Annotated in this window: 56 protein-coding genes, 1 tRNA gene and 1 pseudogene (1 of these 58 cut by a window edge); 21 read left to right on the top strand and 37 right to left on the bottom strand. The window is 71.1% G+C overall.

Annotated features, from left to right (window positions below; genetic code table 11):
* Nucleotides 1-49 precede the first annotated feature (49 nt).
* The gene (locus CRP27_RS02075; protein ID WP_097179602.1) at nt 50-490 is read right to left on the bottom strand and encodes a GNAT family N-acetyltransferase; all 441 of its coding nucleotides are present in this window, start codon (nt 488-490) and stop codon (nt 50-52) included.
* Nucleotides 491-569: 79 nt separating this feature from the next.
* On the opposite strand from CRP27_RS02075, the gene CRP27_RS02070 reads away from it, so the two are divergent.
* Nucleotides 570-1,601, top strand: a complete 1,032-nt coding sequence (locus CRP27_RS02070) for an alcohol dehydrogenase catalytic domain-containing protein (RefSeq protein ID WP_097179093.1) — start codon at nt 570-572, stop codon at nt 1,599-1,601.
* Nucleotides 1,602-1,608: 7 nt separating this feature from the next.
* On the opposite strand, the gene CRP27_RS02065 is transcribed toward CRP27_RS02070, so the two are convergent.
* The gene (locus tag CRP27_RS02065; protein WP_097179092.1) at nt 1,609-2,202 is read right to left on the bottom strand and encodes a dihydrofolate reductase family protein; all 594 of its coding nucleotides are present in this window, start codon (nt 2,200-2,202) and stop codon (nt 1,609-1,611) included.
* Nucleotides 2,203-2,469: 267 nt separating this feature from the next.
* On the opposite strand from CRP27_RS02065, the gene CRP27_RS02060 reads away from it, so the two are divergent.
* From CRP27_RS02060 to CRP27_RS02050, 3 genes are all read left to right on the top strand, one after another.
* Nucleotides 2,470-3,459 carry a GNAT family N-acetyltransferase gene (locus tag CRP27_RS02060; protein ID WP_097179091.1) on the top strand — a complete coding sequence of 330 codons (990 nt, stop codon included), beginning with the start codon at nt 2,470-2,472 and terminating at the stop codon, nt 3,457-3,459.
* A 232-nt stretch (nt 3,460-3,691) separates the two neighbouring features.
* Entirely contained in the window at nt 3,692-4,822 is a 1,131-nt protein-coding gene (gene alr / locus CRP27_RS02055) for an alanine racemase (RefSeq protein WP_097179090.1), read from the top strand.
* Nucleotides 4,815-5,807: an ATP-grasp domain-containing protein gene (locus tag CRP27_RS02050; protein ID WP_097179089.1), complete on the top strand. Its 993-nt coding sequence runs from the start codon at nt 4,815-4,817 to the stop codon at nt 5,805-5,807. Before alr ends, CRP27_RS02050 begins: the two co-directional genes overlap by 8 nt.
* A gap of 28 nt (nt 5,808-5,835) precedes the next feature.
* Here the strand turns inward: CRP27_RS02050 and CRP27_RS18085 are convergent, their stop codons facing one another.
* The 5 genes from CRP27_RS18085 to CRP27_RS02030 form a co-directional block, all read right to left on the bottom strand.
* Nucleotides 5,836-6,012 carry a hypothetical protein gene (locus CRP27_RS18085; RefSeq protein WP_176505427.1) on the bottom strand — a complete coding sequence of 59 codons (177 nt, stop codon included), beginning with the start codon at nt 6,010-6,012 and terminating at the stop codon, nt 5,836-5,838.
* A gap of 103 nt (nt 6,013-6,115) precedes the next feature.
* On the bottom strand, nt 6,116-6,385 hold the full coding sequence (locus tag CRP27_RS02045; RefSeq protein ID WP_097179088.1) for a hypothetical protein: 270 nt from the start codon (nt 6,383-6,385) through the stop codon (nt 6,116-6,118).
* A 130-nt stretch (nt 6,386-6,515) separates the two neighbouring features.
* On the bottom strand, nt 6,516-8,882 hold the full coding sequence (locus CRP27_RS02040) for an excinuclease ABC subunit UvrA (RefSeq protein WP_097179601.1): 2,367 nt from the start codon (nt 8,880-8,882) through the stop codon (nt 6,516-6,518).
* Between the two features lie 59 nt (nt 8,883-8,941).
* Entirely contained in the window at nt 8,942-9,397 is a 456-nt protein-coding gene (locus CRP27_RS02035; protein WP_079236064.1) for an NUDIX hydrolase, read from the bottom strand.
* A 23-nt stretch (nt 9,398-9,420) separates the two neighbouring features.
* Complete coding sequence (locus CRP27_RS02030; RefSeq protein ID WP_097179087.1) at nt 9,421-10,185, bottom strand: SDR family oxidoreductase; 765 nt, start codon at nt 10,183-10,185, stop codon at nt 9,421-9,423.
* 155 nt (nt 10,186-10,340) lie between these two features.
* Between CRP27_RS02030 and CRP27_RS02025 the strand changes: the two genes are divergently transcribed.
* Both CRP27_RS02025 and CRP27_RS02020 read left to right on the top strand, forming a co-directional pair.
* A complete protein-coding gene (locus CRP27_RS02025) occupies nt 10,341-10,814 on the top strand; it encodes an NfeD family protein (protein WP_255257399.1) in 474 nt (157 codons plus the stop codon).
* Nucleotides 10,815-10,819: 5 nt separating this feature from the next.
* Nucleotides 10,820-12,034 carry an SPFH domain-containing protein gene (locus CRP27_RS02020; protein WP_369680007.1) on the top strand — a complete coding sequence of 405 codons (1,215 nt, stop codon included), beginning with the start codon at nt 10,820-10,822 and terminating at the stop codon, nt 12,032-12,034.
* A gap of 73 nt (nt 12,035-12,107) precedes the next feature.
* Here the strand turns inward: CRP27_RS02020 and CRP27_RS02015 are convergent, their stop codons facing one another.
* The 9 genes from CRP27_RS02015 to CRP27_RS01975 form a co-directional block, all read right to left on the bottom strand.
* Entirely contained in the window at nt 12,108-12,458 is a 351-nt protein-coding gene (locus tag CRP27_RS02015; protein ID WP_079236067.1) for an RNA polymerase-binding protein RbpA, read from the bottom strand.
* A 104-nt stretch (nt 12,459-12,562) separates the two neighbouring features.
* Nucleotides 12,563-14,137, bottom strand: a complete 1,575-nt coding sequence (gene lnt, locus CRP27_RS02010; RefSeq protein ID WP_097179085.1) for an apolipoprotein N-acyltransferase — start codon at nt 14,135-14,137, stop codon at nt 12,563-12,565.
* A gap of 101 nt (nt 14,138-14,238) precedes the next feature.
* Nucleotides 14,239-16,701, bottom strand: coding sequence for an RNA helicase (locus tag CRP27_RS02005; RefSeq protein ID WP_097179084.1), 2,463 nt, complete (start codon nt 16,699-16,701; stop codon nt 14,239-14,241).
* Nucleotides 16,698-17,450 (bottom strand): twin-arginine translocase subunit TatC, encoded by a 753-nt coding sequence (tatC, locus tag CRP27_RS02000; protein WP_097179599.1) that lies wholly within the window; start codon nt 17,448-17,450, stop codon nt 16,698-16,700. Before tatC ends, CRP27_RS02005 begins: the two co-directional genes overlap by 4 nt.
* Nucleotides 17,451-18,619: 1,169 nt before the next feature.
* Nucleotides 18,620-19,591: a YafY family protein gene (locus CRP27_RS01995; RefSeq protein WP_079236070.1), complete on the bottom strand. Its 972-nt coding sequence runs from the start codon at nt 19,589-19,591 to the stop codon at nt 18,620-18,622.
* Complete coding sequence (locus CRP27_RS01990; protein ID WP_097179083.1) at nt 19,584-20,606, bottom strand: YafY family protein; 1,023 nt, start codon at nt 20,604-20,606, stop codon at nt 19,584-19,586. The genes CRP27_RS01995 and CRP27_RS01990 overlap by 8 nt, the downstream gene beginning before the upstream one ends.
* A 71-nt stretch (nt 20,607-20,677) precedes the next feature.
* Nucleotides 20,678-21,607, bottom strand: coding sequence for an FKBP-type peptidyl-prolyl cis-trans isomerase (locus CRP27_RS01985; protein WP_097179082.1), 930 nt, complete (start codon nt 21,605-21,607; stop codon nt 20,678-20,680).
* Between the two features lie 43 nt (nt 21,608-21,650).
* On the bottom strand, nt 21,651-22,721 hold the full coding sequence (locus tag CRP27_RS01980; protein WP_255257398.1) for a tRNA (adenine-N1)-methyltransferase: 1,071 nt from the start codon (nt 22,719-22,721) through the stop codon (nt 21,651-21,653).
* A complete protein-coding gene (locus CRP27_RS01975; protein WP_255257397.1) occupies nt 22,718-23,428 on the bottom strand; it encodes an HAD family phosphatase in 711 nt (236 codons plus the stop codon). Before CRP27_RS01975 ends, CRP27_RS01980 begins: the two co-directional genes overlap by 4 nt.
* Nucleotides 23,429-23,588: 160 nt before the next feature.
* Here CRP27_RS01975 and CRP27_RS01970 point away from each other — a divergent pair, with 160 nt between their 5' ends.
* Nucleotides 23,589-24,518, top strand: coding sequence for a proteasome assembly chaperone family protein (locus CRP27_RS01970; protein ID WP_079236073.1), 930 nt, complete (start codon nt 23,589-23,591; stop codon nt 24,516-24,518).
* Between the two features lie 117 nt (nt 24,519-24,635).
* On the opposite strand, the gene mshC is transcribed toward CRP27_RS01970, so the two are convergent.
* The 3 genes from mshC to CRP27_RS01955 form a co-directional block, all read right to left on the bottom strand.
* Nucleotides 24,636-25,880: a cysteine--1-D-myo-inosityl 2-amino-2-deoxy-alpha-D-glucopyranoside ligase gene (gene mshC / locus CRP27_RS01965; protein ID WP_097179080.1), complete on the bottom strand. Its 1,245-nt coding sequence runs from the start codon at nt 25,878-25,880 to the stop codon at nt 24,636-24,638.
* Nucleotides 25,877-26,707 carry an undecaprenyl-diphosphate phosphatase gene (locus CRP27_RS01960; RefSeq protein ID WP_097179079.1) on the bottom strand — a complete coding sequence of 277 codons (831 nt, stop codon included), beginning with the start codon at nt 26,705-26,707 and terminating at the stop codon, nt 25,877-25,879. The genes mshC and CRP27_RS01960 overlap by 4 nt, the downstream gene beginning before the upstream one ends.
* 61 nt (nt 26,708-26,768) lie before the next feature.
* Entirely contained in the window at nt 26,769-28,085 is a 1,317-nt protein-coding gene (locus CRP27_RS01955; RefSeq protein ID WP_097179078.1) for a M20/M25/M40 family metallo-hydrolase, read from the bottom strand.
* A 172-nt stretch (nt 28,086-28,257) separates the two neighbouring features.
* On the opposite strand from CRP27_RS01955, the gene CRP27_RS01950 reads away from it, so the two are divergent.
* Nucleotides 28,258-28,343 (top strand) — tRNA-Leu (locus CRP27_RS01950).
* Between the two features lie 528 nt (nt 28,344-28,871).
* Here CRP27_RS01950 and CRP27_RS01945 read toward each other — a convergent pair.
* From CRP27_RS01945 to CRP27_RS01920, 6 genes are all read right to left on the bottom strand, one after another.
* The gene (locus CRP27_RS01945) at nt 28,872-30,200 is read right to left on the bottom strand and encodes an NAD(P)/FAD-dependent oxidoreductase (RefSeq protein ID WP_097179077.1); all 1,329 of its coding nucleotides are present in this window, start codon (nt 30,198-30,200) and stop codon (nt 28,872-28,874) included.
* 32 nt (nt 30,201-30,232) lie between these two features.
* Entirely contained in the window at nt 30,233-30,442 is a 210-nt protein-coding gene (locus tag CRP27_RS01940; protein WP_079236078.1) for a hypothetical protein, read from the bottom strand.
* Nucleotides 30,443-30,449: 7 nt separating this feature from the next.
* Entirely contained in the window at nt 30,450-32,207 is a 1,758-nt protein-coding gene (locus CRP27_RS01935) for a DEAD/DEAH box helicase (RefSeq protein ID WP_097179597.1), read from the bottom strand.
* A 170-nt stretch (nt 32,208-32,377) separates the two neighbouring features.
* Nucleotides 32,378-33,628 (bottom strand): DNA polymerase IV, encoded by a 1,251-nt coding sequence (gene dinB / locus CRP27_RS01930; RefSeq protein WP_097179076.1) that lies wholly within the window; start codon nt 33,626-33,628, stop codon nt 32,378-32,380.
* Complete coding sequence (locus CRP27_RS01925) at nt 33,625-35,943, bottom strand: FUSC family protein (protein ID WP_097179075.1); 2,319 nt, start codon at nt 35,941-35,943, stop codon at nt 33,625-33,627. Before CRP27_RS01925 ends, dinB begins: the two co-directional genes overlap by 4 nt.
* Nucleotides 35,944-36,164: 221 nt before the next feature.
* On the bottom strand, nt 36,165-37,319 hold the full coding sequence (locus CRP27_RS01920) for an acyl-CoA dehydrogenase family protein (protein WP_097179074.1): 1,155 nt from the start codon (nt 37,317-37,319) through the stop codon (nt 36,165-36,167).
* Between the two features lie 23 nt (nt 37,320-37,342).
* Here CRP27_RS01920 and CRP27_RS01915 point away from each other — a divergent pair, with 23 nt between their 5' ends.
* Nucleotides 37,343-38,137, top strand: a complete 795-nt coding sequence (locus CRP27_RS01915; protein ID WP_079238902.1) for an SGNH/GDSL hydrolase family protein — start codon at nt 37,343-37,345, stop codon at nt 38,135-38,137.
* Between the two features lie 171 nt (nt 38,138-38,308).
* Here CRP27_RS01915 and CRP27_RS01910 read toward each other — a convergent pair whose 3' ends face one another.
* Entirely contained in the window at nt 38,309-39,520 is a 1,212-nt protein-coding gene (locus CRP27_RS01910; protein ID WP_097179073.1) for an MFS transporter, read from the bottom strand.
* 103 nt (nt 39,521-39,623) lie between these two features.
* Nucleotides 39,624-40,508: a helix-turn-helix transcriptional regulator gene (locus CRP27_RS01905; protein WP_097179072.1), complete on the bottom strand. Its 885-nt coding sequence runs from the start codon at nt 40,506-40,508 to the stop codon at nt 39,624-39,626.
* Nucleotides 40,509-40,782: 274 nt separating this feature from the next.
* Between CRP27_RS01905 and CRP27_RS01900 the strand changes: the two genes are divergently transcribed.
* The 6 genes from CRP27_RS01900 (at nt 40,783) to CRP27_RS01875 (ending at nt 43,846) form a co-directional block, all read left to right on the top strand.
* The gene (locus CRP27_RS01900) at nt 40,783-41,181 is read left to right on the top strand and encodes a cyclophilin-like fold protein (RefSeq protein WP_141399656.1); all 399 of its coding nucleotides are present in this window, start codon (nt 40,783-40,785) and stop codon (nt 41,179-41,181) included.
* Nucleotides 41,182-41,183: 2 nt separating this feature from the next.
* Nucleotides 41,184-41,522, top strand: coding sequence for a carboxymuconolactone decarboxylase family protein (locus tag CRP27_RS01895; protein WP_097179070.1), 339 nt, complete (start codon nt 41,184-41,186; stop codon nt 41,520-41,522).
* Between the two features lie 40 nt (nt 41,523-41,562).
* Entirely contained in the window at nt 41,563-41,997 is a 435-nt protein-coding gene (locus CRP27_RS01890) for a cupin domain-containing protein (RefSeq protein WP_097179069.1), read from the top strand.
* Nucleotides 41,994-42,851, top strand: a complete 858-nt coding sequence (locus CRP27_RS01885) for an aldo/keto reductase (protein WP_097179068.1) — start codon at nt 41,994-41,996, stop codon at nt 42,849-42,851. Before CRP27_RS01890 ends, CRP27_RS01885 begins: the two co-directional genes overlap by 4 nt.
* Before the next feature lie 81 nt (nt 42,852-42,932).
* Entirely contained in the window at nt 42,933-43,301 is a 369-nt protein-coding gene (locus CRP27_RS01880) for a TetR/AcrR family transcriptional regulator C-terminal domain-containing protein (protein ID WP_097179067.1), read from the top strand.
* Entirely contained in the window at nt 43,301-43,846 is a 546-nt protein-coding gene (locus CRP27_RS01875) for a hypothetical protein (RefSeq protein WP_097179066.1), read from the top strand. The genes CRP27_RS01880 and CRP27_RS01875 overlap by 1 nt, the downstream gene beginning before the upstream one ends.
* Here the strand turns inward: CRP27_RS01875 and CRP27_RS01870 are convergent.
* Together CRP27_RS01870 and CRP27_RS18610 are read right to left on the bottom strand one after the other, a co-directional pair.
* Nucleotides 43,829-44,407: an NADPH-dependent FMN reductase gene (locus CRP27_RS01870; RefSeq protein ID WP_097179065.1), complete on the bottom strand. Its 579-nt coding sequence runs from the start codon at nt 44,405-44,407 to the stop codon at nt 43,829-43,831. The two genes, CRP27_RS01875 and CRP27_RS01870, sit on opposite strands and share 18 nt — an antisense overlap.
* Before the next feature lie 293 nt (nt 44,408-44,700).
* Nucleotides 44,701-44,922, bottom strand: a pseudogene (locus tag CRP27_RS18610) (histidine phosphatase family protein); the annotation flags it as partial.
* 355 nt (nt 44,923-45,277) lie between these two features.
* On the opposite strand from CRP27_RS18610, the gene CRP27_RS01860 reads away from it, so the two are divergent.
* The gene (locus tag CRP27_RS01860; protein WP_141399655.1) at nt 45,278-45,577 is read left to right on the top strand and encodes a hypothetical protein; all 300 of its coding nucleotides are present in this window, start codon (nt 45,278-45,280) and stop codon (nt 45,575-45,577) included.
* Nucleotides 45,574-45,900 (top strand): hypothetical protein, encoded by a 327-nt coding sequence (locus tag CRP27_RS01855; RefSeq protein ID WP_097179062.1) that lies wholly within the window; start codon nt 45,574-45,576, stop codon nt 45,898-45,900. The genes CRP27_RS01860 and CRP27_RS01855 overlap by 4 nt, the downstream gene beginning before the upstream one ends.
* Before the next feature lie 49 nt (nt 45,901-45,949).
* Here the strand turns inward: CRP27_RS01855 and CRP27_RS01850 are convergent, their stop codons facing one another.
* Together CRP27_RS01850 and CRP27_RS01845 are read right to left on the bottom strand one after the other, a co-directional pair.
* On the bottom strand, nt 45,950-46,579 hold the full coding sequence (locus tag CRP27_RS01850; RefSeq protein WP_141399654.1) for a hypothetical protein: 630 nt from the start codon (nt 46,577-46,579) through the stop codon (nt 45,950-45,952).
* A gap of 149 nt (nt 46,580-46,728) precedes the next feature.
* Nucleotides 46,729-47,022, bottom strand: a complete 294-nt coding sequence (locus CRP27_RS01845) for a hypothetical protein (protein ID WP_141399653.1) — start codon at nt 47,020-47,022, stop codon at nt 46,729-46,731.
* A 369-nt stretch (nt 47,023-47,391) separates the two neighbouring features.
* Between CRP27_RS01845 and CRP27_RS17895 the strand changes: the two genes are divergently transcribed.
* Nucleotides 47,392-47,499, top strand: coding sequence for a helix-turn-helix domain-containing protein (locus CRP27_RS17895; protein WP_141399652.1), 108 nt, complete (start codon nt 47,392-47,394; stop codon nt 47,497-47,499).
* 62 nt (nt 47,500-47,561) lie between these two features.
* Here the strand turns inward: CRP27_RS17895 and CRP27_RS01840 are convergent, their stop codons facing one another.
* The 6 genes from CRP27_RS01840 to CRP27_RS01815 all read right to left on the bottom strand — a co-directional run bounded on the left by CRP27_RS01840 (nt 47,562) and on the right by CRP27_RS01815 (nt 53,385).
* Nucleotides 47,562-48,047, bottom strand: a complete 486-nt coding sequence (locus tag CRP27_RS01840) for a GNAT family N-acetyltransferase (protein ID WP_097179059.1) — start codon at nt 48,045-48,047, stop codon at nt 47,562-47,564.
* A 221-nt stretch (nt 48,048-48,268) separates the two neighbouring features.
* Nucleotides 48,269-49,639, bottom strand: a complete 1,371-nt coding sequence (locus CRP27_RS01835) for a serine hydrolase (RefSeq protein WP_097179058.1) — start codon at nt 49,637-49,639, stop codon at nt 48,269-48,271.
* Entirely contained in the window at nt 49,636-50,178 is a 543-nt protein-coding gene (locus CRP27_RS01830) for a GNAT family N-acetyltransferase (RefSeq protein ID WP_369680004.1), read from the bottom strand. Before CRP27_RS01830 ends, CRP27_RS01835 begins: the two co-directional genes overlap by 4 nt.
* Nucleotides 50,175-51,407: a D-alanyl-D-alanine carboxypeptidase family protein gene (locus CRP27_RS01825; protein ID WP_097179057.1), complete on the bottom strand. Its 1,233-nt coding sequence runs from the start codon at nt 51,405-51,407 to the stop codon at nt 50,175-50,177. Before CRP27_RS01825 ends, CRP27_RS01830 begins: the two co-directional genes overlap by 4 nt.
* A 48-nt stretch (nt 51,408-51,455) precedes the next feature.
* Nucleotides 51,456-52,106 carry a DUF1097 domain-containing protein gene (locus CRP27_RS01820; protein WP_097179056.1) on the bottom strand — a complete coding sequence of 217 codons (651 nt, stop codon included), beginning with the start codon at nt 52,104-52,106 and terminating at the stop codon, nt 51,456-51,458.
* Nucleotides 52,099-53,385 carry an amidohydrolase family protein gene (locus CRP27_RS01815; protein WP_097179055.1) on the bottom strand — a complete coding sequence of 429 codons (1,287 nt, stop codon included), beginning with the start codon at nt 53,383-53,385 and terminating at the stop codon, nt 52,099-52,101. The genes CRP27_RS01820 and CRP27_RS01815 overlap by 8 nt, the downstream gene beginning before the upstream one ends.
* A gap of 145 nt (nt 53,386-53,530) precedes the next feature.
* Between CRP27_RS01815 and CRP27_RS01810 the strand changes: the two genes are divergently transcribed.
* The 3 genes in view from CRP27_RS01810 to CRP27_RS01800 are tightly spaced (each overlapping or abutting the next) and all read left to right on the top strand, a layout consistent with a single transcriptional unit that may run on beyond the window.
* Nucleotides 53,531-54,220: a FadR/GntR family transcriptional regulator gene (locus CRP27_RS01810; protein ID WP_097179054.1), complete on the top strand. Its 690-nt coding sequence runs from the start codon at nt 53,531-53,533 to the stop codon at nt 54,218-54,220.
* On the top strand, nt 54,217-55,299 hold the full coding sequence (locus tag CRP27_RS01805) for an acetamidase/formamidase family protein (protein WP_097179053.1): 1,083 nt from the start codon (nt 54,217-54,219) through the stop codon (nt 55,297-55,299). Before CRP27_RS01810 ends, CRP27_RS01805 begins: the two co-directional genes overlap by 4 nt.
* Nucleotides 55,296-56,313, top strand: partial view of an AtzH-like domain-containing protein gene (locus tag CRP27_RS01800; protein WP_097179052.1) — the 5' portion only. It continues 542 nt past the right edge of the window; the window shows 1,018 of its 1,560 coding nt (coding positions 1-1,018); its start codon is at nt 55,296-55,298; its stop codon lies beyond the right edge, outside the window. Before CRP27_RS01805 ends, CRP27_RS01800 begins: the two co-directional genes overlap by 4 nt.

Here is a 56,313-nt window from a genome sequence, read left to right as displayed (position 1 = left end):
CCGACGTGCGGGCTCGGCTCGTCCCGTGGCCGGGTCGCAGGGCGTCGGTTCAGTCGTGGACGTCGGCACCGAATCCCGGTCCGGGCCGCATCATCCACCCGGCGGCGTCGGTGAGCGGGCGGAAGCCGAACCGCTCGTACAGCCCGTGTGCGTCGGCGGTGAAGAGCGCGAACCGCTTCAGACCGAGCGGCTCGACGGCGTCGGTCACCCCCTGCACGAGGGCGACACCGACGCCGCGGCCGCGCGCGTCCGGGTCGACGAAGACGTCGGCGAGCCAGCCGAACGTCACACCGTCCGTGATCACCCGCGCGTAGCCGAGCTGCTGGCCGGTGCGCTCGTCGTAGACGCCGAAGTTCCGGGAACCGGCGATGATCGCCTGCTGCGTGGCGAGGTCACGCCCGCGGGCCCAGTAGGACTCCTCGCTCAGCCAGCGGTGGACACGGGCGACGTCGAGGTCGTCGGGATCGGCGGAGAATCGCAGTCCGTTCATGCAGCCAGTGAACCGGCGGACGAGCGACGCGCGCAACGGCCGGTTCTCCTCCCGTGGCCCGGCCTGCGACGATGGTCGGATGCGCGCCGTCCAGTACGAGTCCTTCGGTTCCACCCCCGCCGTCGTCGAGGTGCCGGATCCCGTGGCGCCCGCTGACGGCGTGGTCGTCCGGGTCGCCGCGACGGGTGTGTGCCGGAGCGACTGGCACGCCTGGAAGGGGCACGACGACTCGGTCCGCCTGCCGCACGTGCCCGGGCACGAGTTCGCGGGCGTCGTGGCGTCCGTCGGCACCGACGTCACGCGGTTCGCCGTGGGGGACCGGGTCACCGCCCCGTTCGTCTTCGCGTGCGGCGCGTGCGAGCAGTGCCTGGACGGAGCGACGCAGGTCTGCACCCGACAGCAGCAGCCCGGGTTCACGCTGCCCGGCTCCTACGCCGAGGCCGTGGTGGTCCCGCACGCCGACGTCAACCTCGTCGCGCTGCCCGACACCGTGGGGTTCGCCGAGGCCGCCGGACTCGGTTGCCGCTTCGGGACCGCCTACCACGCGGTGCACGCCCGCGGGCGGGTCGTCGCAGGGGAGTGGGTCGCCGTGTTCGGCTGCGGGGGAGTCGGGCTGTCCACCGTCCTCGTGGCCGTCGCCGCCGGGGCGAACGTCGTCGCGGTGGACGTCGCACCGGCCGCCCTCACACGCGCCGAAGCCCTCGGTGCGGTCGCGGTGCCGATGGACGACGCCGTCGGGGACACCGTGCGACGGGTCACCGGCGGTGGAGCCCACGTCTCCGTGGACGCGTTCGGGAGCCGCGCGACCTCCGTCGCCGCGGTCGCATCGCTGCGGCCGCGCGGACGTCACGTCCAGGTCGGGCTGCTGCTCGACGACGAGGCGGTGCCGGCGATCCCGATGGGCCGGGTCATCGGGGACGAACTCGAGCTGCTCGGCAGCCACGGGATCTCGGTGGGGGAGTACGCCGCGATGCTCGACGACGTCGTGGCCGGGCGACTCCGTCCCGCCGATTCGATCGGTCGGACGATCGGGTTCGACGAGCTGCCAGAGGCGATCCTGGCGATGGACCGGCCCGCGACCTCCGCCGGCATGACGGTCGCGGTGTTCTGAGCCGTCCTCAGCGCTTCGGCCGGTACACGTCCGCCTTCGCGTTGCCCGCGAACACCGTCGAGCTGACCAGCGTCAGGTCCAGTTCGTCCTGGAGCCCAGAGAAGATCCCGGCGCCCGCGCCGAGGACGACGGGCAGGACCACCAGGCGGTACTCGTCGACGAGCCCGGCGCTCACCAGGCTCCGGCAGAAGTCCGTCCCGCCCTGGGCCAGCACGTCCGCACCGTCCTCGGCACGCAGGCGGTCGATCTCGCTCGTCAGGTCGCCGTTCGCCACTCGGGCGCCGGTCCACGTCGCGGCGGCGGGGGAGTCCGCTCCACCCATGTCGACCGTCGCCGGGTCGAACGCCGCCTGGCGGGTGAACACGACCTTCGGGATGCTGTTCATCGCCTGGGCGACGGGTGTCGTCGCGTTCGCCCAGAACGCCGCGATCGACTCGAACGCACGCCGACCGAACGCGTGCACGCCGGCACTCGACACCGTGTCGAGCACCCAGGCCGCCGAGTCCGGACTGGCGGCACGGAACATCCAGTCGGACTCCGCACGTGTGCCGGCGACGTGGCCGTCGAGGGACATCGACATCTTCAGGACGAGCTGCCGCATGGGACACCGCCGGTTCCGAGCACTCCACAGTGCTCACGACGGCGATGCTAGAGGGGAGCGGTACGGCCCGCCAGAGCACGGTCTCGATCCGGGTGAGTTGACATAATATGCATTATCGGCGCCCGGTCGGATCGTGGGAACGCGAACCCGCAACGGCAATCCGCAAGGTTCCAGCGCGACACCCGTGCGGACCCACGACGCTCACTAGGCTCACGGCGCAGCGCAACGGAGCACCGTGCGACGACGCGCACCGAACAGGAGACCACCGTGGGTGCACCGATCCGCTTCAGCACGACGGACGATCCGCGGGAGTGGAACAGCCTGGTCGCGACGAGTCCCGGTGCCACCGGGTTCCACGACTGGTCGTGGTTGCAGCTGCAGTCGGACGTCTTCGGGTGGCGGTTCGTCCCCCTGGTGGTCGCGCACGGCGGCACCCCGATCGGTGTCTTCCCCGTCCTGCTCCGTCCGGGGCGCATTCCACGACCGGCCGATCCCCCGTTCCCCTTCGTCGGCCCCCTGGTGCCCGCTGAGCACCTGCCGGACACCCTGCGCGCCTTCCGCTCGTGGCAGTTCCGCCACGGCGTGCCGATCGCCCGGTTCGACCTCAGTCCGGCGGTGACGCCGTCCGAGGCCGACCTGGACCGCGCGGGTGCCGAGTGGACGGTCGACCGGACCTACGTGATCGACCTGGAGGACTCCTCGCCCGAACGGCTCGTCGCCGGCATGAACCGGAACGCCCGGCGATCCCTGCGCGACGCGGAGCGCAACGCCGTGGCGGTCCGGCCCGCCGCCCCCGGCGAGACCACCGCCTTCCTCCCCCGCGTCCTCAGCGAGTCGTACGAGGTCCGCGGCGTGCCGTCGCCCTACCCGGAGGAGATCGGCGCCCGGATCGAGCGGTGGGCTGCGGACCGTGACGACGTCTACATCGGTGCCGCGGTCGTCGCCGGCGAGACCTCCGGCGTGATCGTGGCTCTCGGGAGCCAGCCCGTCGTCTCGGTCTGGGCCGGTGGCACCCTGCGGGAGCACCGCGCCGCCAACCCGAGCACGTCGCTGTACCACGACGTCCTGCGCTGGTCGCTCGACCATGGTCACACCGCGGCGGACCTCGTCGGTCGCGTCGACGACGGCATCGCACGGTTCAAGACGTCGCTCGGCGCGACCGAGCGGTCCTACGCGACGATCGCCTCGTCTCCCCTGCCGCGCGCCGCGCGGACCGCGGCCGTGTCGCTCTGGCAGGCCACGCAGCGACGTTCCTGAGGGGCGCGATCGAGGCCCTGGCCTGGAGGCGCGGATCACCCGAGCCGGTCCGCTCACGTGATCCGCGCCTCCAGGCCGACTGCCCCACCCGGTGGACGACGGACGTCATCCGCTCGACGCGGCCGACATCAGTCTCGCGACGAGCCGCGTCGTCCGCGCGGCCGATTCGGCCGCCGGTCGACGGCGGCAGGCTCGTGTTCTGCAGCCCAGTCGCAGCGCCCGAGGAGGCCCCATGTCGTCATCTGCCCCGCAGCTCGTCGTCCACGACGACGCGGTCCGCGCCAACACGGCCGTCTTCACCGCGCGCACGGGCGGACGGGTGATGGCGGTCCTGAAGGCCGACGGCTTCGGACACGGCGCGATCGCGGAGTCGGTCGTCGCGGCCGGCGCGACCTCGATCGGCGTGACCACCGTCGACGAGGCGCTCGCGATCCGCGAGCACGTCACCGACGTCCCGGTCCTGTGCTGGCTGAACCCCGTTGACGCCGACTTCGACGCCGCCCTGCTCGCCGACGTCGACGTCGCCGTGTCCGGGCCGGAGCTGCTCAGTGCGGTGAGCCGAGCCGCCGCGCGGACCGGGCGGCGTGCGCGCGTGCACCTGCACGCCGACGTCGGCATGGCGCGGGACGGCGCCGCTCCGGCGACCTGGCCGGCTCTCTGCGCCGCGGCGCGCGAGCTGGAGGCGACCGGCACGGTCCGGGTCGTCGGGGTGATGGGGCACATGTCCTGCGCCGACCGACCCGGTGATCCGCAGAACACCCGGGAGCAGCTCCTGTTCGCGAACGCCGTCCGCACCGCCCGACGACGGGGGCTGTCCGGGTTCGTCACGCACCTCGCGGCCACCGCGGCCACGGTCACCGGCGTCGGCGACGGGTACGACGTGCACCGGATCGGGGCGGGCTTGTTCGGCATCGACCCCTCCGGGACGTCGACCGACCTGAAGCCGACCCTCTCGCTCACCGCGCCCGTCGTCGGCACCCGGTCGATCGACGCCGGGACAGGCATCGGCTACGGCCTCGACCACGTCGCGGACCGCCGCACGAACCTGGCGCTCCTCCCCCTCGGCTACGGCGACGGGCTCCCCCGTGCCGCATCAGAACGCGCCGAGGTCCTGGTACGCGGACGGCGTCGGCCCCTGGTCGGTCGCTTCTCGATGGACATGGTCGTCGTCGACACCGGTGACGACCGCCTGGACCTCGGCGAGACCGTCACCCTGTTCGGCCGCGGCCACGACGGCGAACCGACGGTCCGGGACTGGGCCGGCTGGTCGGACACCATCGAACACGAGATCGTGACCCGGATCGGCAGCCGCGTCGCCCGGGTGCACCGCACCACCACGACCCAGGAGGCCGTCGTTGCCTGAACCCACAGCTCCCCCGCACCCGGAGACGTCGCGGCGTCGTGTCGCCGTCATCGGCGGTGGCGCGAACGACGAGCACGAGGTGTCGCTCGCGTCCGCTGCCGCCGTCACCCGCGCGCTCCGCGCCCTCGGCCTCGATGCCGTCCCGCTCACCATCGACCGGGCCGGAGGCTGGCGGCACACCGACGGTGCCGCGCTGACGCCGAGCGAGGCGGTCGCCCTGCTCACCACCTGCACCGCGGTCTTCCCGGCACTGCACGGCGTCCGCGGTGAGGACGGGGCCGCCGCCGGGTTCCTCGGCATGATCGGCGTCCCGGTCATCGGCTCCCCCGTCCGAGCCGGCGCCCTCGGGATGGACAAGTGGGTCACGAAGACCATCGCCGAGGCGGTCGGGATCCGCACGGCGCGGGCGGTGCTGCTCCGGGCGGACGAACCCCTCGGCGGGCTCCCGCTCGTGCCGCCGTTCGTGGTGAAGCCGACGACCGGCGGATCGAGCAACGGCATCTCCGTCGTCCGGCACGCGGACGAGTACAGGGCGTCGGTCCGAACGGCACGGGATGCCGGCGACGACGTCCTGGTCGAGTCGTTCGTCACGGGACGCGAGGTCGACATCGCCGTGTTCCGCGACCGCACCGGGACCCTCCACACGGGTGCGACCCTGGAGATCGGCGTGGCAGAGGGTGAACTCTTCGGTCGCACCGAGAAGTACGACGGGACGGCGCAGTTCACGGTGCCGGCCCGGATCACCGACGTGCAGCACGCCGCGATCGAGCACGCGGCGCGGACGTTGTACGACACGCTCGGGTGCGCGGGCGTCGCACGGTTCGACTTCTTCGTCACCGACGACGGCGTCGTCCTCAACGAGGTGAACACGTCACCGGGCTTCACCGAGCAGTCGCAGGTGCCGCAGATGTTCGCGGCGGTCGGACTCCCCTACGTCGACCTCGTCCGGGCGCTCTTGGACGCGACGCGCTCCGACGAGGGCTGACCCCGCCGAGGTCTCCGTGGGCGAGCGGTCAGGAGTCTGCGTCGGCTCCGGGGTCCTCGCCGTCCACGGGGACGTCGTCCGAGTCGATCTCGAGTGCGGCCTGTTCGTCGTCGCGTTCCTCGAGGAACTCGCGGTCCGTGTCCGGCTGCTCCGGGGCCTCGCTCTGGGTGGTCTCTTCGGCTGGGTCGGGCTGGCTGTAGCTCATGCGCGGGACGGTACGCGGGCCAGCCTGGGTGCGCGTGGACGGAGTCCGGACGCAGCGAGGCGGGTCGGCATCACTGCCGGCCCGCCTCGCTGCTCTCAGCGACTCACATGGTGTTGGCGACGATCATCGCACCGATGATCCAGTTGGCGATCGCGGCCACGATCGCGATGGCGCTGATGATGATGCCACCGAGCAGGACGCCCCGGCTGCCAGCGCCACGGTTGCGCGCCACGAGGGCGAGCACCAGGCCGATGATCCCCAGGATCAGACCGATGATCGGGATGAAGAACGCCAGCACGAGCCCGACGATGCCGAGGACGAGTCCGGCGATCGCGAGTCCGCTGTTGGAGCTGCGTGCAACGGGTGTGGTCATGATGGTGCCTCCTCGAAGAGGGCGCCCGCCCGGCGGGTACCGGATGACTCGACGCCGATCCACACGGTAGTCCGCTGGCGTGAGTTCGGCTCAGGTGATCCGTACCCCGCCGTGGTCCCGCCCGACCGGATCAGGCTCCGACGTAGGCCGCCAGGTGCTCCCCCGTCAACGTCGACCGTGCCGCGACCAACTCGGCCGGCGTCCCCTCGAACACGATGCGACCGCCGTCGTGGCCGGCACCCGGTCCGAGGTCGATCAGCCAGTCGGCGTGCGCCATCACGGCCTGGTGGTGCTCGATCACGACGACCGAGCGTCCGGCCTCGACCATCCGGTCGAGCAACCCCAGCAGCTGCGCGACATCGGCCAGGTGGAGGCCCGTCGTCGGTTCGTCGAGGACGATCACGCCGCCGGGTTCGCCGAGGCACGTCGCGAGCTTGAGCCGCTGCCGTTCGCCGCCGGACAGGGTCGTCAGGGGCTGCCCGATCGTCAGGTACCCGAGTCCGACGTCGACCAGGCGCGAGAGGATCGCGTGGGCAGCCGGGATCTTCGACTCCCCTGCGGCGAAGAACTGCTCGGCGTCGGCGACGGGCATCGCGAGGACCTCGCTGATGTCCTTCCCACCCAGGCGGTACTCGAGCACCGACTGGTCGAAGCGCTTGCCGTCGCACTCCGTGCACGGGGTGGCGATGCCGGCCATCATGCCGAGGTCGGTGTAGATCACGCCCGCGCCGTTGCACGCCGGGCAGGCGCCCTCGGAGTTCGCACTGAACAGCGCGGGCTTCACCCCGTTGGCCTTCGCGAACGCCTTCCGGATCGGTTCGAGGAGCCCGGTGTACGTGGCCGGGTTGCTGCGCCGGGAGCCGCGGATGGCACCCTGGTCGATCGCGACCACGCCCTCGAGCGGGGAGAGCGAACCGTGGATCAGTGTGCTCTTGCCCGATCCGGCGACACCCGTGACGACGGTGAGCACTCCGGTCGGGACGTCGACGTCGACGCCCTGCAGGTTGTGCGCCGATGCACCCCGGATCTCGATGACGCCGGTGCGCTCCCGCACGACGGGCTTCACCGTGACGCGGTCGTCGAGGTGCTTGCCGGTCACGGTGCCACTCCCCCGGAGACCCTCGACCGGCCCCTCGTAGCAGAGCGACCCGCCGTTCGTGCCGGCCCCGGGACCGAGGTCGACGACGTGGTCGGCGATCGCGATGACCTCGGGCTTGTGCTCCACCACGAGCACGGTGTTGCCCTTGTCGCGGAGGCGCAGCAGGAGCCCGTTCATCCGCTCGATGTCGTGCGGGTGCAGGCCGGTGCTCGGCTCGTCGAACACGTACGTGACGTCGCTCAGGGACGAACCGAGGTGCTTCACCATCTTCACGCGCTGCCCCTCTCCCCCGGACAGTGTGCCCGTGGGGCGGTCGAGCGACAGGTACCCGAGACCGATCTCGACGAAGGAGTCCACTGCGTCTCGGAGCCCGTCGAGCAGCGGCGCCACGCTCGGTTCGTCGAGCGCGTGCAGCCACGTCGCCAGGTCGGTGATCTGCATGGCGCAGACGTCGGCGATGCTCTTGCCGGCGATCGTCGACGAGCGAGCGGCGTCGTTCAGCCGGGTACCGCCGCAGGCCGGACAGATCGTGAAGGTGACGGCGCGGTCGACGAAGGCCCGGATGTGCGGCTGCATCGCTTCGCGGTCCTTCTGCAGGAACGACCGTCGGACCCGGAGCACCAGCCCCTCGTACGTCATGTTGATCCCGGCGATCTTCTGCTTCGTCGGCTCGCGGTACAGGAAGTCCTGGCGCTCCTGCTCGGTGAAGTCGCGGATCGGGGTGTCCTTGTCGAAGTACCCGGACTCGGCGAACATGCGCACGTTCCAGCCGTCCGTGCCGTAGCCCGGGATGGTGATCGCCCCGTCGGCGAGGGACTTGCTGTCGTCGAACAACTGCGTGAGGTCGATGTCCGTGACCGAGCCACGGCCCTCGCAGTCCGCGCACATGCCGCCCAGCCGGGAGAACGAGACCTTCTCGGCCTTGGCGTCCTTGCCCTTCTGCACGGTGATCGCGCCGCCGGCGGTGACGGTCGCGAGGTTGAACGAGAACGCGTTCGGGCCACCCACGTGCGGCGTACCGAGGCGACTGAAGAGCACACGGAGCATCGCGTTCGCGTCGGTCACGGTGCCGACCGTCGAGCGGGGATCGGCGCCGATGCGCTCCTGGTCGACGACGATCGCCGTGGTCAGGCCGTCGAGCACGTCGACGTCGGGCCGCGCCAGGGACGGCATGAACCCCTGCACGAACGCGCTGTACGTCTCGTTGATCATGCGCTGTGACTCGGCGGCGATCGTCGCGAACACGAGCGAGCTCTTCCCTGATCCGGACACCCCCGTGAAGACCGTCAGCCGACGCTTCGGGAGGTCGACGTCGACGTCCCGCAGGGTGTTCTCCCGCGCACCCCGGACCCGGATGCGGTCGTGGCTGTCGGCGGCGTGCTCGGCAGTGGTATGCATGTCGATCAGGGTACCGGTCGGCACCGACGCCGCACGAGGACCCGGTGCACCGGCCGGCGTCAGCGCGAGCCGTGGCGCCGGACCAGCTCCGGGAGCTCGGCGGGCTCGAACGGCTCGTCGGTGGCGTCGAGCTCGTCGGCGGTCCACCAGCGCGAGGCCAGGATGTCGACCTGCTCGTCGTCCGTCCACTCGGCGTCGGAGAGCACGAAGCCCGGTGTGCGGACGACGTAGAACTCGGAGTGCCCACGGTCGTGGTCCGCCTCGTCCCACTCGACGGCGAAGTCCCACGACCAGACCGGGGCACCGGGGTCCTCGATGACGATGCCCGTCTCCTCGCGGAGCTCCCGGATCGCCGCCTGACGGTGGTCCTCCCCCGGGTCGACCCCGCCGCCCGGCGTGATCCACCGGTGGAAGCCGTCCGACGACGGGGCCTTGGTGTCCATGAGGAACACCCGCCCCTCCGGGTCGAGCAGGAGGATGCGGGAGGTCCGTCGGAGTCCGGGCGCAGCAGTCACCCGGCCGAGGCTACCGGTGCCCGCTACGAGGCGGTGAAGCCGCTGACGTCCCCGACGAGCTTGGTGTGGTCCGCCGGGATCGGCTCCACGGCGGCCGCGGCGATCTCGGCGGCGAACTCGGACACGCTGTAGAGCTTGCCGACCTCCTGCCGACGACCCTCGATCGCGCCGGGGTTCAGGCGGTTCAGGAGCGTGGCGGTGATCGTGCCCTCGATCATGTCGCCGGAGACGACGACGAACTCGATGCCGGCGGCCTCGAGCTGCGGGATGAGCTCGCGGAGTGCCAGTTCACCGGCGCGCTTGCTCTTCGCGACCGGGACGTACTCGTCCATCGTCTCGGCCGTCTCGACGAAGTGCGCCTGGTGGCTCGTGACGAACACGACGCGCGAACCGGCGGGCATGTGCGGCACGGCGGTCTGCAGCATGTCGACCTGGGCGTCGCGGTTCAGGCGCAGCGCGTAGTCCTCGCCGAGACCGGACTCCATGCCACCGGAGGCGTTCAGGACGAGGAGGTCGATGCCGCCCCACTCCCGCACGACGGTGTCGACCATCGCCTGCACCGAATCGTGGTCGGTCAGGTCGGCGCCGACCGCGAGGGCCGATCCGCCGCCGGCGACGATCTTCTCGGCGATCTGCTCGGCGCGCTTCGCCTTGTTGCGGTAGTTCACGACGACCTTCGCGCCGGCCTCAGCCAGGTACGCGACGGTGTCGGCACCGATGCCGCGGGACGACCCCGTGACGAGGGCGCGCGTGTCGGCGAGGGATCCGGGGGCGAGGGGGTTGCTCACAGTCGTGTTCTCCAGGTTGCGTTCCGGCGGGTCGGCCGCCGTCGAGCCTACCAACCGCCTGGGCGTCCGCCGCGCCGTGCTGATATGTTGAACGGAGTTGGACCGGCCGTCGCGACGCTGCGAGCTGCCGCGCGCGACCGAGGGAGGGAGATCGCGTGAACGGAATCGATTGGATCCAGACGGTCGTCTGGATCGGCCTGGTGCTCGTGCTGGGCGTGGTCGAGGTGTTCACCCTCGACTTCATCTTCATCATGCTCGCGGCCGGTGCCGCCGGCGGGTTGATCGCCGCGCTCCTCGGTGCCCCGTGGTGGCTGTCGGCCATCATCGCGGCCGTCGTCGCGCTGCTGCTGCTGTCGCTCGTGCGCCCGCGCCTGCTGACGGCGCTCGGGCGGAACGCCGACCCGCACCGCACCAACATCGAGGGCCTCATCGGGCTGCCAGGCACCGTCGCCGTGGCCTTCACCTCGTCCGCCCCCGGCCAGGTCCGCCTGGCGAACGGCGAGACGTGGAGCGCCCGCATCGCCACCGGCTCCACCGACCGAACACCGCCGCTCGGGACCCCTGTGGTCGTCGAGTCGATCGAGGGGTCGACGGCCGTCGTCCGCCTCGGAGAAAGGGCCACCTCGTGACCACCATCTCAGCCGGGACGATCGCACTGCTCGTCCTCATCCTGGTCGTCGTCATCTTCGTGATCGTCGTGCTGTCCCGCGCGATCCGGATCGTGCCGCAGGCGACCGCCGGGATCGTCGAACGACTCGGGAAGTACCACAAGACCCTCAACCCTGGGTTGAACCTTCTGGTGCCCTTCATCGACCGTCTCCGCCCACTGCTCGACATGCGTGAGCAGGTCGTCTCGTTCCCGCCGCAGCCGGTGATCACCGAGGACAACCTGGTCGTCTCGATCGACACGGTCGTCTACTTCCAGGTGACCGACGCCCGGGCCGCGACCTACGAGATCGCGAACTACCTCGGCGCCGTCGAGCAGCTCACGACGACCACGCTCCGCAACGTCGTCGGTGGCCTCAACCTGGAAGAGGCCCTGACCAGCCGCGACAACATCAACGGCCAGCTCCGCGTCGTCCTCGACGAAGCGACCGGCAAGTGGGGCATCCGCGTCGGCCGCGTCGAGCTCAAGGCGATCGAGCCGCCCGTGTCCATCCAGGACGCCATGGAGCAGCAGCTGCGTGCCGAGCGGAGCCGTCGTGCCGCGATCCTGCAGGCCGAGGGCACGAAGCAGTCCCAGATCCTCGAGGCTGAGGGCCAGCGGCAGGCCGCCATCCTCGCCGCCGAGGGTGACGCGAAGGCCCAGGTCCTCCGGGCCGAAGGCGAAGCGCAGGCGATCGCTACCGTGTTCGACGCGATCCACACGGGTGATCCGGACGACAAGCTGCTCTCCTACCAGTACCTGCAGACCCTGCCGAAGATCGCCGAGGGCACCGCCAACAAGCTCTGGATGATCCCGAGCGAGTTCACCGAGGCCCTGTCCGGCATCGCGAAGGGCTTCTCCGGTGGTCGGACCGGCACCGGCCCCGTCGCCGGCGCCGGTGGCGGGGACTTCCTGTCGCGCATCTCGAAGCTCGCCAACGAGAGCCTGGCGAACACCGCCTCGGCCGACGCCGCTGCCGCCGCCGCACCGCGTGCCGATGCCACCGCCGCGGACATCGTGCCGGAGTCCGAGCTGGACCAGCGCCTCGCCGTGTCGAACCGCAGCGTCGACGCGCACCTCGCTGCGGCCGATGTCGAAGCCGCACAGCAGCTCGACGAGGCCGCACCGCAGCTCGACGAGGCCGCACCGCAGTCGGACGACGCGTCGGGTCACCGCACGGGTGACGGGTCCGGCCGCCGCTGACGCAGGCCCTCCCGGTACACGACGACGCCCGCCCCGGATGACCGGGGCGGGCGTCGTCGTGTGTCAGGTGGCGTCAGGCGCCACGTCGTGCGCGGAGGAACTGCAGGCGCTCCTGCAGGAGTTCCTCGAGCTCTTCACGTGAACGCCGCTCGAGCAGCATGTCCCAGTGGGTCCTGGGGGCCTTCACGTCCTCCTCGGCGACCTCGACGGGGATGCCGTCGTCGCCGAGCAGGCGACCTTCGCGGCCGGAGCGGGGCTCCGACCAGGTCTGGGGAACGTCTGCGTCCGCGGAGAAGACGATGTCGAACGTCTCACCCGAATCGGTCTGGTAGACCGCGCGCTTGCGGTCGGAGAGCTCGACGCCCTCCTCGCTCTGGAGGCTCTGACTCCCGAGCCGCATGCCGCGGAGACTCCGATCAGCCATGTGTGTGCTCCTCTCGCTCGTCTGCCCTCTCCAACACTGTCCCACGCGGGATCACTCCCGGACCGGCGCATTCACAGTCCGTTCCCAGTGGGACGGCGCGGCGCTCAGGCTCGACGGCGAGTGCGCGATCCCCACGGGGCGCAGGCGAGCAGGGTGAGCAAACCACCGAGCGAGAGCAGGAGCGCGATCGACCCCGAGGCGATCGTCGCCGGCGTCGTCGAGGTCCCGAGGGGCACGTCGGTGATCATCGACGTCGCGGTGTACTCCGGCACCCGGTCGATCGTGCGCCCGGTCGGGTCGATCACCTGCGACGCCCCGACCGTCGAGATGTTGACGAGCGAGCGTCCGGTCTCGATGGCACGCATCCGGGCGATCTCGAGCTGCTGCAGGTTCTCGTCGGTGCCGGAGAAGTCCGCGTTGTTCGTCTGCGCGAGGATCACCTGCGCTCCCCCGCGCGCCATGTCCCGGGTCAGCCCGTCGTCGACGATGTCGAAGCAGATCGCGATTCCGGCCTTGACCCCGGCGACGGACAGCACGTTCGGCTTCGTGCCCGGCGTGTAGTCGCGCTGCAGCAGCCCGATGAGCGACGGCGCGAGCTTCGAGAAGAACCAGCGGTCGGGCACGTACTCGCCGAACGGCACGGGACGCTTCTTGTCGTAGGACGACTGCCACCCGTCGGCCGTCCACACGAACGAGGTGTTGTGCAGCACGCCCGACGGCGTCTGGGTGATGGCGCCGGCGACGATCGGGGCCCCGACGGAGTCGACCACCGAGTCGAGTGCCGACGCGATCACGGGCTGCTGCCGGGGGTCGAACTCCGCCGACCCCTCCGGCCAGACCACGAGGTCCACACCCTTCGCGTCGACGTCGGTCGCGGCGACCTGCGAGTCGAGGACCTCTCCCGGGGTCGCCCGGTCGAAGTACCCCGCAGGACCGTTCCCCTGGACGGACTCCACGCGGATCGACCCGTTCGTGGCGGTCGGCCACGCGGGGACGGCGAGCACCGCGGCGACGAGGAGCCCGGCGGTCGCGATCCGCACCGGCACACGGAGGGCAGCACCGGGGCCGCGCGGCACGACGAGCGCGAGCGACAGCACGACGGCGACGCAGTAGACGACGACGAACGTCACACCGAGGACGCCGACGTACGCGGCCAGGTGCGCGAAGGGACTCTCGGACTGCGACAGCCCGACGCGCCCCCAGGCGAAGCCGCCGTAGGGCCAGCTCCCGGAGAAGCACTCGCGTCCGGTCCAGAGTGCGGCGACGACGGCCGGGAGGCCCCACACGCGCCCGGCGGTGGACGGCACCACGCGGGCGACCCAGCGGTACGCCAGGGCGATCGCCACGCTGCCGAGCGCGAAGAACACGGCCTCGAACAACGCGAGCGCGAACCACGGGACCGGTCCGAGGTAGCGGCCCGCCCACGAGATGGCGGGGACGTAGAAGGCGGCGCCGGCGACGTAGCCGAGCCAGGCGGCGCGCCGTGCGCGCTGCCCCATCGCCGCGAGCAGCATGCACGCGAGGGCCGGGTAGGCGAGGAACCACCAGCCAGGCGACGGGAACGACAGGGCGAACAGCACGCCGCCGATCACCGCGAGCGGGAACGCCTGCCCGAGCGGGAGTGCGTCGAAGTCAGGACGCCACCCAGCGACCGAGGCACCGCCCGGGTCTCGAGACACCGCCGGATCCAGCGGTGTCTCGAGACGGACCCGGCGTCTCGGGGTGAAGCCGGCGTCCCGCGGACGCACGGCGGAGTCAGGAGCGCGCACCGTGCCTCCCGTCAGACCGCTGCGTAGGCGACGATGCCACGGCGCACAGCGTCCGTCGCCCGCCGGGCGGTCTGGGCGAGGTCCTCGTCGCCCGCGTTCCGGATCTGGTCGAGGAGGTCGATGACCTGCTTCGACCAGCGCACGAAGTCGCCGGCCGGCAGGTCGAGCGTCCGCAGGACGTCGTCGAGCGCGGAGCCGGACGCCCACCGGAACATGCCGACCGCGGCGGCCGGGGTGGGCGGCTGCGAACCCGCGAGCCGAGCGTCGCGCTCGATGTCGTCGAGGCGGGACCAGATGGTGAGCGTCTCGTCGAGCGCCGGACGGAAGGCGCCCCGGGGCAGGGCGTGCTCGGTGCCGGGGGCGTCCTCGCGGCGGGGCTGGTACACGATCGTGGCGGCCATCGCGGCGAGCTGCGCGGGCGTGAGGTCCTTCCAGACCCCGGCCTCGAGGCACTCGGCCACCAGGAGGTCCCGTTCGCCGTAGATGCGCTGCAGTCGTCGACCACCGGCGGCGACCGTCGCCTCGCCGTCACCCGTGGGGACGAGGTAGCCGAGCTGCAGGAGCACGTCGGTGACGCGGTCGAACGTCGTGGCGACCGCACCCGTGCGGGAGCGGATCTGCTGCACGAGCTTGTCGTTGGCGCGCTTCAGCTTGTACCAGCGCTCGGACCAGCGGGCGTGGGCCTCGCGGTCGGGGCAGGCGTGGCACGGGTGGCGCTGCATCCGGCGTCGGACGTCGGTGATCGCCGCCTGGCGCTCGGCGCGGGCGCCGTGCGAGGCCTCGCGGCCGCCGGGCACGTTCGTGCGCTCGAGGTCGGAGAGCTCGCGGCGCAACGCCGCGTACTCGGTGAAGTCGCCGAGGTGGCACTGCATCGCCTGCTGGTAGCCGTCGAGCGACTCCTGCTGCGACCGGACCTTGCGGGCGAGGTCGACCACCGATCGGTCGGCCTGGAACTGCGCGAACGAGGTCTCCAGGACCTCGCGGGTGCGCTGGCGCCCGAACTGGTCGATGAGGTTCACGGCCATGTTGTACGTCGGCTTGAACGAGGAGTTGAGCGGGTACGTCCGCCGGCTCGCGAGCGACGCCACGGCCTGCGGGTCGAGGCCGTCGGACCACTGGATGACCGAGTGTCCCTCGACGTCGATCCCACGGCGGCCAGCACGCCCGGTGAGCTGCGTGTACTCCCCCGGCGTGATCGGTACCCGGGCCTCGCCGTTGAACTTCTCGAGCTTCTCGAGCACGACCGTGCGCGCGGGCATGTTCACCCCGAGCGCCAGGGTCTCCGTCGCGAACACGACCTTGAGGAGCTTGCGCTGGAAGAGGTCCTCCACGACCTCCTTGAACGCCGGCAGCAGCCCCGCGTGGTGCGCCGCGACGCCGCGCTCGAGTCCTTCGAGCCACTCCCAGTAGCCGAGGACGGCGAGGTCCTCGTCGAGGAGGGTCCGGCAGTGGTACTCGGCGGTCTCGCGGATCTCGTTGCGCTCCGGTGCCGTCGTCAGGGACAGCCCGGAGCGCAGGACGTTCCGGACGCCCTGGTCGCAGCCGTTGCGGCTGAACACGAAGAAGATCGCGGGCAGGAGCATGCGCTCGTCGAGCATGTGCGCGATCCGCTCGCGGTGCAGCTTCTCGGTGCGCGGACCGCGACGGTCGTGGTACCCGCCACGACCCCGGCCGCCCCGGTGTCCGCCGCCGTGCCGCTCACTGCGGGCAGCGCCGCCGACGAGCCGCAGCAGTTCGGGGTTCACGCGGTTCGTCGCCGCCGCACCGCTGGAGTCGAACAGGTCCACCATCTTCGACCCGACGAGCACGTGCTGCTCGAGCGGCACCGGACGGTCCTCGGACACGATGACGTCGGTGTCGCCGCGGACGGTCTGCAGCCAGTCGCCGAACTCCTCGGCGTTCGACACGGTGGCGCTGAGGGACACCAGCCGGACCTCGGTCGGGAGGTGCAGGATCACTTCTTCCCACACGGCACCGCGGAAGCGGTCGGCGAGGTAGTGCACCTCGTCCAGCACCACCCAGGCAAGGTCGTCGAGCAGGTCGGAGTCCGCGTAGATCATGTTGCGGAGCACCTCGGTCGTCATCACGACCACCCGGGCGCGCGGGTTCACGTTCGTGTCGCCCGTGAGAAGACCCACCTCGGACTCGCCGTAGACGTCCACCAGCTCGGCGTACTTCTGGTTGCTCAGCGCCTTCATCGGCGTCGTGTAGAACACCTTCGCCGTGGGCTGTCGCATCGCCAGCCAGATCGCGAACTCCGCCACGATCGTCTTGCCCGCACCGGTCGGTGCGGCCACGAGGACGCTCCGCCCCTGGTCCAGCGCATCACACGCGGCGAACTGGAACGGGTCGAGGTCGAACCGCAGGTCCGCGCGGAACAGCTCGAGGTTGCGCGAACGGTTCCGGATCTTTGCAGCGGCGAAGCGTTCGGCGGCGCTCGGTCCGGCGGCGTCCTGCTGCTTGCCGGGACTCACAGTCCGTACTCTTCGTCGAGCTTCGCCTGGCGCTTCGCGACCCGGCGGTCGTGCAGCCACGCGACGAAGCACGCCGCGACGTAGAGCACGATCATCGGGACGGCGAGCAGGAACATCGAGATGACGTCGGCGCTCGGCGTGACGATCGCGCAGAAGACCAGGATGCAGAGGATCGCGATCCGCCACGACTTCATGATCGAGCTCGCGGACAGCACGCCGACGAAGTTCAGCAGCACGAGGAACACCGGCAGCACGAACGCGATGCCGACGGCCACGATGAGCTTGATGACGAAGTCGTAGTAGGCCTTCGCGTCGACGATGGAGGTGTCCTGGCTCGACACGAAGCTGCCGAGGATGCCGACCACGTGCGGCAGGATGTACCACCCGAACCAGCAGCCCGCGAAGAACAGCGGGATCGCGGTGCCGAGGAAGCCGAACACGTACTGCTTCTCGCGCCGGACCAGTGCCGGGACGATGAACGCCCAGATCTGGTACAGCCACACCGGGCTCGAGATCACGATGCCGATCGTGATCGCGATCTGCAGCCGGAGGTCGAACGCGCCCGTGATCATCGGGAAGTTCAGCTCGGCCGTGTGCCCGCCGACCTTGGCGAGCTGCGCGACCGGGGACCGCAGCGCGTCGAGCACGAACGGGGTGAGGAACCATCCGCCCACCGCGCACACCGCCACCGCGATCACGGCCTTGAACAGGCGGTTGCGCAGCTCGATGAGGTGCTGCCCGAGCGACATGCGGCCGTCGGTGTCCTTCGTCGGACGCCCGGTCCGCCTCGCTCGCCCGCGCGCGGTCGTCGAAGCCATGTGCACGATCCTACGGGACCGGGGCCGACAGTCCGCCGCGGGCGCGTGCGTTCGCACAGGCGGCGCGCGCGGCGTCGCGTCGATCCTTCCCAGAACGTGCGCGATGGCAAGCGGAAACGGGCGTACCTGGTCAGAAAAACCAACCAGGTACGCCCGAATCGGCCAGGTACGCCCGATGGCGGACGGGAGGCGCGGGGCGGGCTGACACCGTGCCTCCAGGCCGTCGCCGGGTCGTGCCAGGCGCGGGGCGCACGCCGGACCGATCCTTCCCAGAACGTGCGCGATGGCAAGCGGAAACGGGCGTACCTGGTCGGAAGAACCAACCAGGTACGCCCGAATCGGCCAGGTACGCCCGATGGCGGACGGGAGGCGCGGGGCGGGCTGACACCGTGCCTCCAGGCCGTCGCCGGGTCGTGCCAGGCGCGGGGCGCACGCCGGACCGGTCCTTCCCAGAACGCGTGCGATCGCAAGCAGAAACGGGCGTACCTGGTCAGAAGAACCGACCAGGTACGCCCGATTCGACCAGGTACGCCCGATTCCGGACGGGAGGCGCGGGGCGGGCTGGCACCGTGCCTCCAGGCCGTCGCCGGGTCGCGCCGGGCGCGGGGCGCACGCCGGACCGGTCCTTCCCAGAACGCGTGCGATGGCAAGCGGAAACGGGCGTACCTGGTCGGAAGAACCGACCAGGTACGCCCGGTTCCGGACGGGAGGCGCGGGGCGGGCTGGCACCGTGCCTCCAGGCCGTCGCCGGGTCGCGCCGGGCGCGGGGCGCACGCCGGACCGGTCCTTCCCAGAACGCGTGCGATGGCAAGCAGAAACGGGCGTACCTGGTCGGAAGAACCGACCAGGTACGCCCGAATCGGCCAGGTGCGCCCGATTCCGGACGGGAGGCGCGGGGCGGGCTGACACCGTGCCTCCAGGCCGTCGCCGGCTCGCGCCGGGCGCGGGGCGCACGCCGGACCGGTCCTTCCCAGAACGCGTGCGATGGCAAGCGGAAACGGGCGTACCTGGTCGGAAGAACCGACCAAGTACGCCCGTTTCCATCAGGTACGCCCAGGCCGGGCGCGGGCCGGACCGCGGCCCCCGCGTCGCGGCGCGCCTCAGTACGCGGCGACCGCTGCGGCGGCGAAGTCGCGGACCGCGGCACGCGCCGCGGGCGGGTCGAGCACGACCGCGCGGCCGGGCAGCCCGGCGACCAGGCGCACGACGCCGTCGAACCCGTTGGACGCCGCGAGCCGGATGCGTACCCGCCCGTCGTCGTCGGGCGCGTCGGCGGTGTCGGCGAGGAAGTCCGCCACGAGCGGCAGCGACGACGAGTCGAGCTCGACGGTGACGATGACGTCCTCGGCGGCCTGCTGGAACAGCGTGTCGGGGATCACGACGTCGTCGGTGGACTTCTCCGCAGCGCGGTCGTCGACCCGGACTGCCGACATCCGGTCGAGCCGGAACGTCCGGAGCGCCTGTCGGTCGAGGTCCCACGCACGGAGGTACCAGTCGGTGTCGATCGACTCGACGCGCAGCGGGTCGACCCGGCGCGGACCGCCCTGGGTGCGCGGACCGGCGTACTCGAAGGCGAGCCCGCGACCGTCGGCCATGGCGCGGCGGATCGTGGCGAGGGCGACGTCGTGCAGGTCCTGACCGACGGCGACGTTCGCCGCCGCTCCCCCGGCTCCGCGGGACAGCTTCGCCATGAGCGCCCGGATGGCGTCGCGGTCGGCGGCCTCCGGGAGCGCCGACAGGTACTGCAGGCCGGCGATGAGGGCCGAGGCCTCGCGGGCGGAGAGCCGGGGCGAGTCGTCGATCGCGACGAGGTTCGTCAGGACGATCATGTCGTTCTGGTCGAAGTCGTCCCACGCGATGTCGAACAGGTCGCCGTGCTGGTACTGCATCGTCTCGCCCGGGACACCGGACACCGCGATGAGCTCGACGGCTCGGCGGATCCGGGTCTCGGGCACGCCGAAGTGGCGGGCGGCCTCGGCCACGGAGACGCGCTCCCGGTCGATCAGGTACGGGACGAGGGCCAACAGGAACGCGAGCTTGTCCTGCGCCTGGAGCGGTTGCTGCTCAGCCACGGTCCGTCCCTTCGTGGTCGGCGACGAGTGCGCGGAGGCGCGCGATCACGCGGTCGCGCAGGTCGGCAGGCTCGAGCACCTGGACCTCCGGCCCGAAGGCGGCGAGTTCCTCGGCGAGGATCTGCGGGTCGACGTGGTGCAGCACGAGCACCCCCGCGTCGTCCGTCTCGGTGTCCCGGCGGCGCGCGAGGCGGCGTTCGGCGTCGGACCCCGGCGCGACCCGGATCCGGGCGGTGCGGGCGGCCCAGATGCGCTCGAGCTCGGCGAGCGTGCGCTCCCCGGCGCCGGCGGGTGCGGGGTGCTGCCCGACCTCGTACTGCGTGACCGGTCCGACGATCCGCGAGAGCAGGTAGTTCTTGTCCGTGCCGCTGGCGAACTCGTGCGCCGCGAGCATCCACCGGCCGCCGTGCTGGACCAGCGCCAGGGGTGCGACCTGCCGCCGGCGGGCCTCGTGCTGGCCGGGCGTGATGTAGTCGAACCGGACCGCTGCAGCACGGTCGAGCGCGGAGCGCAGCGGTTCGAACGCGACGTCCCGGGCACGGAGGCGCGGGGCGTAGGCGTCGACGCCGATCGCCCCGGCGCCTTCGTCGTCCTCCGACCCGGCGGAACGGACCTTGAGGAGCCCCCGGCGGGAGTCCGCGGAGAGCGCGCCCTCGCGCCAGGCCATCGCCGCGAGCGACAGCAGCGCGGATTCGTCCGGCGTGAAGCGGACGTCGACGGGCAGGTCGTACTCGCCCTTCGGGATCCGGTACCGCAGCGTCTGGTTGTTGCCCGCGGCACCCGGGGTCTCGATCGTCTCGAGCGGGATGCCGAGCTCGCGGACGTCGTCCTTGTCGCGCTCGAACTGGCGCTCCAGCGAGGCGTTGTCGCCGCCGGTCGTGAACCGCTGGCGGTATCCCTGCACGTTCGCGAGGATCTCGGACTTCGTCAGCCCGGACTCCGTCGAGAGCAGCGCGAGCACCAGGCTGAACAGCCGTTCCTCGGCAGGCACACGGGGCACACGGGTCGCTGGCACGAGCCGATCCTACGGCAGCGCGGGTGCACCGAAGTGCACCCGCGCCGCGGTCCGTGGACGGTCGGTCGAGGTCAGCTCGAGACCTTCCCGAGGACGTCGATCACGTACGCGTACGCGGTGCCCTGCTGGTGGACGATCGCGAGCACCTGGTCGCCGACGCGGTGTCCGACGATGGCGTTCCGGACGCCCTCGGCGACCTGACCCTTGGCGAGCGGCACGGTCTGCGCGCCCGAGCCGTCGGTCCAGCTGGAGCCGGCGACGGTCGCGTCCGCGCCGTCCGTGCCCCACGTGACGGCGGTGTACTTGATGAGCGCGGTGTCCTTGGCGGTCAGTTCCGCACCGGAGCCCTTGCGGAGCAGGTGGGTCTCGTCGGAGGACGGCGCCTTCCACGACGGGATCGTGATGCCGGGGGCACCGGACGGGGCGAGCACCACGGCGGGCATCCCGTCTCCCGCGAGCTGCGGCGTCCCGGTGGCGCGGGCATCGAAGGCCTTCTTGACGTCGATGACGGCGATGACCGCGTCCTCGGTCTTCCCCGAGCTCGTGCCCGTGTCCCCGGTGCTGCCGGAGCTCAGCGCGCTCTTCGGCAGCGCGACGGCCAGGCGGTCGCCCACGTGCGCGCACTCGAGTGCGGCACCGAGGGCACCGTAGTTGTCGGCACCCGCGGTGATCGGCGCGGTCTGTCCGGAGTACCCGCTCGTCTGTGCGACCTCGCCCGTGGCGCCGTCGACCAGGGTGTACTCGATGACGACGGGGGTGCCGTCCTCGATCTCGCGCCCGTCGCCGGTCCGCAGCACGGAGACCTGCGTCCCCTTCGTGGTGAGGCCGCTCGGGACGGAGACCTTCGGCTCCTTGCCGAACGAACCGCTGGCGGTCACCGCCTCGGACGCGGCACCGGGAGCAGCACAGCTCGACGGCGTCGTGCCGGCCCCGCTGGACGCGCAGCCGGTGAGCGCTGCGGCGAGGCCGATTGTGACCAGGAGTGCGGGGATGGTGCGCACGGACCCTCTTTCCGTTCGATGCAGGACGGGCACGTCGCGTAGCCTACCGGTCGCTCTCAGCAGCGCCGTCCGCCTCGGCCGCTGCGACCTTGCGGGCCTGGGCAGCGGCCTGGCGTGCGACCTTGCGGAGCTTCTTGTCGCTGGCCGATCGCTCGCCCACGGCGCCGGGGGTCCAGGCCTCGATGTCCTCGTCGGAGAACTCGACCTTGCCTGCGCGACGCTTCAGGTTCGGCAGGACGACTCCGTCTGCCAGACGACGTGCGGTGACGAGGAAGCCGGTGTGCCCGACCATGCGGTGGTCCGGGCGGACGGCGAGACCCTCGACGTGCCAGGTGCGCACGAGGGTCTCGCTCGACTGCGGGTCGGTGAAGCGGCCGGTGTCCCGGAGCGCCTCAGCCGTGCGGGACAGCTGCGTGACCGTCGCGACGTAGCAGACGATGAGTCCGCCGGGCACGAGGGCGTCGGCTGCGGCGTCGACGCACTCCCACGGCGCGAGCATGTCGAGCACGACGCGGTCGACGCTCTGCGGCTCGGTGGCTCCGGGCAGTTCCTCGACGAGGTCCCCGACGGTCACCGACCAGTTGTCCGGCACGGCGCCGAGGAACGTGCCGACGTTGCCCCGGGCGATCGCCGCGAACTCCTCGCGGCGCTCGAACGACTGCAGCTGACCCGTCGGGCCGATCGCACGCAGCAGGAACAGGGAGAGCGCGCCGGAGCCGACCCCGGCCTCGACCACGCGGGCACCCGGGAAGACGTCGGCGAAGGCGACGATCTGGGCGGCGTCCTTGGGGTAGACGATCGCCGCGCCGCGGGGCATCGACATGACGTAGTCGTTGAGGAGCGGACGCAGCGCGAGGTACTCGTCGCCGGTGCTCGCCCGGATGACGGAGCCGTCCGGCTGGCCGATGACGTCGTCGTGCCGGAGCACGCCGCGGTGCGTGTGGTACTCGCCGGCGACCTCGAGCGAGAGCGTCGTCAGCTTGCCCTTCGGACCGGTCAGCTGCACGCGGTCCCCGGCGCGGAACGGCCCGCGCGGCGGCGTGTGCGGTGCACCGCCGGAGGTGTGCGGCAGGGCTGCCGTGGCGTCGGCGGGGTTCGGGACGGCGTCGGTCATCGTGCGACCTCCTGGGTGCGGGCGGCGAGTGCCGGACCGGTCAGCTCGAGGAGCCGGTCGACGTCGACGTCGGCGAGGGTGGTCAGGTGCACGTCGCCGCCGGTGATCTCCGACAGCGGGACGAGGTGCTCGACGGCGACCGTGACGGCCCCGGAGGCGACGGCCGAGGCGACCCCGGTCGCGGAGTCCTCGATGGCGACGCAGGCGGTGGCGTCCACCCCGAGCTGCGCGGCGGCGGACAGGTAGGCGTCCGGGAACGGCTTCGGGCGCTCGACGTCGTCACCGGCGACGACGACCCGGAAGCCGCGCTCGCCCAGGGCCTCGGCCGCGACGAGGGCCATCTTGCGACGGGACATCGTCACGAGGGCGGTCGGGATGCCGCGGGCGTGCAGCCCCTCGATGAGCTCACGCGCGCCCGGACGCCAGGGCAGCTCGGCGTCGCGCAGTCGCACCATGACGTACTCCGTCATCCACTGGATGATCTCCTCGACCTCCATGTCGACGCCCTTGTCGCGGAGGATCTCCCCCGAGCGCTCGAGGCCGCTGCCCACCAGTGCGAGGCCGTCCTCGTGGGTCCAGACGACGCCGTAGCGGTCGGTGAGCTCGACCTGGGACTGCTGCCAGATCGGCTCGGTGTCGATGATCGTGCCGTCCATGTCCCACAGCACGGCTGCGGGCAGGACTCGGTCGGGATGCTGGGCGGTCACGGGCGACGAGTCTACCGGGGCGGTCCGACGCGCTTTCCGCTCAGCGCGGACGGGCGGGCGTGGGGAACGCCGACGGCCCTATCCTTGTTGCCTGAATCGTGTCCGGCCGAGTGCGGCCTGCGCCGCTCCCGCCCCACTCCACCACCAGGAGGTCCCGTCCGTGCCACAGCACTCCCCCTTCAGTGACGGACGACTGCTCGTCGTCGCGTTCGAGGGCTGGAACGACGCCGGAGAAGCGGCGAGCGGTCTCGCCAGGCGCATCGTCGAGTCGCTCGAACTCGACGAGCTCCGTGAGCTCGACGGCGAGCGGTACGTCGACTACCAGTTCAACCGTCCGAACGTCGGCACCGACGAGAACGGCGGGCGCGGCGTCCAGTGGCCCCGCATCGTCCTGCACGGCCCCGGCGCCGAAGGACGGCCCGTGATCGGCGCGACCGGCTCCCCCACCGAGCGTGACGTCTTCGTGCTCGTCGGACCGGAGCCCTCCCGCACGTGGCGTGGCTTCTGCGCCGAGATCATCGACCTCGCCGACGTGTACTCCATCGACGCCGTGGTCTTCGTCGGCGCCATGCTCGCCGACGTCCCGCACACCCGGCCCATCTCGGTCTTCGTGTCGAGCGAGAACGCCGGCGTGCGTGCCGCGTTCGACGTCGACCGCTCGTCGTACGAGGGGCCGACCGGCATCCTCGGTGTGCTCGCCGACGCCATGGACAAGGCCGGCCTGACCACCCTGTCGCTCTGGGCCTCGGTGCCGCACTACGTGCACAACTCGCCGTCGCCGAAGGCCACCCTCTCGCTGCTCGACAAGATCGAGGAGCTCACCGACGTCACCGTGCCGCGCGGATCGCTGCTCGACGACGCGACCGAGTGGGAGGAGGGCATCGACGCCCTCGCAGCCGACGACGAGGACATGGCGTCCTACATCGGCCAGCTCGAGCAGGCGCGTGACACGGTCGACTCGCCCGAGGCGTCCGGCGACGCCATCGCGCAGGAGTTCGAGCAGTACCTGCGTCGTCGGGAGCGCAAGGACGGCAAGGACGGCGGCACGGCCGGCGGCGAGGGATTCCGCCCGCCGCAGCCGCCGCAGTAGACGCACCCCACGGACGGCCTGGAGGCGCGGTGCCAGCTGGCACCGCGCCTCCCGTCCGTCGGTGGGTCGCGCCGGGCGCGGGGCGCCCCCGACGTCGCGGAGACCGTCGCCCGCGCGTCAGCCCAGGCGGATGCCGAGCAGGGCGTCGACGAGGTCGACGAGTTCCGGCGTCACCGCGGTGCCACCGGCGATCGCCGTGTCGACGGCCGCGACCGCACCGGGCGTGTCGAGGTCGTCCGCGACGCGGGCACGCACCCGCGCGACCACCTCGGCAGCGTCGTCGGCATGACCGGCGTCCGCACCGGACGCCCAGGCGTCCCAGGCCGCCAGTCGCGTCACGGCACTGACGAGCTCGGAGTCGAACCACTCCCAGTCGTCGGAGTACTTGTGCGACAGCAGCGCGAGCCGGATCGCCCGCGGGTCGGCGCCGTCGTCGAGCAACCCCCGCACCGTGACGAGGTTGCCGAGCGACTTCGAGATCTTCTCTCCCTGGTACGCGATCATCCCGGTGTGCACGTAGGCGTTCGCGAGCGGCTGGTGCGCGAGGGCCGCGGCGTGCCCGGCGCTCATCTCGTGGTGCGGGAAGACGAGGTCGCTGCCGCCGCCCTGCACGCTGATCGGCAGGCCGAGACGGTCGCCGGCGATGACGCTGCACTCGATGTGCCAGCCAGGGCGGCCGGCGCCGAGGACCGTGTCCCAGCTCGGCTCCCCCGCACGGGCGGCGCGCCAGAGCAGCGGGTCGAGGGGGTCGCGCTTGCCGGGACGGTCCGGGTCGCCACCACGCTCGCCGGCCAGGCGCAGCATCGTCTCGCGGTCGAGTCCGCTCTCGTCGCCGAGTGACCACGCCTCGGTCGGACGGTTCACGTCGAAGTAGACGTCGTCGCCCTCGGAGTCGGCGGTCGGGACGTCGTAGGCGTAGCCGGTCTCCTGCAGGAAGGCGACCGCCTCGGCGACCCGCTCGACCTCGTCGGTGACGGCCACGTAGTCGTCCGGGGGCAGGATCCGGAGCGCCTCCATGTCACGGCGGAACAGCTCGATCTGCGACGCCGCGAGCTCGCGCCAGTCGACGCCGTCACGGGCAGCACGCTCGAGCAGCGGGTCGTCGACGTCGGTGGTGTTCTGCGCGTACTCGACCTCGAACCCCGCGTCGCGCCAGACCCGGCCGAGTGTGTCGAACGCCAGGTAGGTGGCCGCGTGCCCGAGGTGGGTGGCGTCGTACGGGGTGATGCCGCACACGTAGAGCGCGGCGCGTTCCTCACCGCAGGTCGGGTCGACGGGCTTGCCGGTCGCCGTGTCGTGCACGACGGGTCGGGGCGCAGAACCGGGGACTTCGGGGACGGACGGGACCTGCCAGGCCCTCACGGCTGGATCACTCCGAGCGACAACAACACGAGGAGAACGATACCGAGTGCGATGCGGTAGACGACGAACGGCATGAAGCTGCGCTTGCTGATGTAGTTCATGAACGCAGCGATCACCACGAACCCGACGACGAACGCCACCACCGTCGCGATCAGCGTGTCCGCGATGCCGAACGGTGCCCCGGTGTCCCCGAGGCTCGTCGCGGCCTCGTACAGGCCGGACAGGAACACCGCGGGGACGGCCAGCAGGAACGCGAAGCGCGCGGCAGCCGGACGGGTGTAGCCGAGCGCGAGGCCCATCGACACGGTCGCCCCGGAGCGCGAGACGCCCGGCACGAGAGCGAGCATCTGCGCGAGGCCGATCAGGATGCCCCCGCCGAACGTCATGTGCTCGATGCGCCGGACCTTCTTGCCGACGACGTCGAGCACCCCCAGCACGATGCCGAAGACGATGAGGACGATCGCCACGATCCAGAGCGACCGGAACGTGGTCTCGATCGAGTCCTTCAGCACGAGTCCGGCTACGCCGATCGGGATCGTCCCGAGGATCACGAGCCAGCCGAGACGGACGTCGGGGTCACCCTTGGGGACGTCCCGCCGGAAGACCGAACGGAACCAGCGCCCGATGATCCGAGTGATGTCCTTCCAGAAGTAGATCAGGACGGCCGTCTCGGTGCCGAGCTGGGTCACCGCGGTGAACGCCGCACCCGGGTCCTTCGCGTCGGGCAGGAACAGCCCCACGATCCGGAGGTGTGCGCTCGACGAGACGGGCAGGAACTCGGTAAGCCCCTGGACGAAGCCGAGGAAGATCGCCTCGAGGATGTGCATCGAGCGGGCCTTTCACAGGGGGTCGGTCAGAACACCGCCACGATGGCGACCATCCACAATATCAGTACGTGGCGAGCAGGTCCCCGAGGACACGGCGCCCGAACGCGAGCGAGTCCAACGGCACGCGCTCGTCGACGCCGTGGAACATCGCCGGGAAGTCCACACCTGCCGGCAGCTGCAGCGGCACGAACCCGTAGCCCGCGATGCCGAGCGTCGACAACGCCTTGTTGTCCGTCCCACCCGACAGCAGGTACGGCAGCACCGGAGCACCCGGGTCGTGGCGGCCGAGGACGTCCCGCACGGCGTCGACCAGCGGACCACCGAAGTCCTGCTCGAGCCCGATGTCCCGGAAGGACATGACGACCTCGACGTCGTCGCCGGCGAGCTCCCGCACGCGGGCGAGCACGGACTCCTCGTCGCCCGGGAGGCAGCGGATGTCGACGAGCGCCTCGGCCTGGTCCGGGATGACGTTGTGCTTGTACCCGGCGTTGAGCACCGTCGGGTTCGACGTCGTGTGCAGCGCCGCGTGGATGAACCGCGAGGCCGACCCAGTCGCCAGGGCGACCTCGTCCGGACCGGTCACCGTCGGGTCCACCCCGAGGAACCGGGCGACCTCGGCCACCATCGCGTCCGTCGTCGCCGACAGGCGGACCGGCCACTCCTCGCCGCCGATGCGGGCGACAGCCGCTGCGAGCTTCGTCACCGCGTTGTCGCGGATCACGTGCGAACCGTGCGCCGCCGTGCCCTTCGCGACGAGCTTGATCCACATCAGCGCCTTCTCGCCGGTCTGCAGCAGGTACGCCCGCCGGTCGCCGAGCGTGATCGAGTACCCGCCGACCTCGCTGATCGCCGCACTGGCACCCGCGAAGACCTCGGGGTGGTGCTCGACGACGTGGTGCGAACCGAGGACCCCACCGGCTTCCTCGTCGGCGAAGTACGCGATCACGAGGTCGCGCTCCGGAGCACCCTGCTGTTCGATGAGGTCGGCGAGGGACGTCAGCATCATCGCGTCCATGTTCTTCATGTCGACCGCGCCGCGGCCCCAGAGCATGCCGTCCTTGACCTCGCCCCCGAACGGGTCGACCGACCAGTTCGCGGGGTCCGCGGGCACCACGTCGAGGTGTCCGTGCACGACCAGCGCGGGCTTGTCACGGTTGCGCCCCGGCACCCGAGCCACGACGCTCACCCGGTCCGGCTCCGACTCGAACAGCTGCGGCTCGAGCCCGAGCGCCTGCAGCTTCGCCTCGACGTAGTGCGCCGCCTCGGTCTCGCCGCGGGACTTCCCCTCGCCCCAGTTCGTGGTGTCGATGCGGATGAGGTCACGGGCGATCGCCGCGGTGGCCTCGAGGTCGGTCAGCGTGGCCTCCGGGTTCGTCATGCCCCAACGCTACCGGTGCGCACCCACGAGCCCGGTGTCGGCCGTCACAGCAGGACGCGCCCGGGATGCGCCGCCGTGTTCATCGGGCGTTCAGACCCGTGCTAGTGTCTTCTCTCGGCAGGAACGCCGGGGAAACAGCCCGGAACGACGGCCGACAAGTGAAGAAACACCTGTCCGGGTGGCGGAATTGGTAGACGCGCTAGCTTGAGGTGCTAGTGCCCGTATTAGGGCGTGGGGGTTCAAGTCCCCCCTCGGACACAGGAAATGGGATGCCCCCTGGCCTTTCGGCCCGGGGGCATTTCCTGTTGTGTCTTCCCGGCGAGTGCCGCCGTCGCTTCGCTCGGGGCGTCACCGCCTCTGGCCAGTTCGCTGCGCTCACGGCCCCGTGTGGCCAGTTCGCTGCGCTCGCGGCCTCCCGTGGTCACCTCCGGTAGGTCGGGTCACCGCGGCGAGTCATTTCCGGTAGGTCGGGGCACCGCGGTGCGGTGGTCACGACACCGCGGCTGTCGATCGGCGCGTGCGGTGTCGGAACGCCCGCGCGAACCGCCGTCGGGTCGAGCCGGGAGGCGGGCGGTGCGACAACTCCGGTGTCGTACGACGTCGGAGTTGTCGCACGGCCGCGGGTGCAACAGTTGCAGACGCGACGGAACGACAACGGCGCTGTCGTACGACGTCGGGGATGTCGTTCCGGGTCGGCCGGGCAGCGTGCGTCCCAGCGCACCCACCGACGGACGGGAGGCGCGGTGCCAGCCGGCACCGCGCCTCCCGTCCGTCAGGAACGCGCGCCTAGGACTTCGACGCCTCGACGAAGTTGCTGCGCGGGTCCGTCTCCTTGATGAGCGAGGTCGCGTCGCGACCCGACACGGCGCCGGTGACCCAACCGATGATGATGCGGGCCTTCCGGTTCAGCGTCGGCATCGCGTACACGTGGTACGCCCGGTGCGCGAGCCAGGCGAGCAGGTTCGTCATCTTGATGCCCTTGATGTTCGCGGCACCCTTGGCCACACCGTACGACGCGACGGTGCCGATCGACGGGTGGCGGTACTCCTCGAGGGGCTTGCCCGTGATCGTCGCGACCACGTTGTCCGCGGCCACCACGGCCTGGCGGACGGCGTTCTGCGCGTTCGGCGGGTAGTACGCCGGCTGCTTGTCGGCGGTCAGGTCGGGGACCTGCGCGACGTCGCCGAGGCCCCAGACGCCCGGGACGACCTCGTGCGTCTCCTCGTTCTCGACCTGGAGCTTCGCGTTGGCGGCGAGGTGCCCCTTCGGTCCGCGCGGCAGGTCGGACGCGTCGAGGAGCGGGTTCGGCTTCACGCCGGCCGTCCACACGAGCAGCCCGGTGGCGAACTCGTCGCCGTCGGAGAGCTTCACGACGCCGCCCTCACAGCTGGGCATCGTGGTCTTCAGGCGGACGTCGATGCCGCGGGCACGGAGAGCCTCGAGGGTCCACTTCGACAGTTCGGGGCCGACCTCGGGCGCGACACGGTCGAGCGCGTCGATGAGGACCCAGCGCGGGTGCTCCCCCGCGAGCGACGGGTAGGTCTTGATCGCGGCCTGGGACACGTCGAACAGCTCACCGATCGCCTCGACACCGGTGTAGCCACCGCCGACGAAGATGCTCGTCAGGAGGCGACGACGCTCGTCCTCGTCGCGGGTGGCTGCGGCCTTCGCGATGTTGTCGAGGAGCTTCGCACGCACGTAGGCGGCTTCCTCGACGCTCTTGAAGCCGACGCCGTACTCCTCGAGCCCGGGGGTCGGGAACGTGCGCGTGACCGAACCGAGGGCGACGACGAGCTGGTCGTAGCCGAGCGTGCGGTCGTCGCCACCGGCCGTGGCGATGGTGACGGTCTTGTCGGCCGACGAGATGCCGGTGACCTTCCCCTGGATGACGCGGGTCTTCCGGAGCGCGCGACGCAGCTCGACCGTGACGTCCTTCGGGGCGATGTGGCCGCCGGCGACCTCCGGCAGGAACGGCAGGTAGGTGTAGTACGTGTTCTGGTCCACCAGCGTGATCCGCATCGGCACCGTGGCCGCGTGCTTCTGGAGCTGCTTGACGGTGGTGTAGCCGGCGGAACCGCCGCCGAGGACGAGGACGTGAGGGATGGAGTCTGCCATTCCCCCGGTCTACCCGAATACGGCTTGTGATGTCATGAGCCGCGCGGGCGGTCGCGCAGACGCCACCAGGCGGTCTCGGCGAGCTCGATGCCCATGTAGACGCCGTGCGGGGTGCGACGGGACTCCGTGAGGGAGAACCGACGCAGCCGGTAGCCGCCACCGAACCGGTCGATGATCGCCTCGGGAGAGGACTCCGCGTCCCGCTTGACGTACCAGGTGCGGTCGTCGACGGCCTCGATCACGCCGTGCTCACCGACGCCCGCCGATGCGGGAGCGCAGCACGTCGATGCGCTTCTGGATCTGCTCGATGCTCGCCTGCGCCACGGCCGGGCCCCCGCTGATGCGGCGGAGTTCGGCGTGGATCGCGCCGTGCGGTTCGTTCGAGTGCCGCGACCAGATCGAGACGAGCCGGTGCAGCTCCGACCGCTGTTCCTTGATCGTCTGGTACATCGGGCGGTCCTCGGCGACGGGGGCCTTCGGCATCCCGTCCTTCGGGGTCCGCCCCCTGGCGCGCTTCGCCTGGGTCGCCTGCCGCGCACGCAGCAGGTCGCGCACCTGGTCGGGTTCGAGCAGCCCAGGGATGCCGATGAAGTCGAGCTCCTCGAGCGAACCGACCTCGCCGCCGGTGCCGAACTCGCCGCCGTCGTAGAGGACGCGGTCGAACGACGCTTGCGAGTCGAGCGCCTCGAACGGCTGGACCTCGAGAAGACTCTCGGACGCCCGGTCCTCCTTGTTGGCCTCGGCGACCATGGCGTCCTCGGGGTTGTACATCCCGTCGTCGGCGTCCTTCGGGCGGTCCAGCGCGTGGTCGCGCTCGAGCTCGAGCGACGCCGCGAGGGCCATCAGCCCCGGCACGCTCGGCAGGAACACCGACGCCGTCTCACCACGGCGCCGCGCACGCACGAAGCGACCGATCACCTGGGCGAAGAACAGCGGCGTGCTGGCGCTCGTGGCGTACACGCCGACGCAGAGCCGCGGGACGTCGACGCCTTCCGACACCATGCGGACGGCGACCATCCAGCGCGACGTGTCGTCCGCGAAGGCACTGATCCGGCTCGACCCGGCGGCTTCGTCGGAGAGGACGACCGTGGGCCGCTCCCCCGTGATCTGCTGCAGGATGCGGGCGTACGCGCGCGCCGTGGTGGTGTCCGTGGCGATGACGAGCCCGCCGGCGTCCGGCACACCACGGCGGACCTCGGTCAGGCGCTTGTCGGCCGCGGAGAGCACTGCCGGCATCCACTCGCCCTCGGGCGAGAGCGCCGTGCGCCAGGCCTGGGCGGTGATGTCCTTCGTGACCTGCTCGCCCAGGGACGCCGACATCTCGTCGCCCATCCGGGTCTTCCAGCGCATCTGCCCCGCGTAGGCCATGAACAGCACGGGACGGACGACGCCGTCCTTGAGCGCGCGGCCGTAGCCGTAGTTGTAGTCGGAGATCGAGGTGCGGATGCCCTGCTCGTCCGGGGCGTACTGCACGAACGGGATCGGTGCTGTGTCGGACCGGAACGGGGTGCCCGACAGGGAGAGGCGTCGGGTGGCCTTCGAGAAGGCCTCTCTGATGCCGTCACCCCAGGTCAGGGCGTCGCCGCCGTGGTGGACCTCGTCGAGGATGACGAGCGTCTTGCCACCGGCGGTGATCTTCTGGTGGACCTCGGGGTTCATGCCGACCTGGGCGTACGTGATCGCCACGCCCTGGTAGTGCCGGCCGAACATGCCGTCGCCGTTCTTGAACATCGGGTCGATCCGGATGCCGACGCGGTCGGCGGAGTCCGCCCACTGCCGCTTGAGGTGCTCGGTCGGGGCCACGACGACGATCCGGTCGACGGTGCCCCGGGCCAGCAGCTCGGTGGCGAGGCGGAGCGCGAACGTCGTCTTGCCGGCGCCGGGGGTGGCCGCCGTGAGGAAGTCGCGCGGCTCGGTCTCGAAGTACTTCGTCAGCGCTTCGACCTGCCAGGCGCGCAGCTTCGACGCGGTCCCCCAGGCGGCGCGGTCCGGGAACGCCGGCGACAGGTTCTGGACGGCCGAGTTGCCGGCTGCCTCGGCAGCGGCGACCGCTTCGTCGTGGGCGACGACGGGGTGCTCGGGTGCGGCGGGTGCGTCGTCCCACAGCGCCGCGGACTGGTCCCCGGCAGCTGGCTGATCGGTGTACTCGGCTGCGCTCACTTCGGAGGATTCTACCGTCACCCTCGGTCCTGCCGAGCGTGCGGGACGTGCCCCTCGGGCGTGCCGCGGACCAGGGAAGCCGGGCGGAGCACGCCCGCACCGAAGCGCGCGGCGACCGCGTCGACCGTGGTCTCGGTGTCGCGCCACGGCGCGTCGTCGTCCCACAGCGCGTTGCTCGCCGCGGCCGGCACGAGGTTCTCGCCCCGGACGCCGATGAGCCGGATCTGGTTGCCCGGCCGGTGCAGGACGTCGTAGAGCTCGACGGCTTCGCGGTGCAGGCGCTTGGCGACGTCGGTGGGTTCGGCGAGGGTGCGCGACCGGGTCAGCGTGGTGAAGTCGGTGTAGCGGACCTTGAGCGCGACGGTCCGGGCCTGGACGTCCGCGCGCCGGAGCCGGACGGCCACCTTGTCGGCGAGACGCAGGAGTTCACGGGCGACGTCGTCGCGCTCGGTCAGGTCGCGCCCGAAGGTCATCTCGTGCCCGATCGACTTCTCGCCGACACCTTCTTCGACCACCCGGGGGTCCCTCCCCCAGGCGAGGTCGTGCAGCCGCTGCCCGCCGGCCGGACCCAGCGCCGAGACGAGCGAACCGAGCGGTGTCGTCGCGAGGTCGCCCACGGTCCGGATGCCGCGACGCTCGAGGGTCTCCTGGGTCTTGCCGCCGACGCCCCACAGCGCGGACACCGGCTGCGGGTGCAGGAACGCGACGGTGTCGGCAGCCGGGACCACGAGGAGGCCGTCCGGCTTGGCGCGGCTGGACGCGAGCTTCGCCACGAACTTGGTCGACGCGGCACCGACGGAGCAGTGCAGGCCCGTCTCGGCGAACACCGCGGCACGGATCGCGCGGCCGATCTCCCACGGGGTGCCGTAGAGCCGGATCGCGCCAGCGACGTCGAGGAACGCTTCGTCGATGCCGAGTCTCTCCACCCGCGGCGTGAAGCGGTCGAACACGGCCATCACGGCGTCGGACTTTGCGCGGTACTTCTCGAAGTGCGGTTCGACGATGATCGCGGCCGGGCACCGACGCTTGGCCACGGCCATGGGCATGGCGGAGTTCACGCCGTACTTGCGCGCTTCGTACGTGGCGGCGGTCACCACGGAGCGGTCGGAGTCGTGCCCGACGATCACCGGCAACCCGCGGAGGTCCGGCCGGTCCAGCAGCTCGACGGAGGCGAAGAAGGCGTCCATGTCGACGTGCAGCACGCTCGCCGTCAGGTCGTCGACGGGCGCGTCGGACACCAGTCGGTTGCGTCCGTCCTGCTTGCTCACACGGCGATGATGCCAGGCCCCACCGACATCGCCCCGACGACCGTCGCGTGGTGGCGGTCGGCGAGCAGCGCGAGCGCCTCGTCGATGCGCCCGAGCGCGTGCGCGACGGTCTCGACCGCGCGCTCGTCCGGGCGTCCCGAGGCCGCCGCGACCGCCTCGTCGAGCTGGTCGCCGACCCGTACCCACACCGCCGCCGACGTGGCGGAGCGTGGGCCGGCCACGATGCCGTCCGCGAGGTGCGCGATCGAGGAGGCGAGGCTCTCGGCCGCACCACGCAGGGCGGCCGGTGGGTCCTGCGGGGCCGCACCGAGCCTCCCGGCTGCCTCGCGCGCGAACGTCGCGGCCGCCTGCAGGGACGCGCGCGTCCTGGCGTCGGCGCGGGCCGGCCCGCCGGTCGGGAACCGGACCATCGGCCGCAGGACCGCGTCGAGTTGGTAGGTGGCCGCGTCGACGGCGCGCGACCGGGCGCGCAGGTCCGTCACCGTCACCTCGGTCGGTCGGGAGGCGCGGTCTGCCTCCGCCGCGTCACCCGCCTCCGCCTCGTCGTCGGCCTCGACCCCCACCAGCGCGAGCACGAACGCGCGGACCGCGACCAGCTGCCGCCGCACCGCGCGCCGGATGACGGCACGGGTGGCGATCGGGAAGACGACCGCGCTGACGAGCACCGCGACCGCGGCGCCGAGCAGGTTCTCGGCGAGCCGCATCGGGATGAGGGAGTCGGTGAAGGTGCCGGAGAACGCGTACACCTGGCAGAGGACGACCACGAGGCACGCGGCCCAGACCGAGTACACGCCACCGAAGCCGTACGTGCCGACGGCGAGCAGGACGCACACGAGCACGATCGTCACCCACGGGTGCGTCGTGCCGAGCAGGTGCACGAGGACGATGCCGACCGCTCCCCCGACGACCGTCCCGACCCCGCGGTGCAGGCCCTTCCGGATCCGTTCGTGCGTGGTGTTCGTGCCGGCGAGGACGATCATCACGCCGATGACACCCCAGTAGAACCGGCTGCCGTCGAGCATGAGGGCGAGGGGCTCGACGATCGCGACGGCGATGGCGGCGTGCACGGCGGTCCGGAGTGACGCCGTGAGGTGCCAGCGTCGCCACGGCCCCTCGGCGACGGTGTCCGCGAGGACGGGCACGGCTCCGGCCGGGCGTCCACCGGCCAGGATCACCGGCGTGGTGAACGGGACACCGGCTCCGCGGCGGGGCAACTCGTCGCGGAGTTCGCGCCACCGGAGGCCGGCGGACCGCAGGTCGGCGAACTCGGCGGCCATGCGGCGCACGATCGCCGTGGTCCGGGATCCCTCGTCGGCGGCCGAGGCCGTGATCCCGTAGCGGGCGAGCAGGGTGTGTGCCGCGTCCTCGCCGTGGCTGCCGCCGTGCCGGAGGACGACCGTGAACGCCCGGAGCGCGGCGTGCCGCACGTCCGACGGTGCGCCGTGCTCGACCAGCGCCCCGGCCCCGCGACCGAGCTCGTCGATCGCGAAGTGCGTGTCGAACACCAGTCGGTGCAGTTCCTCGGCGGCGGTGTCCGCGTCGACCCCGCTCGCAGCGAGCATGCCGTCGACCGTCAGGGCGATCTCGTGGTACCGGTCGCGGGCCCGTCCGAGTCGACGGACGGCTCGGCGTCGGGCGCGGGGGTCGTCAGCGGCGGCGCCGACGGTCCCGGCGGCGAGGACGGCCGCGGAGGCCTCGAGCACGTCAGAACCCCGGGCGACGAACCCGCGACGGGTCCGGAGCAGCGCACGGTGCGGGTTCGGCCGGAACAGGAGCCGGACGACGATCGTCACGGCGAGGGACCCGGCGACGACGAGCCCGAGCGGGACCACACTCGTCTCCGGGAGCGGCAGCAGGAGCCCGCACAGGTACCCGGCGAACCCGACGATCGCCGCGTCCGCCGCCCATGCTCCCCACGACGCCGCCGCGAACTGCAGGAACAGCAGCACCACGATGAGGACGAGTTCGAGCAGACGGAACGGCTGCAGGGCGATGCTCCCCGCGAGCGCGACGACGAACGGCACGAGGACCGCGCCGGTGCGCGCGGCGGTCCTGCCGGTGCTCGGGTCGACGATCACCAGGCAGGTGATGAACGCCGGCATCGCGCCGATCATCACGCCGAGGATCGCCGGGAGCCCGTACGCCGTCGCGATCGCGTACCCGACGGCCATGCCGGCCGGGACGGCGACGAGGGTGCGGAGGGCTCCCTCGGTCTTCACGAGCCCGGGGTCGAGCGCGAGGGCACGGTCGGTCAGTCGCTGGGTGCGGGTCCGTCGCCGCGGGGCGGTCCGGTTCGTGGTCTCGGTCCTCGGCACGCTCCGGCCGCCTCCTGTTCGCTCGGGAGGTCAATGGTACCGCAAGCGAACTAGTTTCGAGGGGGGGCGTCGGCGTCGGGCACGGTGCGAGGTTCCGACCAGTGTGCGAGGGGTACGGGCTCCCACAGTGCGCGGAACCTCGCACCGTACGGCCGGCCGTGCGCGCAGACCTCGCGCGGCCCTCGCGCGCCCCTCGCACGGTGCGAGGGGCGCGCCGCGCGTCAGGCGAGCGGCCCCAGCACCGACGCGGCGATCGTCCGCGCCGCCGAGTCCCGCGACGACGGGTGGTACTGCCCCGCCCGGACGTCCCGCGCCAGGCGCGCGAGCTCGCCACCCGCCCGGTAGGCCCCGCCACCGACCACCCGCATCGCCTCGTCCACCACGTGCTGCGCCGCGTCGACCGCGCGGGCCTTCGTGCCGACGAGCAGCGGGAACCACCGCGGCCCGAAGTCGTCCAGCTCGTCGACCGACCGGGCGAGCGAGGACACCTGCAGCTCGATCGCGTCGACCGTCCCGCGCATGTCCGCGATCGCCCGGCGCACGTCCGGGTCCTCGGACCGCGGCGTTCCGTCCAGCGATTCGCGCGACCGCACCGCGGACACCGCCAGCGACACCGCACGCGAGGCGATCCCGACGTACACCGAGGCGATGAGCAGCTCGAACGACGCGAAGATACCGAACACGAGCGGGTCCTGGTTCGGCCCGACGGGCAGGGTCCGCACGATCCGGTCGGCCGGCACGTGCACGCCGCGGAGCTCCGTCGTCCGGCTCTGGGTCGCCCGCATCCCGAGCGTGTCCCAGTCGTCCAGGTGTTCGACGTCCCCGTCGGACCGCAGCACGAAGCCGTGCACGAGGCGCGGTTCGGGCCCGGACTCGTCCTTGCCGAAGACGCTCAGCACGTCCCACGCCGGTGCGAGCGACGTGAACACCTTCGTGCCGGTGAAGCGGTAGCCGCCGTCGCCGTCCGGCTCCGCCGTCGTCAGCGAGTCGAAGAGCACGGCGTCGTTGCCCGGCTCGCTCACGCCGAACGCGAGCAGGTGGTCGTCCGCCGCGTGGTCGGTGACGGCCTGGAGGAACGACTCGCCTCGCGCGGACACGGTGCGGGCCGCCTGCACCCAGACCTGGTGCATCCCGAGGCCCAGCGCCGTCGCCGGCGCGGCCTCCGCGAGCCGCCGCTGCACCGCGGAGGTCGCGGCGAGCCCGAGTCCGGCACCGCCGCGTTCGACGGGCACGCCGAGCCGCAGGTACCCGGCCGCCCGGAGTTCGTCGAGGTCCTCGGTGCAGAACGCGTTCGCGGCGTCGTAGCCGGGCGCACGGGCGGCGATGCGCTCCAGCAGCTCGTCGCCCAGCACCGCCGCGGGGTTGGCCTTCGTCATGCCACGAGACTATGGTCCGAGACGTGTCAGATCGTCATCCGTGGTCCAGGTACGTCGCGATCGGTGACTCGTTCACCGAGGGGATCGGTGACCCCGACCCCACCGTGCCAGGCGGGAACCGCGGCTGGGCCGACCGCGTCGCCGAGGTCCTGGCGAACCAGACCGACGACTTCGCCTACGCCAACCTGGCGATCCGCGGGCGTCTGCTCCAGCAGATCATCGACGAGCAGGTCGAACCGGCCCTCGCGCTCCGCCCGGACCTCGTCACGGTGTCGGCCGGCGGCAACGACATCATCCGTCCCGGATCCGACCCGGACGAACTCGCCGAGCGGGTGGACGCGATGGTGTCCCGGTTGCGGAGCGACGGCGCGACCGTGGTGCTCTTCACCGGCCCCGACGTCGGGATGACCCCCGTGCTCGGGATGGTCCGCGGCAAGACGGCGATCTACAACGAGAACCTGCACGCCATCGCGCTGAAGCACGGCGCCCTCGTGGCGAACATGTGGGCGCTCCGGGTCCTCCGTGACCCGCGGATGTGGGCGCCGGACCGGCTGCACCACTCCCCGATGGGTCACGCCACCGTCGCGGCCGCCGTGCTCGACGCGCTCGGCGTCGAGCACGGGCTCGAACCGTTCAACCCGGAACCGCTCGAGGCGCGCCCGTGGCGGGAGGCCCGCGCGGAGGACCTCGGCTGGGCGCGCGAGTACCTCGTCCCGTGGGTGGTGCGGCGGATCAAGCACACGTCCTCCGGCGACGGCGTGACCCCGAAGCGCCCCGAACTGCAGGACGTCGTCGAGCACAAGTCCGACACCCCGTAGTCGGAGCCGTGCTGTCGACGGGACGCACTCCATGTCGCCCACGACGGCTCACGAGACCCGCCGACGGCGCGCGTGGCACCCGATCCAACCGAACACCTCGTCGCCGTTTCTCCGGCCGCACCGCCCTCTCGACGACCGATCGGCCATCGGACACCTCGTGCGGCGGTGGTGTCAGTGGGTTGGACTGTTTCGCCGGCCGACCGCGAGCAGGATCGTCGGGATGAGCGTCAGCGCGACGATGCTGGCTCCGATGAACGCGGGGCCTGCGACGCCGGTGGTGTCCAGCAGGCCGCCCACGATCGCGGTTCCGATCGCGGTGCCGAGGTTGAACGCGGCGACGGTGAACGCTGAGCCCAGGGGTGCTGCGTTGCCGGCGGCGTGAACGGCGGTGTGGATGAGTTCTCCGTTGGCGCTGAGCCCGAACAGGCCGAGGATGGCGACGAGGACGCCGGTGAGGATCGGCTGGTCGGTGATGATGCCGATCAGGACGAGCAGGACGGAGCTCGCGGCCGGAGTCACGATCGTGACGAGCCCGGGCCGGATGTCGCCGAGGCGGCCGCCAAGGAGGGTCCCGATGAAGGAGCCGATGCCGAAGGCGGTCAGCACGACAGGGATGAGGTGGGCAGCAAGGCCCGCGCGGTCGGTGAGCAGGGGTGCGATGTAGGAGTATGCGGCGACGACGCCGCCCGTGGTCGTGGCGCAGGCGAGGAGCGTGAGCCAGAGGCGTCCGGAGCGGAGCCCGGTGAACTCGCTCCTGATCGAGGTGCGCTGGCCGCTGGCGGTGTCGTGGGGGACGAAGCGGGCGACCAGGACGGCGAGGAGAACCGCTGCTGCAGCGATGGCCCAGAAGGTGCCGCGCCAGCCGACGGCCTGGGCGAGGAGCGCACCGACGGGGACTCCGAGAACGGTACCGAGCGATCCGCCGGCGCCGACGACTCCCTGGGCGCGGGAGCCGAGCTGCGGTCCAGCGGCGCGAGCTGCGACGACGGACCCGACGGCCCAGAACGCTCCGGTAGCGAACGCGGTGACGAACCGAGCGACGAGCAGGACGGTGAAGTCCTGAGCGATCGCGACGACGACGTGGCCGGCGACGAACAGGGCGAGCGCGAGCAGGAGCGCGAGCCGCTTCGGGAGGTGGATGGTCAGCAGCGTCATCAGGGGCGAGCCGATTATCATGCCGACAGCGAAGACGGTGATGAGCAGTCCCGCGCGGCCGATCGATACACGCAGGTCGCTGGCGACTTCCGGGAGGATGCCAGCGATGACGAACTCGGTCGTGATCATCAGGAACGTGCCGACCGCGAGCACCGGCACGACGATCGGGAGCCTCTGCGTGCCGGCGGTCGAGGCGGCGGTTGCGCGGGTGCTGGTCGGTGCGTTCATCGAGAGGTCTCGTTTCGAGTGAGGCGGCGGCGTGTTCGCGCAGCGTGTTCGCCGGAGCGCGCGCGAGTTGCCCCTCTGGTCGAGCGGGGAGTGAGGGGAAGGGTCACCGGGTGGTGGCGCGGGCGCGTTCGGTGATCTGTTCGCTGACGGCCCAGGACGCAAGGAGTTTCAGGGCGTCTGCGGTGGGTGTGCCGGGGGCGGCGGGGTAGACGGTGAGAGTGTGGCCGGGGAGGTCTTCGAGTTCCATCCCTTGGAAGGGCAGTTCGAGGAGCCCGACGGTGGGGTGCTGGAAGCTCTTCGCGCCGGAGTAGTGGCGGCGGACGTTGTGGGCGGCCCAGCGGGTGCGGAACTCGTCGCTGCGGACGGAGAGTTCTCCGACGAGGGCTGCGATCCCGGGGTCGTGGGGGAAGCGTCCGGCGTCGCGGCGGAGGATCGCGACGTTGACGTTCGCTGCGCGGTCCCAATCAGGGTAGAAGTCGTAGGCGCGCGGGTTGAGGAAGATGAACCGGGAGTGGTTGGCAGGGCGGGCGGTGCCGCGGTACATGTCGGAGTACAAGGCGTAGCCGAGCGTGTTCGCGGCGACGATGTCCATACGGTTGTTGCCGACGATCGCGGGCGCGTCGGTGATCGCGTCGAGCATGTACTGCACGGTCGCCGGCAGTTGTGTCGAGACGGTCGGTTTCGTGCGGGGTCGGGTGGGGCTGGTGTTCGCGGCGCGGGCGAGGTCGTACAGGTGGTCGTGCTCTGCACGGTCGAGTTGCAACGCCGATGCGATCGCGTCGAGCACGCTGTCGGATGCGCCGGTGAGGTTCCCGCGTTCAAGGCGCGTGTAGTAGTCGACGCTGACGCCTGCCAGCCGCGCGACTTCTTCTCGGCGGAGCCCTGTCACGCGTCGGCGGGTCCCGAACTGCTGGACGCCGGCCTGTTCGGGCGTGATGCGCCCACGGCGTGACGAAAGGAATTCACGCACCTCAGCTCGGTTGTCCATGCCTCCACCGTAGAGCCGTGGCCTGCACCGGAGAGAGGTTCTGCGAAACCCCGTTTACTCAGAGCCTCACTCCCACGTCCTGGTCGTTGTTGCATGGTCCTCGACACGAAGGGAGCCCATGAGGACGATCGATGGCTCCGCCCAGCCCGGGCTGGCACGCGCGCCCTTCCGAGGTGATCGACCCGCTGCGTTGCTCTGCACTGTCGTCACGATCATCACGCTGGGGGCCCTCGCGGGCTGCGCCTCGTCCGCCCCGACGAGTACCCCACCTGCGGTGACCACCACCCACAGTGCGACGCCTACGACGGAATCAGAGAACATGACCGCAATCACCATCGAGTTCGACGGCCGCGAGGTGCACGGCACCCTCGCGGACAACGCCACTGCCCGCTCACTGCTGGCACAACTGCCGCTGACGTTGTCGTTCAGCGACTACGGCGGCCAGGAGAAGATCGCCCGCCTCTCGCAGCCGTTGAGTACCGATGGAGCCGCAGCCGCCAGCGACGCTCCCGCATGGACGATCGGGTACTACGTCCCGAATCAGGCGCTGGTGCTGTACTACGACGACGTCGGACAGTTCAACGGCATCGTGCCGATCGGCACCTACGACACCGCGGGCGACGCGATCACCCGATTGAGCGAGTTCACCGCAACGATCCGAAAGACAAGCTGACGATGGCAGAGAACGACGAGCAGACCGGTTGGACCGGCGGGCAGAAGGCCTTCGGGGACTTCGCCCCCGGCCTGGTCCACTACACGGACAAGGTTCTCTTCGACGAGGTCTGGGAACGCCCTGCCCTGTCCAAGCGTGACCGCAGCTTCATCACCATCGCGGCGCTCACCGCGCTCGGGAAGACCGACCAGCTGCAGTTCCACCTCGCCTACGCCCGGGAGAACGGCGTCACCGACGACGAGCTGCAGGAGGCTCTGCTGCAGCTGGCGTTCTACGCCGGTTGGCCGAACGGGATGGGCGCCGCCGCCGTGTTGAAGAACATCGTCGAGAACGACCAGTGACCGCGGCTCCGAACGCCGCCCGACCGAACGGGAGCACACCATGACCACAACCGATTTCGAGCAGCCCTTCCCGACCGGCGACCCGAACGACGCGTTCGCGCAGTACTTCACGGGGCAGAGCTTCAACGCACCCGTCGTCGATAGCGGCGTCCCGGTGAACAACATCACCTTCGAGCCCGCATGCCGCAACAACTGGCACATCCACCACGGCGACAACGGCGGCGGTGATCAGATCCTCATCTGCACCGCCGGGTCTGGCTGGTACCAGGCAGAAGGCGCCGACCCGATCAGCCTCACCCCCGGCACCGCCGTCCGCGTGCCCGCCGGTACCAAGCACTGGCACGGCGCGAAGGGCGATTCCTGGTTCTCGCACCTGGCGTTCATCACGCCCGGCGAGAACGTCAGCAACGAGTGGCTCGAGCCCGTCACCGACGAGGTGTACGACGCCCTGCCGAAGAACGGAACGAACGCATGAGCACCCTCACCGACACCTACAACCTCTCCAACGGCGTCGAGATCCCGAAGATCGGTCTCGGTACCTGGATGATGGACGAGGACGAGGCCGAGCAGGCTGTCCGCGACGCCATCGGCGTCGGCTACCGCAACATCGACACCGCGCAGGCGTACGGCAACGAGCGCGGCGTCGGCAAGGGCGTTCGCGCCTCCGACGTCGCCCGCGAGGACCTGTTCGTGTCCTCCAAGCTCGCTGCCGAAATCAAGGACCACGACGCCGCCGTCAGGGCGATCGACGAGTCCCTGGCGAAGCTCGACATCGGCTACATCGACCTGATGCTCATCCACGCTCCGCAGCCGTGGGACGACTTCCGCGGCGGCGACTACGCCGAGGGCAACCGCGCCGCGTGGCGGGCCCTCGAAGCGGCACACCGGGCAGGCAAGGTCCGCGCGATCGGTGTCTCGAACTTCCTCGAACAGGACGTGCAGAACATCCTCGACGGCGGCACCATCACCCCACACGTGAACCAGCTCCTCGTCCACGCCGGGAACACTCCCACGGATCTGTTGACGTTCTGCGCGGACAAGGGCATCCATGTCGAGGCGTACTCGCCCATCGCGCACGGCGAGATCCTCGACAACGCCGACCTGAAGACGATGGCGGGCAAGTACGACGTGTCCGTCGCGCAGCTGTGCGTCCGCTACGTCGTGCAGCTCGGCACCGTCGCCCTGCCGAAGACCGCGAACGTCGAGCACATGCGCTCGAACGCTGCGGTCGACTTCGTCATCTCCGACGAGGACATGGCCACGTTGCAGCAGCTGCACGAACGCGACTACGGCGACTCCAGCGACTTCCCCGTGTACAGCGGCAAGTAGCCACCCGCTCCCACGTGCCCCGCCAGCCGTCCGTGCGAAGCACATGCGTTCCCTGAGGCCGCCGCTGCCGTCCGTTTAGCGATCCGCTACCGAACACAGGAGAAGCCCCCGGGCAGCGAGGGCTGCCCGGGGCTGGGTTGCTGCTCGTTCGTCACGGCCCTCGGCGTGCCCGAGGCAGCGCAGTTCGATGCCGCGTCCGCGCTGGTGCACCACGTCCTCGGCGTCGCGAGCCAGTACGACGTCGGGCAGAACCTCGACCAAGCCGAGGCCGACCGACGGGGATTCATCGAGTCGTCAGCCTCCCCGCTAGTCGCGCCGGACAGTGGTCAGTACCCCTTCCTGGTGCGCATCGAGCAACAGCTCGTCGAGCACGACGACCGTCAACAGTTCCACGCGGGAATCGAGATCATCCTCACCGGCATTGCGGCGCTTCGCGGCGAGGGTTCCTGATGGAGGCGCTGAGCGCATGGAGCGGCTTCCTCGGTGCGTGGCTCCTCGTCGCGGGCCCGCTCTACCAGGGTGTGCTCGAGCTCCGAGAGGAAGACACCGACCAGACCGGCGCCGACCCGACGTCGCCGATCGCGCCGCCACCGCCGCCGTCGCCGTGGTGGTGGCTCCTGCCCCCGGTGATGCTGGTCCTCCGTCGCCGGCGCAGCATCGCGTACCACCGCACGGTCCTCGCGGTGCTGACGCCGCAGCAGCGCGAGCACCGTGAACGCTTCATCCAGAAGGCGACTGGTTGGTTCGTCGTCGCGGTCGGCGGCTCGTTCATCGCGGTCAAGGAGACGTGGGAACTCGCCGAGCACAACGAGTGGCACCCCGCCGTGTTCGTGCTGGTCCTCGTCGTCATGCTCGCACTCGTGGGCGGGAACACAGCCTGGCAAGCCAGCCGCTGGTCCCGCAGAACGGGCCCCGAGGACATCGAGAAGGAGCAGCGCGGACAGCCGATGGATCATCGGACGCAGTTGCCGGGAAGTTCACACCTCCCAATCTGACTGGTACGTCCTGCCGCGGAGCAGACTCGCGAGTTCGACGTGCACCGTCATGGTTTTGTCCAGCCGAGCCGCTCTGTCGGTGTTGAGCATGCCTGCTTCCCAGTCCCGCTCCGAGAAGTACGCCGTGTACGGGTTCACCACGCACTTGAAGTCGAGCATCAGGGACTGCGCGAGGACGCCGGTCGCCATGTAGCTGTGCGGTAGTCCGGCAGCGCACACGAAGGTGACCACCTTGTCGAACCACGCAGCGCGCCTTCCGTACCCAGTCGCGCCCGTGGCCTCGATGAATGACTTCACCGTCGATGATGGAGCCCAGTTGTAGATCGGGAACGCCAACACCACACCGTCGGACTCCCGGATGACGTCGTGCAGCACACCGAAAGCTTCACTGTCGAACACCCGGTCGTTGTCGAACGCCGGTAATGCAACCGTTGCGAGGTCGACGACCTCTGACCGGTGGCCCCTCGCTGTCAGGAGGGCTACGGACTGATCGGCAAGCTGGCGACTGGAGCTGGCGGGATCGAGGCTGCATGAGATGACCGGCAGACGCAGGGAGACCATCCCTGCACGGTATCGAGTCCGGAGTGGCACAGCCCGTCTCGACAGCTGGTCGGCTACTGGACGCGCCAACCCCGTGGCTGTGTCGGCACGAGCTCGCAGTACTGCAAACTTCGCCCGTCGACCCCGGTCAAGGCCTCAATGACGAACGCTTGCGTTACCACGAGCGCTCCATGACCGTCGTCTGCAAGGCGTGAGAGCGCCGTGTTGGCACGATCCCGCATGTGCCTGATGCTTGCCCACGTCGCTCCGTCCGGCACGTTTCCCACATGACGGCGGAACTCGTCTGTCACTTCCTACCGCTGCGCGTAGGTTCCGCTGGCTGGAAGGCCGGAGTCCCATTCCCTGAAGTCAATGTCGACCGCCAACGGCACTCCGCACGCGGAAGCGATGATCGCTGGGGTCTGTAGAGTGCGTGTCATCGGTGCGCAGACAGCGCGAGCCACCTCGAGCTGAGCAAATCGCGCCGCCGCTTGGTGTGCCTGCTGCTCTCCAAGCCGCGACAACGGCGCTCTATCCCTTGACCGGAAGTCGAGTCCACGTGATTCGCCTCAGTCGTAATCGGGTTCCGCATGCCCAAGCAGCCCCGGTGCAAGCGACCCCGAATGCTGCGTCACGCAGGCCTCCACCGTCCGCGAGCGGATCCTTCAACGAACACGAGGTAAACGCGTCGCTTGACAGGATCGCGACATGTAATTGATCGACCAAGCCGCCCTCCGATCAGTGGGCGGTCGGCTCCGAGTCGTGACCAGTCGCGCTCCCGAGATCGCTTACTCGTTCGCCGACGTCGACGCCACCCCAGTCGTATTCACCGCGTCGCCTGCGATCCCCGTCGATCTGTTCGCTGATCGTCGCTCCGCACGGCTACCGGGCGTGAAGCGAGTCGCCTCGATCGCGGTGTCCGATCTGACCTGCTTCCAGGTCGAGCTCGCAGCGTCGGACGAGGACCGGCCCATCGATGATCTGCACGAGATTCTCGCCCGCTACGGGTGGCCGCTTACCGTCGGACTCGTGCTCGTCGGGAACTCGTCGGCGCCGAGGGCGACCGCGCAGGCATTCATCGAGTCGAAGTGCCGCATGGTGTGGCAGGCCGCGTACGACCGGCTCCGACTCGAGCGCACCTGCATCGGCCTCGCCGCCGTCGAAGCGGTCGACCGTGGAGCGGCGCTGTGACCGCCGTGCTGGCGTCTCTCGCGGTCGATGCGCACGACGCATCGTCGTGGGCAGCCGCCTCGCGGGATCCGGGCTGTCCGGAGCCGCCGACGCTTTGCCCGGACAGTGTCGGCTCCGGCCCGTTCGACACCGCAGCCCGGCTCGGCGCACGCCTCGTCGTCGTTGGCCACGTCACCACTGGGCAGGCTGCCACGCTGCGCCTCGCAGACGACGACGTCCCCGCGGGGCGTCTCGCCGACCACCTGTGCGTGCCGGCGCTCCTGATCCGTGCCGCCGGCCTCGACACCGTGCAAGTGCTCATGGCCATCTACGGCGAAGCGTGATAGCCGCGGCACGGTGGAAACTGCCCCGGTTGACCGCGGTCCGGACGCGCTAGGAACGGAACGGCGTCGGCACTTCCTCGTCCGCAGTCACTACGGCCCCGACATACAGTTCCATCCCCCACCCGTCACGAGGTCCGAGGCCCTCAGAGAACACCGACGACGAAGACCACGTAGTCGGTCCGGTCGCCGACGTGAACCACGCGCGTACCGTTACTGGGAATGCCACTTCCTCGGTAGTCCCGATCCGAACTCTGCCCATCGGACCGCGGAGGCCGATGGAGAGGCCGTCACTCGTCAGGTTCAACGGCGCGATCCCTCCATCCACCTCGCCGGCTACCACCTGCTTACCGAATCTAGCCTCCAGTCGCAGTTGCCGAACCGAGTGGGGAGCGATGTTTTCGGCGGCCGCGAAGATCTCGCCTTCCTTCGCTTCGAGCCGAAGTTGAACCTTCGGCTTGCTGGCGTAACTGAGCGCTCTGATGGCGTCTTGCGCCGCACGCTCGCTACTCGCAGCCGCGCGCTCGCTGTTGGACGCGGAGAACAGAGCGATCACGGTAGCGACAGCCGTCGCGATCGCAGCGACGATCTGGACTCGTGCCGGATCAATCGGTACGAAGTAGGCCGCAGCGATCAAGCAAATTCCGATCGCCACGGGAAGCCAGACGCGCACTCGTTTCACGATTCGAACACTACTGGTGGCCCCGACCTGTCTGCGTGCGGCTGCCGGCCTCAGCTCAGTCCGGGTCCATGCTTCTGCACGCATCGGGGCACGATGTCGTTTCGTGCGGGCTCGCGACCGCGCCGATCGCCTCCATGTGCGCCCACCCCTCAGTCAACGAACCCAACTGTCGGCGGCCGCCACTCGACGGTGAACTGCTCAACCTGCTGCTCGCCTCGACGGTCCGGCCACAGCAGTTGCAGGCTCGCGTACGGCGGCTGACCGAGTCGGTAGTCGAACACAAGGTCGACGCCCTCGCGCGGCCCGATCGAGTCGAAGCCGTCGCCTGTGTCTCCGACGACCTGCAGACGGTCGTCGTCGACCAGCGGCGTCACCCAGTGCACCTCGCGCCCGCTTACGTTTTGGATGCGCCAAAGGGTCGGCGACTTTTCCGCAACTTCCATGTGGGCTTCATGGTCTGGCCTTCGACGGCCTCAGCGAGCCTCTCCTGTGCAGCGGCAGACCTGGACGCTGAAGCCGCCGCCGATTCGGAGGCAAGGAGCGCCGCCGCCTCATGTTCCGAGCGCCTCTGCTAGCGCGCTGCGCGTCCCGGCGCGCCAACTGCGCAACGATCGCCTGCCAGACGGCAATCCCCGCCGCGACTACGGCCACTGCAACTGCAACTGCAACTGCAACCCAGTCTGCGTTCACGATACGAATCTAGAGCTCCGGCGGCTTCATTGGCGCAGCAGACCGCCCCTGCCGCTTTTCGGGGCGCTCCGGCGGTTGCTCCGATAACTGACACTTATTCGGCGTGACCCGGCCTCCTCGATGTGCAGGAAGCAGGAACGCACTCGGTTGCCGAGCTCGCGGAACTCTTCGGCGTTGGACGAGCGACCGTCTACCGCTGCATCCACCGCCAAGCTCACCCCGACCGCTGACCAGGCCGATCCGCTCCTGGACACACACTTCCGAGAGCGGATCGGCTAGCGAGTCGGCGCACTCAGTAGCTGATCGCGTATCGCCGCACTCGGGTGTCTCCCCGCTGTTCAACTGCTTCGAGTTCCGCGCCGTGGTGCTCGAGGGTCGCGATCGACCCTGCGTTGGTCTCAGCGCAGAACGCCAGGACTGGGTTGATGCCCGACGATCTGGCATGGCGCAGGACCTCGCCGAGGGCCCAGGTCGCCACGCCGCGTCCGCGGGCGGAGGGGCGGATCCCGTACCCGATGTGTCCAAAGCGGTGCACGCGCTCGTCGTCGGCGGAGCGCAGCGCGATCCCGCCGAGCACTTCCCCGTCCTCGACGATCCACCAGAGTTCACCCGACTCCTGTTGCGTCCGCGCAATCCACGCTTGGATGCCCTCGATGGTGTCGACGTCGTCTTCCGCACCGATGCCGAAGCCGTCCTCGTGCAAGCCCGGACCCCACTCCCGGTGCGCCTCGTTCCAGGCCTCGACCAACGCCGCGTGCGGTCTCACCAGCTCGATCACAGTTCATCTTCGCAACCCGTGCGGCTGGGAACCAGGACGAGCAGCGTCTCACCGTTGACGGCTCGCCAGATGGACCTGGCACGCCGAGGGCCTTCGTCGAGCTGCGAGGCCCTGGCCTGGTGCGCAGGACCACGGCGACACCCGTCCGCACGGACGGCGACGAGTCGTGCGCGAAGGAGACAAGTGCTCGCGCGGCGACACGTGCCGCCGCAGCAGGCACGTCAGTCGGCCGGGCGCCGCAGCGTCAACGGCCCGTCGTGCAGCGGCTGCGTGGCCCACGACGCCGTCGCGGTCCCAGCCGCGAGGTCGACCCGCAGGTGCGCGAGGTGCGGCGTCTCCACGAACCGCACGTCGACGAGCACGGTGCCGTCCGGGGCCACCGCACCGCTCGCCGCGAGGGGACCGTCGACCGCCCACTCCCCCTCGCCGACCAGCACCGAGAGCGTCCCGCCGTCGACGTCGAGAGCCGCACGCCACCGCGCTCCGTCGCGGGTGAACGCGAGGCCGTCGATCCCGTCGCCCCGGAACGGGCCGGCGACAGCGAGGTCGGGGAGGCGACCACCCGCGACCGCGGGGATCCCCAGGGAGGCAAGCCGCGCCTCCAGGCCGCTGTCCCCGGCCGCGTCGACGTCTGCAGCGTCGACGGCGGGCAGGAGGTGCTGCCAGGCCGCGTCGAGGACGGCCTGCATGTCGAGGCTCTGCCCGGTGAGCGCCAGCACGACGTCCTGGTCGGGCAGGACGACGCAGAACTGGCCGTACGCGCCGTCGCCGCGGAAGCCGTGGCGGGCCATCCAGAACTGGAAGCCGTAGCCCTGGCTCCAGTCCGGGTTGCCCTCGTCGGGGTTCGCCACCTGCGTGCTCGTGGCGGCCGCGACCCAGTCCTCGTCGAGGATGCGGTCGCCGTTCCAGACCCCGCGCTGCAGGTACAGCTGGCCGAGGGCCGCGATCGCCGAGGTGGGCGCGTAGCACCCGCTGAACCCGAGCTCGGCGCCGGTGTCGTCGCGGCGCCAGGCCAGGTCGTCGATGCCGAGCGGGTCGAGCAGGCGCGGCCGGAGGAAGTCGACGAGCGACCCGCCGCTGACGCGCCGGACGATCGCACCCAGGGTGTACGTGCACGGCTGGTTGTACGCGAAGACCGTGCCGGGCTCCTCGTCCGGCGGGGTGCGGAGGAACCCGCGGACGAGGTTCTCCGGGTCGGCGGCGCGGGCACGGTCGAGGGTCTCCTCGCGGTGCCCGCTCGCCATCGCCAGCAGGTGCCGGACCCGGATGCGGCGGCTGCGCTCGTCGGTGACGTCCGCGTCGAGCTCCGGGAAGTGCGACAGCGCGGTGGCGTCGAGGTCGACGAGCCCCTCGCGGACCGCGATCCCGACGGCCGCTGCGGTGAAGCTCTTGCTGAGGGAGTACAGCAGGTGCACGCGGTCGCTCGCGTACGGCGACCACCAGCCCTCGGCGGCAACCTGGCCGTGCCGCAGCAGCACGATGCTGTGCGGTTCGACGTCGGGCGTCGACTCGAGGGCGTCGAGGAACCGGGCGATGCCGCGGGCGTCGATGCCGAGGTCGGACGGGGTGGACCGGGGGAACGTCGTCGTCACACGTCCGACACTACGGACCGCAGCCCGGTGACGTCCGGTGCCGGGTCCGTCGCGAGGCGGGCGTGGGTCTCGACGTCGAAGCGCTCGTCGCCGTAGCGGAGCTTGTCGCGTTCGACCCCCTCCGCGCGGAAGCCCGCCCGGGTGGCGACCGCGCACGACGCCGGGTTGTTCGTGCGGTGCCCGAGTTCGAGGCGGTGCAGACCGAGGTCGAACGCGTCGTCGGCTGCGGTGACGAGGGCGCGCGTCGCGAGTCCGCGGCCGCGGGCCTCCGGGGTGAGCCAGTAGGAGATCCAGGCGGTGCCGTGGGTGTGCTCGATGGCCGTCACGCCGACGTTGCCGACGAGGTCGCCGTCGTCGACGACCGCCCAGTTCCGGGCGTGCCCGTCGAACCGGTACGTCGTCGCGATGAACGCCGCCGCAGCCGTCTCGTCGAACGTCCGGCCCCCGAACTGCCGGGACAGTTCCGGGTCCGCCGATGCCGTCAGCAGCACGGAGGCGTCGGAGGGCAGCCAGGGGCGCAGGGTCGGCACCACCGTCACGCGCCCTGGAACGGGTTCGTCCACCGCCACCAGATGCCCGGGTCCTCGATGGGTCGTTCGAGCACGAGCGGGACCGTCACCGGGTCGTGGTCCGAGATCGTGAAGCGCACCTTCCCGACGCGCTCCCCCTTCGTGCCGAGGGTGATCTCGTCGAGGTGCGTCTTCGCCGACACGGTCGTCCGCCCCCAGACGAGCACCTCGGACGCGGACCGCGACACCGCGTCGGCCTCGTCCTGCCACGGGGTCGAGAAGGTGCCGAACGTCTGCCCCGCGTGCGCGAGGGTGACGACCTGGAAGTTGTCGGCCACCGACCGGAGCAGGCGCTGCACGTCGTCGTCGAGCGAGTCGTGGTCGACGCCGCCGAGCATCGCGCCGACGACCGTGACGGTCTTGCCGCCCCGTTCGTAGGTCGCGGCGAACAGCAGGCAGGCGCCGGCCTCGTCGAGGGTGCCGGTCTTGATGCCCTCGACCCCGTCGAGTCCGAGGAGCTTGTTCGAGTTCTCGATCTCGCCGGCGCCGGGCACCGTCACCTTCTTGGTGCCCACGACCTCCTTCACGACGGGGTTCGCGAGTGCGAGCTGCCCGAGTCGGACCAGGTCCGTCGCGGTCGAGGTGTTGTGGGCGTCGAGTCCGGTCGGTTCCTCGATGGTCGTGTGGTCCAGGTCGTGCTCGTCGAGCCACTCGTCCGCTGCCGCACGGTAGGCGTCCATGGACCCGAAGGCCCAGAGCGCGAGCGACCCCGCGTAGTTGTTCGCCGACTTCATGAGCATGACCTGCAGCGTCTGGTACTCGGAGAGCTTCAGGCCGTTCGGCATCGGAGCGACCTCGCCGTTCACCGCGAGGTACTTGGCGTACAGCGCCTGCATGCTGGGGTTGAACGCGATCGACGGTCCGGACTCCCCCGGCTGCAGCGGCTTCTCGTCGAGGACGACGAGCGCGGTGACGACCTTCGAGATGCTCGCGATGGACCGCGGCTTCGTGTCCCCGCTCGTGCGGAGGCTCTCCGAGAAGTCGGTCGCCTCGACCGCCGTGGCGCCGTACCCGGGGAAGGTGAGGTCCGGCACGCTCGACGTCGGTGCGGAGTACGTCGTCGTGGCGGCGCTCGCCGGGGCGAACGGCACGACCGCGGCTGCGGCGAGGTACCCGACCGCCAGCACGAGCACGGCGACGACCGAGATCGTCACCGGCCTCCGGACGGCGGAACGGGGGCGGCGGACGACTCGTGACACGGGAACCGAGCGTACCGGGGGTGGGTCGCGTGGTGCTGCGAGGACGCGCTAGGCGCGGGTCGGCTCACGGTCGGACTGGAGGCGCGGCTCGGCCCCGACGTCGACGGTCGCGTCCGGCGCGGGGCCGGTTCCAGTGCCGTCGGTCCCGGTGCCGTCGGCCCCGGTGCCGTCGGTCCCGGTGCCGTCGGCTCCGGTCCGGCGTGCGAAGGTCCACTTGCGGGACAGGTAGGCGAACACTGGTCCGGCGGCGTTCATCACGACGACCGACACCCACGCCGCCCAGGGGTTCCCCGGTGCGAAGCCGAAGCCGCCGAAGTACGTAGCGAAGAAGGACGCGAACCCGAGGAACATCCCCGGGACGAGCGCGAACGCCCGCAGCCGACCGGTGCACATCAGGGCGGTGTTGCACACCAGGATGACGACGCCGAGCACGACGTTCTTCGCGAGCTGCCCGTCGCCGAGCACCGTGCCGATCTGCTGGTCGATCAGGACGATGACGAGGGCGAACGCCGAGCCCACCGGCATCGTGGCCCAGAGCCGGGTGGCGTTCCGGAGCGTCGGCTTCGCACCGAGCAGGAACACCGCCGCCCAGCTGACGAAGATCGCCCAGGTGGGCAGGTTCAGGGCGGTGCCGCCGATGAACGCCGTGGCTCCGGCGAGCACGGAGGCGACGATCTCGTGGGGGATCCGTTCACGCATGGCTGAGCTCCTCGGTGTGGATGGTCGTGGTGCGGGTGGTCTCGGCGACGACACGGCCGCGCTTGACGACGAGGTTCCGGTCGGGCCGGTCGAGCAGGACGCCCGTCGGGTCGGTGGTGGACAACACGACGAGGTCGGCGTCGGCTCCCGGTCGGATGCCGTACCGGTTGGCGATCCCGACGACCCGCGCTGCGCCGGTGGTGGCCATCGCGAGGACCCGTGCGAGGTCCTCCGGCCCGGACAGGTGTCCGACCTGGGCAAGAAGCAGACCGACGTCGAGCATGTCCGCGTTGCCGAACGGGGTGAACGCGTTCCGGACGTTGTTCGACGAGTACGCGGCGGTGACCCCGGCGTCCCAGAGCTCGCGGACGGGGACGACCCCGCGGCGGACGTCGGCGTCGTCCCGGCGTCCACCGAGGTGCAGGTCGGTCGCCGGCAGCGGGACGACCGCGACGTCGGCGGCCGCGAGCCGGGCGAACAGGTCGGCGCGCTCGACCGACGGCAGGCTGGCCGTCGAGGTCATGTGGCCGAGCGCGACACGGCCGTGCAGCCCGCGGGCGGCCACGGCGTCGGCGACGTACCCGGCGAGCGCGAACCGCGGGTCGCTCGTGTCGTCGGCGAAGTCGGCGTGCACGTCCGCGGGGACGCCGAACTCCTCGGCGAGGTCGAGGACGGTCTCGACGTGGGCGTGGCAGTCGGCGAGCGACACCTCGTTGTAGCTGCAGCCACCGATCACGTCGGCACCGATCCGGAGCGCCTCGCGCAGGAGCTCGAGCGTGCCGGGAGCCTTGCGGATGCCCTCCTGCGGGAACGCCACGATCTGCAGGTCGAGGGCGTCCCGGTACTCGTCACGGAGGCCGAGCAGGACCTCGACCCCGATCAGCCCGACGATCGGGTCGACGTCCGGGTGTGCGCGGACCAGGGTGGTGCCGTTCGTGATCGCCTGGTCGAGCAGCGTGCGGGCACGGTCGCGGACGCCGGTGTGGGTGAAGCCCCGCTTGAGCTCCCCGGTGACCGAGATGGCGCCGGCGAGGGTGCCGTCCGGGTTCGGTCGCTCGCGGTCGAGCAGTGCCTTGTCGACGTGCAGGTGCGCCTCGACGAGCCCGGGGACGACGACCCGTCCGGCGCAGTCGACGACGCGCACGGCGGGGTCGGTCGCGCGCACTGCCGACGCCGCGTCGGCGGCGGGTGTGACGGCGGTGATCGTTTCCCGCTCGACGACGACGTCGACGAGCGTCGGCGTGTCCACGAGTCGGGCGTTCCGGAGGACCAGGTCCACGAGGGCCCCTCTTCTGATCGGTTCGGGCGGGACGTCGACCACCATTCGCCCGTCGTGTTTCCGACTCCGACGCATCGTGTGACGGGCGTGTAAAAGTTGGTCGTACCAATGAACCAACCGGACCAAGGACCGTAGGCTCCTGGTCATGCAACGAGGACGGACCCTGAGCGCGGCGACCGCGGCGCACCTCGGACGCCTGGTGCTCGACGACCTGGCGCCGGGCGACAAGCTGCCGCCGGAACGCACCCTGGCCGCGGACCTCGCCGTGTCCCGCACCACCGTCCGCGAGGCCCTGCAGGAGCTCGAACGTCGACGGCTCGTGTCCCGGACGCCCGGCCGCGGCACCGTCGTGCTGCCCCGGTCGGTCGAGGCGGCCGAGATGCTCGACCGGATGTCGCACGACCCGTCCGAGACCGAGCACGTGACCGAGTTCCGCGCGCTCGTCGAACCGCAGGTCGCCGCGCTCGCCGCCATCCGGGCCGACGAGTCAGACCTCGTGCGGCTCGAGGCGATCCTCGCGTCGACGCACGCCGGCCTCAGCCCTGCCGAGTCCCTCGCGCAGGACGTCGCCTTCCACGTGCAGGTCGCCCGGGCCTCCGGCAACCCGCTGTTCGTGTCGCTCTGCGAACTGAGCAGCGGATGGGTGCAGGACGTCCGCGCGAAGTCGCACAGCACCAGCGAGGGCCGCCGTTCCTCGTTCGAGTGGCACCAGCGCATCCACGACGCGATCCGTCGGCACGACGAGACCGCTGCCCACCGGGCGATGACCGACCACCTGGCGGACGTCGCCCACCTGGTCGAGAGCAAGCACCGCGAGAGGGAGCACCACCAGTGACACAGCCCGTCCTGCAACCGGGGGTCGGACCGATCCGCGCCGCGCACTACCTCCCCGTCGAACCGGAGCGCACGCTCTGGGGACGACTCCCGAGCAGCACCGACCAGCCCGCCCTCACGGTTCCGTCCGGCACCGAGGTGACGATCGACACCGTCAGCCACGAGGGCGTCCTGCCCGACCAGGGCAGCGACCCGGTGGGGTTCTTCGGTCGGCACGGGGTCCCACCCGAGCACGTCCTCGCCGACGCGGTGGCGGTCGCCCGGACGGTCCGGCGCGACCCGGACCACGACGGGCCGCACGTCGTCTCCGCCCCGATCGCCGTCGAGGGCGCCGAACCCGGGGACGTCCTCACGATGACCGTGGTCGAGACGCTCCCCCGGGTCCCGTACGGCGTGGTGTCGAACCGGCACGGCCGCGGCGCGCTGCACGGCGAGTACCCCGTCGACGGCACCACCGTGAGCGTCTTCGCCGACGTCGTGACGGACCACGACGGCGAGTGGGGCCGCATCCCGCTCACCGACGACCGGGAGCGCTTCGCCCGTTTCCCACTCGCCCCCTTCCTCGGCATCATGGGCGTCGGCTCCCCCGGCGAGCGACCGCACTCCGTGCCACCGGGACGCCACGGCGGGAACATCGACGTCAACCTGCTGCAGACCGGCGCACAGCTGCACCTGCCCGTCCTCGTCCCCGGAGCGCTGGCGTTCGTCGGCGACCCGCACTTCGCGCAGGGCGACGGCGAGGTGGCACTCACCGCGATGGAGGCGTCCCTCCGCGCAACGATCCGGCTCGACCTCACGCCGGCGGCGGACGCCGCAGCGCAGTTCGGCGACCTCGTCTGGCCGCTCGTCGAGACACGGGCGTACCTCGTCCCGACCGGGCTCGACCCCGACCTCGACGAAGCCGTCCGTGCCTGCGTCCGGCACGCCATCGCGATCCTCGGGGCCCGCTACGGCATGCAGCCACACCTGGCGTACGCCTACCTCAGCGCGGCGACCGACTTCAACATCTCCCAGGTCGTCGACCTCGTCACCGGCGCGCACGCCCGCATCCGCAAGAGCGACTTCGGAGGGACCCGATGACCGACCCGAGCACACCCGACGGACTCCTCGAGGCGCTCGACGCCTACGAGGCAGCACTCATGGCGAACGACCTCGACGCCCTCGACGACGCGTTCGTCGACGCCCCCGACACGGTGCGCGGCGACGACCGCGGACTGCTCGTCGGCCACGACGCGATCAGCGCCTTCCGGGGCGCCCGCGGCGGGGTCGCGACCCGGACGCTCACCCGCGTCGAGGTCCGCCCACTCGCCGACGACCTCGCCCTCGTCGTCTCCGTCTCGGCCTTCACCGCCGGCGGGAACGGACTGCAGACGCAGCTCTGGCAGCGCACCGACGGCGCGTGGCGCATCGCCGCGGCCCACGTCACCGGACGCACGAAGGCATTCGACACGACGATCTGGCGCGTCGTCGGCGACCCGCTCGTCCCCGCCGCAGACAGCGGCCCGCTCGACGGCTCGACCGTCGCGGTGAAGGACCTCTACGCCGTCGCCGGACACCCCGTCGGCGCCGGTAACCCGACGTACCTGCGCGAGTCCGTCCCGCAGGCCGCGTCCGCAGCCGCGGTCGCGTCGCTCCTCGCCGCGGGTGCGTCGATCCGCGGGATCGCGCGGACCGACGAGTTCGCCTACAACCTCACGGGACGCAACGAGCACCACGGCACCCCGCCGAACGGGGCGGTCGCCACGGCCCTGCCGGGAGGCTCGTCCAGCGGATCCGCATCGGCCGTCCGTCTCGGGACGGCCGACATCGGGCTCGGCACGGACACCGCGGGATCGGTGCGGGTCCCCGCCTCGTACCAGGGGCTCTGGGGCCTCCGGACGACGCACGACCTTGTCCCCCGCGACGGGCTGCTCCCGCTCGGGCCGTCCTTCGACACCGTGGGGTGGCTGACCCGTGACGCCGACCTGCTCGCACGGGTGCTCGACGCCTCCGTCCCGGTCGCGGTACCGGACCCTGACGCCGCACCTGCCGTGACCGTCGCGGCCGACCTCGTCGCCGCGGCCGACCCCACGACACAGCAGGCGTTCCGCGCGT

The organism is Curtobacterium sp. 314Chir4.1 (genome assembly GCF_900215175.1).
Lineage (GTDB): Bacteria > Actinomycetota > Actinomycetes > Actinomycetales > Microbacteriaceae > Curtobacterium > Curtobacterium pusillum_A.
The sequence above is the reverse complement of the archived record's forward strand: the minus strand, read 5'-3'. Positions and strand labels throughout refer to the sequence as shown.

Excerpts from the sequence above, each read along its gene's own strand:
- CRP27_RS02075 (WP_097179602.1), bottom strand. The coding sequence starts at position 490 with ATGAACGGACTGCGATTCTCCGCCGATCCCGACGACCTCGACGTCGCC.
- CRP27_RS02070 (WP_097179093.1), top strand. The coding sequence starts at position 570 with ATGCGCGCCGTCCAGTACGAGTCCTTCGGTTCCACCCCCGCCGTCGTC.
- CRP27_RS02065 (WP_097179092.1), bottom strand. The coding sequence starts at position 2,202 with ATGCGGCAGCTCGTCCTGAAGATGTCGATGTCCCTCGACGGCCACGTC.
- alr (WP_097179090.1), top strand. The coding sequence starts at position 3,692 with ATGTCGTCATCTGCCCCGCAGCTCGTCGTCCACGACGACGCGGTCCGC.
- CRP27_RS18085 (WP_176505427.1), bottom strand. The coding sequence starts at position 6,012 with ATGAGCTACAGCCAGCCCGACCCAGCCGAAGAGACCACCCAGAGCGAG.
- CRP27_RS02045 (WP_097179088.1), bottom strand. The coding sequence starts at position 6,385 with ATGACCACACCCGTTGCACGCAGCTCCAACAGCGGACTCGCGATCGCC.
- CRP27_RS02040 (WP_097179601.1), bottom strand. The coding sequence starts at position 8,882 with ATGCATACCACTGCCGAGCACGCCGCCGACAGCCACGACCGCATCCGG.
- CRP27_RS02015 (WP_079236067.1), bottom strand. The coding sequence starts at position 12,458 with ATGGCTGATCGGAGTCTCCGCGGCATGCGGCTCGGGAGTCAGAGCCTC.
- tatC (WP_097179599.1), bottom strand. The coding sequence starts at position 17,450 with ATGTCGCTCGGGCAGCACCTCATCGAGCTGCGCAACCGCCTGTTCAAG.
- CRP27_RS01980 (WP_255257398.1), bottom strand. The coding sequence starts at position 22,721 with ATGACCGACGCCGTCCCGAACCCCGCCGACGCCACGGCAGCCCTGCCG.
- CRP27_RS01960 (WP_097179079.1), bottom strand. The coding sequence starts at position 26,707 with ATGCACATCCTCGAGGCGATCTTCCTCGGCTTCGTCCAGGGGCTTACC.
- CRP27_RS01955 (WP_097179078.1), bottom strand. The coding sequence starts at position 28,085 with ATGACGAACCCGGAGGCCACGCTGACCGACCTCGAGGCCACCGCGGCG.
- CRP27_RS01945 (WP_097179077.1), bottom strand. The coding sequence starts at position 30,200 with ATGGCAGACTCCATCCCTCACGTCCTCGTCCTCGGCGGCGGTTCCGCC.
- CRP27_RS01920 (WP_097179074.1), bottom strand. The coding sequence starts at position 37,319 with ATGACGAAGGCCAACCCCGCGGCGGTGCTGGGCGACGAGCTGCTGGAG.
- CRP27_RS01910 (WP_097179073.1), bottom strand. The coding sequence starts at position 39,520 with ATGAACGCACCGACCAGCACCCGCGCAACCGCCGCCTCGACCGCCGGC.
- CRP27_RS01905 (WP_097179072.1), bottom strand. The coding sequence starts at position 40,508 with ATGGACAACCGAGCTGAGGTGCGTGAATTCCTTTCGTCACGCCGTGGG.
- CRP27_RS01895 (WP_097179070.1), top strand. The coding sequence starts at position 41,184 with ATGGCAGAGAACGACGAGCAGACCGGTTGGACCGGCGGGCAGAAGGCC.
- CRP27_RS01890 (WP_097179069.1), top strand. The coding sequence starts at position 41,563 with ATGACCACAACCGATTTCGAGCAGCCCTTCCCGACCGGCGACCCGAAC.
- CRP27_RS01885 (WP_097179068.1), top strand. The coding sequence starts at position 41,994 with ATGAGCACCCTCACCGACACCTACAACCTCTCCAACGGCGTCGAGATC.
- CRP27_RS01875 (WP_097179066.1), top strand. The coding sequence starts at position 43,301 with ATGGAGGCGCTGAGCGCATGGAGCGGCTTCCTCGGTGCGTGGCTCCTC.
- CRP27_RS01870 (WP_097179065.1), bottom strand. The coding sequence starts at position 44,407 with ATGGTCTCCCTGCGTCTGCCGGTCATCTCATGCAGCCTCGATCCCGCC.
- CRP27_RS01845 (WP_141399653.1), bottom strand. The coding sequence starts at position 47,022 with ATGGAAGTTGCGGAAAAGTCGCCGACCCTTTGGCGCATCCAAAACGTA.
- CRP27_RS01820 (WP_097179056.1), bottom strand. The coding sequence starts at position 52,106 with ATGCGTGAACGGATCCCCCACGAGATCGTCGCCTCCGTGCTCGCCGGA.
- CRP27_RS01810 (WP_097179054.1), top strand. The coding sequence starts at position 53,531 with ATGCAACGAGGACGGACCCTGAGCGCGGCGACCGCGGCGCACCTCGGA.